The organism is Burkholderia sp. Ac-20344 (genome assembly GCF_017104975.1).
In the GTDB taxonomy this organism is placed as follows: Bacteria; Pseudomonadota; Gammaproteobacteria; order Burkholderiales; family Burkholderiaceae; genus Burkholderia.
Genome location: NZ_JAAGPP010000016.1, coordinates 1 through 57,671, shown reverse-complemented (window position 1 = coordinate 57,671; position 57,671 = coordinate 1). Strand labels below are relative to the sequence as shown.

Annotated in this window: 50 protein-coding genes, 2 tRNA genes and 2 pseudogenes (1 of these 54 running past the window's edge); 17 read left to right on the top strand and 37 right to left on the bottom strand. The window is 66.4% G+C overall.

Features of this window, described 5'->3' with window-relative positions; translation table 11 throughout:
• From G3N64_RS08050 to wecB, 6 genes and pseudogenes are all read right to left on the bottom strand, one after another.
• Positions 1–489, bottom strand: partial view of an acyl-CoA dehydrogenase gene (locus tag G3N64_RS08050; RefSeq protein ID WP_205783352.1) — the 5' end (the start) only. It extends 1,341 nt beyond the left edge of the window; only the first 489 of its 1,830 coding nucleotides appear in the window; its start codon is at positions 487–489; its stop codon lies off the left edge, out of view.
• Positions 490–597: 108 nt separating this feature from the next.
• The gene (locus G3N64_RS08045; RefSeq protein WP_205783351.1) at positions 598–1,365 is read right to left on the bottom strand and encodes a class II aldolase/adducin family protein; all 768 of its coding nucleotides are present in this window, start codon (positions 1,363–1,365) and stop codon (positions 598–600) included.
• Between the two features lie 72 nt (positions 1,366–1,437).
• Positions 1,438–3,762 carry a molybdopterin cofactor-binding domain-containing protein gene (locus tag G3N64_RS08040; protein WP_205783350.1) on the bottom strand — a complete coding sequence of 775 codons (2,325 nt, stop codon included), beginning with the start codon at positions 3,760–3,762 and terminating at the stop codon, positions 1,438–1,440.
• Positions 3,759–4,220, bottom strand: coding sequence for a (2Fe-2S)-binding protein (locus G3N64_RS08035; RefSeq protein WP_205783349.1), 462 nt, complete (start codon positions 4,218–4,220; stop codon positions 3,759–3,761). The genes G3N64_RS08040 and G3N64_RS08035 overlap by 4 nt, the downstream gene beginning before the upstream one ends.
• Before the next feature lie 644 nt (positions 4,221–4,864).
• A pseudogene (locus tag G3N64_RS08030) lies at positions 4,865–5,062 on the bottom strand (branched-chain amino acid ABC transporter substrate-binding protein); the annotation flags it as partial.
• Positions 5,063–5,108: 46 nt separating this feature from the next.
• Complete coding sequence (gene wecB, locus G3N64_RS08025; RefSeq protein WP_205783347.1) at positions 5,109–6,326, bottom strand: UDP-N-acetylglucosamine 2-epimerase (non-hydrolyzing); 1,218 nt, start codon at positions 6,324–6,326, stop codon at positions 5,109–5,111.
• A 1,330-nt stretch (positions 6,327–7,656) separates the two neighbouring features.
• On the opposite strand from wecB, the gene G3N64_RS08020 reads away from it, so the two are divergent.
• On the top strand, positions 7,657–8,745 hold the full coding sequence (locus tag G3N64_RS08020; RefSeq protein ID WP_205783346.1) for a hypothetical protein: 1,089 nt from the start codon (positions 7,657–7,659) through the stop codon (positions 8,743–8,745).
• A gap of 48 nt (positions 8,746–8,793) precedes the next feature.
• On the top strand, positions 8,794–10,611 hold the full coding sequence (gene glmS, locus G3N64_RS08015) for a glutamine--fructose-6-phosphate transaminase (isomerizing) (protein ID WP_205783345.1): 1,818 nt from the start codon (positions 8,794–8,796) through the stop codon (positions 10,609–10,611).
• Between the two features lie 50 nt (positions 10,612–10,661).
• On the opposite strand, the gene G3N64_RS08010 is transcribed toward glmS, so the two are convergent.
• A tRNA-Arg gene (locus G3N64_RS08010) sits at positions 10,662–10,738 on the bottom strand.
• A gap of 165 nt (positions 10,739–10,903) precedes the next feature.
• The gene (locus tag G3N64_RS08005) at positions 10,904–11,734 is read right to left on the bottom strand and encodes an undecaprenyl-diphosphate phosphatase (protein ID WP_205783344.1); all 831 of its coding nucleotides are present in this window, start codon (positions 11,732–11,734) and stop codon (positions 10,904–10,906) included.
• 478 nt (positions 11,735–12,212) lie between these two features.
• On the opposite strand from G3N64_RS08005, the gene G3N64_RS08000 reads away from it, so the two are divergent.
• From G3N64_RS08000 to G3N64_RS07980, 5 genes are all read left to right on the top strand, one after another.
• Entirely contained in the window at positions 12,213–13,124 is a 912-nt protein-coding gene (locus G3N64_RS08000) for an aldose epimerase (RefSeq protein WP_205783343.1), read from the top strand.
• Positions 13,125–13,276: 152 nt separating this feature from the next.
• Positions 13,277–13,978 (top strand): peptidoglycan DD-metalloendopeptidase family protein, encoded by a 702-nt coding sequence (locus tag G3N64_RS07995; protein WP_205783342.1) that lies wholly within the window; start codon positions 13,277–13,279, stop codon positions 13,976–13,978.
• A gap of 369 nt (positions 13,979–14,347) precedes the next feature.
• Positions 14,348–15,967 (top strand): acyl-CoA synthetase, encoded by a 1,620-nt coding sequence (locus G3N64_RS07990; protein WP_205783341.1) that lies wholly within the window; start codon positions 14,348–14,350, stop codon positions 15,965–15,967.
• Positions 15,968–16,043: 76 nt separating this feature from the next.
• Entirely contained in the window at positions 16,044–16,367 is a 324-nt protein-coding gene (locus tag G3N64_RS07985) for a DUF2288 domain-containing protein (RefSeq protein ID WP_205783340.1), read from the top strand.
• A 10-nt stretch (positions 16,368–16,377) separates the two neighbouring features.
• Positions 16,378–17,757, top strand: a complete 1,380-nt coding sequence (locus tag G3N64_RS07980; RefSeq protein WP_205783339.1) for an MATE family efflux transporter — start codon at positions 16,378–16,380, stop codon at positions 17,755–17,757.
• Positions 17,758–17,776: 19 nt separating this feature from the next.
• On the opposite strand, the gene G3N64_RS07975 is transcribed toward G3N64_RS07980, so the two are convergent.
• The gene (locus tag G3N64_RS07975) at positions 17,777–17,953 is read right to left on the bottom strand and encodes a hypothetical protein (RefSeq protein ID WP_205783338.1); all 177 of its coding nucleotides are present in this window, start codon (positions 17,951–17,953) and stop codon (positions 17,777–17,779) included.
• Positions 17,954–18,089: 136 nt separating this feature from the next.
• On the opposite strand from G3N64_RS07975, the gene G3N64_RS07970 reads away from it, so the two are divergent.
• On the top strand, positions 18,090–18,260 hold the full coding sequence (locus G3N64_RS07970) for a hypothetical protein (protein ID WP_205783337.1): 171 nt from the start codon (positions 18,090–18,092) through the stop codon (positions 18,258–18,260).
• Between the two features lie 199 nt (positions 18,261–18,459).
• On the opposite strand, the gene G3N64_RS07965 is transcribed toward G3N64_RS07970, so the two are convergent.
• Together G3N64_RS07965 and sixA are read right to left on the bottom strand one after the other, a co-directional pair.
• The gene (locus G3N64_RS07965) at positions 18,460–19,266 is read right to left on the bottom strand and encodes a GNAT family N-acyltransferase (RefSeq protein WP_205783336.1); all 807 of its coding nucleotides are present in this window, start codon (positions 19,264–19,266) and stop codon (positions 18,460–18,462) included.
• Positions 19,267–19,436: 170 nt separating this feature from the next.
• The gene (gene sixA, locus G3N64_RS07960; RefSeq protein WP_205783335.1) at positions 19,437–19,898 is read right to left on the bottom strand and encodes a phosphohistidine phosphatase SixA; all 462 of its coding nucleotides are present in this window, start codon (positions 19,896–19,898) and stop codon (positions 19,437–19,439) included.
• A 160-nt stretch (positions 19,899–20,058) separates the two neighbouring features.
• Here sixA and G3N64_RS07955 point away from each other — a divergent pair.
• Both G3N64_RS07955 and G3N64_RS07950 read left to right on the top strand, forming a co-directional pair.
• Positions 20,059–20,135 (top strand) — tRNA-Pro (locus G3N64_RS07955).
• A 601-nt stretch (positions 20,136–20,736) separates the two neighbouring features.
• Positions 20,737–21,171, top strand: a complete 435-nt coding sequence (locus tag G3N64_RS07950) for a hypothetical protein (protein ID WP_205783334.1) — start codon at positions 20,737–20,739, stop codon at positions 21,169–21,171.
• A gap of 84 nt (positions 21,172–21,255) precedes the next feature.
• Here G3N64_RS07950 and ppx read toward each other — a convergent pair whose 3' ends face one another.
• Positions 21,256–22,770: an exopolyphosphatase gene (gene ppx, locus G3N64_RS07945; RefSeq protein ID WP_085040508.1), complete on the bottom strand. Its 1,515-nt coding sequence runs from the start codon at positions 22,768–22,770 to the stop codon at positions 21,256–21,258.
• A 278-nt stretch (positions 22,771–23,048) separates the two neighbouring features.
• On the opposite strand from ppx, the gene ppk1 reads away from it, so the two are divergent.
• Positions 23,049–25,112, top strand: coding sequence for a polyphosphate kinase 1 (gene ppk1 / locus G3N64_RS07940; RefSeq protein ID WP_205783333.1), 2,064 nt, complete (start codon positions 23,049–23,051; stop codon positions 25,110–25,112).
• Between the two features lie 37 nt (positions 25,113–25,149).
• Here the strand turns inward: ppk1 and phoR are convergent, their stop codons facing one another.
• The 11 genes from phoR to G3N64_RS07885 all read right to left on the bottom strand — a co-directional run bounded on the left by phoR (position 25,150) and on the right by G3N64_RS07885 (position 37,383).
• Positions 25,150–26,469 (bottom strand): phosphate regulon sensor histidine kinase PhoR, encoded by a 1,320-nt coding sequence (phoR, locus tag G3N64_RS07935; RefSeq protein ID WP_205783332.1) that lies wholly within the window; start codon positions 26,467–26,469, stop codon positions 25,150–25,152.
• Between the two features lie 57 nt (positions 26,470–26,526).
• On the bottom strand, positions 26,527–27,228 hold the full coding sequence (phoB, locus tag G3N64_RS07930; RefSeq protein ID WP_027787869.1) for a phosphate regulon transcriptional regulator PhoB: 702 nt from the start codon (positions 27,226–27,228) through the stop codon (positions 26,527–26,529).
• 31 nt (positions 27,229–27,259) lie between these two features.
• On the bottom strand, positions 27,260–27,964 hold the full coding sequence (gene phoU, locus G3N64_RS07925; protein ID WP_205783331.1) for a phosphate signaling complex protein PhoU: 705 nt from the start codon (positions 27,962–27,964) through the stop codon (positions 27,260–27,262).
• An 18-nt stretch (positions 27,965–27,982) separates the two neighbouring features.
• Positions 27,983–28,831 (bottom strand): phosphate ABC transporter ATP-binding protein PstB, encoded by an 849-nt coding sequence (pstB, locus tag G3N64_RS07920; protein WP_205783330.1) that lies wholly within the window; start codon positions 28,829–28,831, stop codon positions 27,983–27,985.
• A gap of 15 nt (positions 28,832–28,846) precedes the next feature.
• Positions 28,847–29,740 (bottom strand): phosphate ABC transporter permease PstA, encoded by an 894-nt coding sequence (gene pstA / locus G3N64_RS07915; protein WP_205783329.1) that lies wholly within the window; start codon positions 29,738–29,740, stop codon positions 28,847–28,849.
• A complete protein-coding gene (gene pstC, locus G3N64_RS07910; protein WP_205783328.1) occupies positions 29,737–30,723 on the bottom strand; it encodes a phosphate ABC transporter permease PstC in 987 nt (328 codons plus the stop codon). Before pstC ends, pstA begins: the two co-directional genes overlap by 4 nt.
• Before the next feature lie 94 nt (positions 30,724–30,817).
• Positions 30,818–31,852, bottom strand: coding sequence for a phosphate ABC transporter substrate-binding protein PstS (gene pstS / locus G3N64_RS07905; protein ID WP_205783327.1), 1,035 nt, complete (start codon positions 31,850–31,852; stop codon positions 30,818–30,820).
• A gap of 452 nt (positions 31,853–32,304) precedes the next feature.
• Entirely contained in the window at positions 32,305–33,660 is a 1,356-nt protein-coding gene (gene glmM, locus G3N64_RS07900; protein WP_205783326.1) for a phosphoglucosamine mutase, read from the bottom strand.
• A 28-nt stretch (positions 33,661–33,688) separates the two neighbouring features.
• Positions 33,689–34,585 carry a dihydropteroate synthase gene (folP, locus tag G3N64_RS07895; protein ID WP_205783381.1) on the bottom strand — a complete coding sequence of 299 codons (897 nt, stop codon included), beginning with the start codon at positions 34,583–34,585 and terminating at the stop codon, positions 33,689–33,691.
• A 70-nt stretch (positions 34,586–34,655) separates the two neighbouring features.
• The gene (gene ftsH / locus G3N64_RS07890; RefSeq protein ID WP_205783325.1) at positions 34,656–36,554 is read right to left on the bottom strand and encodes an ATP-dependent zinc metalloprotease FtsH; all 1,899 of its coding nucleotides are present in this window, start codon (positions 36,552–36,554) and stop codon (positions 34,656–34,658) included.
• Between the two features lie 166 nt (positions 36,555–36,720).
• On the bottom strand, positions 36,721–37,383 hold the full coding sequence (locus G3N64_RS07885) for an RlmE family RNA methyltransferase (RefSeq protein WP_205783324.1): 663 nt from the start codon (positions 37,381–37,383) through the stop codon (positions 36,721–36,723).
• 193 nt (positions 37,384–37,576) lie between these two features.
• Here G3N64_RS07885 and G3N64_RS07880 point away from each other — a divergent pair, with 193 nt between their 5' ends.
• Positions 37,577–38,104, top strand: coding sequence for a YhbY family RNA-binding protein (locus tag G3N64_RS07880; protein WP_205783323.1), 528 nt, complete (start codon positions 37,577–37,579; stop codon positions 38,102–38,104).
• Between the two features lie 79 nt (positions 38,105–38,183).
• Here the strand turns inward: G3N64_RS07880 and G3N64_RS07875 are convergent, their stop codons facing one another.
• From G3N64_RS07875 to gloB, 8 genes are all read right to left on the bottom strand, one after another.
• Positions 38,184–38,642, bottom strand: coding sequence for a DUF4149 domain-containing protein (locus tag G3N64_RS07875; RefSeq protein WP_205783322.1), 459 nt, complete (start codon positions 38,640–38,642; stop codon positions 38,184–38,186).
• 14 nt (positions 38,643–38,656) lie between these two features.
• Positions 38,657–39,133, bottom strand: a complete 477-nt coding sequence (greA, locus tag G3N64_RS07870) for a transcription elongation factor GreA (RefSeq protein ID WP_021163362.1) — start codon at positions 39,131–39,133, stop codon at positions 38,657–38,659.
• Between the two features lie 118 nt (positions 39,134–39,251).
• Complete coding sequence (gene carB / locus G3N64_RS07865) at positions 39,252–42,506, bottom strand: carbamoyl-phosphate synthase large subunit (RefSeq protein WP_205783321.1); 3,255 nt, start codon at positions 42,504–42,506, stop codon at positions 39,252–39,254.
• A gap of 49 nt (positions 42,507–42,555) precedes the next feature.
• Positions 42,556–43,215, bottom strand: coding sequence for a leucine efflux protein LeuE (gene leuE, locus G3N64_RS07860; protein WP_205783320.1), 660 nt, complete (start codon positions 43,213–43,215; stop codon positions 42,556–42,558).
• Between the two features lie 37 nt (positions 43,216–43,252).
• Complete coding sequence (gene carA / locus G3N64_RS07855) at positions 43,253–44,398, bottom strand: glutamine-hydrolyzing carbamoyl-phosphate synthase small subunit (RefSeq protein ID WP_205783319.1); 1,146 nt, start codon at positions 44,396–44,398, stop codon at positions 43,253–43,255.
• A gap of 366 nt (positions 44,399–44,764) precedes the next feature.
• Positions 44,765–45,982, bottom strand: coding sequence for an MFS transporter (locus G3N64_RS07850; protein ID WP_205783318.1), 1,218 nt, complete (start codon positions 45,980–45,982; stop codon positions 44,765–44,767).
• Between the two features lie 158 nt (positions 45,983–46,140).
• Positions 46,141–47,715 (bottom strand): transglycosylase SLT domain-containing protein, encoded by a 1,575-nt coding sequence (locus tag G3N64_RS07845; protein WP_205783317.1) that lies wholly within the window; start codon positions 47,713–47,715, stop codon positions 46,141–46,143.
• A 151-nt stretch (positions 47,716–47,866) separates the two neighbouring features.
• Positions 47,867–48,673, bottom strand: a complete 807-nt coding sequence (gene gloB / locus G3N64_RS07840; RefSeq protein WP_205783315.1) for a hydroxyacylglutathione hydrolase — start codon at positions 48,671–48,673, stop codon at positions 47,867–47,869.
• An 18-nt stretch (positions 48,674–48,691) separates the two neighbouring features.
• Here gloB and G3N64_RS07835 point away from each other — a divergent pair, with 18 nt between their 5' ends.
• The 3 genes from G3N64_RS07835 to dnaQ are packed head-to-tail and all read left to right on the top strand — an operon-like array spanning position 48,692 to position 50,717.
• Positions 48,692–49,504 carry a class I SAM-dependent methyltransferase gene (locus G3N64_RS07835; protein WP_175003338.1) on the top strand — a complete coding sequence of 271 codons (813 nt, stop codon included), beginning with the start codon at positions 48,692–48,694 and terminating at the stop codon, positions 49,502–49,504.
• Entirely contained in the window at positions 49,501–49,944 is a 444-nt protein-coding gene (gene rnhA, locus G3N64_RS07830) for a ribonuclease HI (RefSeq protein ID WP_039347704.1), read from the top strand. Before G3N64_RS07835 ends, rnhA begins: the two co-directional genes overlap by 4 nt.
• A 38-nt stretch (positions 49,945–49,982) precedes the next feature.
• Entirely contained in the window at positions 49,983–50,717 is a 735-nt protein-coding gene (gene dnaQ, locus G3N64_RS07825) for a DNA polymerase III subunit epsilon (protein WP_205783310.1), read from the top strand.
• A 36-nt stretch (positions 50,718–50,753) separates the two neighbouring features.
• Here the strand turns inward: dnaQ and G3N64_RS07820 are convergent, their stop codons facing one another.
• Complete coding sequence (locus tag G3N64_RS07820) at positions 50,754–51,086, bottom strand: YnfA family protein (protein WP_205783309.1); 333 nt, start codon at positions 51,084–51,086, stop codon at positions 50,754–50,756.
• A gap of 540 nt (positions 51,087–51,626) precedes the next feature.
• Here G3N64_RS07820 and proP point away from each other — a divergent pair.
• Complete coding sequence (gene proP, locus G3N64_RS07815; protein WP_205783307.1) at positions 51,627–53,114, top strand: glycine betaine/L-proline transporter ProP; 1,488 nt, start codon at positions 51,627–51,629, stop codon at positions 53,112–53,114.
• Positions 53,115–53,222: 108 nt separating this feature from the next.
• Here the strand turns inward: proP and G3N64_RS07810 are convergent, their stop codons facing one another.
• Positions 53,223–53,429: a hypothetical protein gene (locus G3N64_RS07810; protein ID WP_205783305.1), complete on the bottom strand. Its 207-nt coding sequence runs from the start codon at positions 53,427–53,429 to the stop codon at positions 53,223–53,225.
• Between the two features lie 171 nt (positions 53,430–53,600).
• The gene (locus tag G3N64_RS07805; RefSeq protein ID WP_205783303.1) at positions 53,601–54,230 is read right to left on the bottom strand and encodes a glutathione S-transferase; all 630 of its coding nucleotides are present in this window, start codon (positions 54,228–54,230) and stop codon (positions 53,601–53,603) included.
• A gap of 308 nt (positions 54,231–54,538) precedes the next feature.
• On the opposite strand from G3N64_RS07805, the gene G3N64_RS07800 reads away from it, so the two are divergent.
• Complete coding sequence (locus G3N64_RS07800; protein WP_205783301.1) at positions 54,539–55,756, top strand: polyhydroxyalkanoate depolymerase; 1,218 nt, start codon at positions 54,539–54,541, stop codon at positions 55,754–55,756.
• 7 nt (positions 55,757–55,763) lie between these two features.
• Here the strand turns inward: G3N64_RS07800 and G3N64_RS07795 are convergent, their stop codons facing one another.
• From G3N64_RS07795 to G3N64_RS07785, 3 genes and pseudogenes are all read right to left on the bottom strand, one after another.
• Positions 55,764–56,408, bottom strand: a complete 645-nt coding sequence (locus tag G3N64_RS07795; protein WP_205783299.1) for a phosphoribosyltransferase family protein — start codon at positions 56,406–56,408, stop codon at positions 55,764–55,766.
• Positions 56,409–56,533: 125 nt separating this feature from the next.
• Positions 56,534–57,055 (bottom strand): phospholipase D-like domain-containing protein, encoded by a 522-nt coding sequence (locus tag G3N64_RS07790; RefSeq protein WP_205783297.1) that lies wholly within the window; start codon positions 57,053–57,055, stop codon positions 56,534–56,536.
• 117 nt (positions 57,056–57,172) lie between these two features.
• Positions 57,173–57,671: pseudogene (locus G3N64_RS07785) on the bottom strand (hypothetical protein); the annotation flags it as partial.

Below are 57,671 nucleotides of genomic sequence, written 5' to 3'. Positions count from 1 at the left end.
CAGGCACATGGTGCCGAGGTAGCGCCCTTCCAGTTCCGGGCGGGCGAACGCGTCGATCTGCGCGGGGCTGCCGTGTGCGACGAGCAGGTTCGCGTTGGCGACGGTCAGGAACGGATAGGCGGCCGTCGCGATGTTCGCGGCCTGGAAGTACAGGAACGAAGCGGCTTCGACCAGCTTCGGCAAACGCATGCCGCCGAGCGCTTCATCCTGGCCCGCGGCGATCAGCCCGGCGTCCGCAAAGGCGCGCACGGCCGGCTCGACGTCCGGGATCAGCGTCACGCGCTCGCCGTCGAACTGCGGCTCCTCGCGGTCGCCGCGCGCCGCATGCGGCGCGAACAGGTCTTCGGCAATCCGCTCGCTGGTATCGAGCACCGCATCGAACGTCTCGCGACTGTGCTCCGCGTAACGCGGCAGCGCGACGAGCGCTTCCGCGTCGAGCCAGTCATACAGCAGGAACGCGAGATCGCGTCGCGACATCAACAAGCTCATCGTGCTGCCTCCCGGGGTGCCGGCCTCGTCAGCCGAATGAAGGGTCCGTGATTGCGAATGACGGCAGGAATTTAGCACGGTCGTTCGCAAACGACAACGACGGATACCCTAGTCCGCGTAACCGGGATTGCGCCGATCGAGCCGGCGCAGCAAGCCGGGCCAGACGAGCGCGCCGGCCCCCATCCCGCGCGTCACCGCGGCGATCTGCTGCTTGATGCCGTCGAGAATCGGTTGCGCGATCGGCAACAGCGCGGTGCCGCCGGCCTGCGCGCGGACCTGGATCATGCAGGCCGCTTCGAAGAAGTACATCGCGACGAACGCGTCTGCCGGCGTCGCGCCGACGGTCAGCAGGCCGTGGTTGCGCAGCATCAGGTTCGTGTTGGCGCCGAGGTCGCGCACGAGGCGCGCCTTCTCGCCCTCGTTGAGCGCAATGCCCTCGTAGTCGTGGTAACCGAGCGACGCGAGCACGCCGAGCGACTGCTGCGACAGCGGCAGCAGCCCCGCTTCCTGCGCCGACACCGCGACGCCGTTGATCGAATGCGTATGCATCACGCACAGCGCGTCGTCGCGGGCCGCATGCACCGCGCTGTGGATGGTGAAGCCGGCCGGGTTGATTTCGCACGGTGATTCGGACACCTTGCGTCCGTCGAGATCTACCTTCACCAGCGACGATGCCGTGATCTCGTCGAACATCATCCCGTATGGGTTGATCAGGAAATGGTGCTCCGGGCCGGGCACGCGCGCGGAAATATGGGTGAACACGAGATCGTCCCAGCCGAACAGCGCAGTGAGACGATAGGCCGCCGCGAGGTGGACTCGCGCATCCCATTCGGCGGGGGAAACCGACTGCTTCACACTGACTTCGGACGAGGCCACGTCACGCTCCTTGCTCAGGGGTCGATGTGCACCGGGCCGCATGATGCGGCCCGGCGTGGGGAATATTGTGCGTCAACCCGCGTGCGGCTTCGCCAGTTGATCGGCAACCGGCAGGCTGCGGATGCGCGTGCCGGTCGCCGCGAAGATCGCATTGGTCAGCGCCGGCGCGACAGGCGGCAGGCCCGGCTCGCCCACGCCGCCGAGCGGCGTCGCAAAATCGTCCGGCGCGACGAGATGTACGCGGATTTCGCGCGGTGCTTCGTTCATTCTGAGCACCTGGAAGCCGTTGAAGTTGCTCTGCTCCGGATGACCGTCCTTGAACGTGATCTCGCCGTGCAGCGCGATGCCGAGCCCCATCACGACCGCGCCCTCGAGCTGCGAACGTACGCGCTCCGGATTGACCTGCGGCCCGCAGTCGATCGCGATGTCGACCCGCGGCACTGAAATCCTGCCGTCGGCATCGACCTGCACCTCGCACACCGCCGCCGTATACGACACGAAGCTGCGATGCGCGGCGATTCCAAGCCCGTGCCCCTTCGGCAGCTTGCGCCCCCAGCCGGCTTCGCGCGCGACCGTCTCGACCACGCGCCGCAGCCGCCCGGTATCGACCGGATACAGCGCGGGGTCCTCGCCGTAGTTCACGTTCTTCACCGTGATGTGCGGCTCGAAACGCCGCGCGGGCCCGATCAGGTCGAGCAGAAAATCCTTCGGGTCGCGGCCGGCCGCGTGTGCCAGTTCCGACACGAAGCTCTGGATGCCGAATGCATGCGGGATGTTGTAGACCGAGCGGAACCAGCCGATCCGCGTGTGCGCTTCCGCGGCCGGATTCTCGATCCGCACGTTCGGAATCGCGAACGGCAGGTCGGCGATCCCCTGCGCGAGCTCGCCCGGCTGCTCGTGCACGACGCCGGCCCTGAACGTCGACTGGATCGACGGCGCGACCGTGCGATGCTGCCACGCCACCACTTTCCCCGACGCATCGATCCCGCCGTCGAACGCTTCGAGCGACACCGCATGGAAATAGTCGTGCGCGATGTCGTCCTCGCGCGTGAACGTCAGCTTGACGGGCGCGCCGAGCGCCTTCGACAGCAGCGCCGCCTCCACCACGTAGTCGGGCTTCGACTTGCGGCCGAACCCGCCGCCGAGCAGTGTTACGTTGACCGTCACGCGTTCCGTCGGCAATCCGAGCGCTTTCGCGACCTCGTCGCGCGTGGTCTGCGGCGCCTGCGTGCAGGTCCACACTTCGCAGCGGCCGTCGGCCACGCGCGCGACGGCCGCAGGCGGCTCCATCGTCGCGTGCGCGAGATGCGGGATGTAGTACGTCGCCCGCACGCGTTTCGCGGCGCCGGCCAGCGCCGCCGCTGCGTCCCCGTCGTTGCGGATCACGTCGCCCGGTTGCGCGGCGGCCGCTTCGAGCGTCTTGCGATACGCGGCCGAGTCGTAGTCTGCGTTGGGTCCGCGCTTCCAGTCGATCTTCAGTTGCGCGCGTGCCTGGATCGCTGTCCACGTATCGCGCGCGACGACGGCTACGCCGCCAAGCGGCTGGAAACCGGACGGCAGCGGCGTCGGCGCGAGCTGCACGACCTTGACGACGCCCGGCAGCTTCTCCGCGGTCGATGCGTCGAACGACGCCACCGTGTCGCCGTAAGCCGGCGGTCGCGCGACGACCGCATACAGCATCCCATCGAGCCGCGTGTCGATCCCGTAGTGCGCACGGCCGCCGACGATGTCGCGTCCGTCGATCAGCGCCGTTTTGCCCTTGCCGATATAGCGAAACTCGGCCGGCGCTTTCAGCACCACCGTTGCCGGATCCGGCGCCGGCAGCGCGGCCGCTTTCGCCGCCAGTTCGCCGAAGCCGAGCTTGCGTCCGCTCTTCGTGTCGACGACCTCGTGCACCGTCGCCTTGACCTGACGCGCATCGACACCCCACGCCGCGGCGGCAGCCTGTTCGAGCATCGTGCGCGCGGCCGCGCCCGCGCGGCGCAACGCGGCAAAGCTCTGGCGCAGGCTGCGCGACCCGTCGGTATTCTGGTTGCCGTAGCGCGGCTCGTCGCCGACGGCCTGCGCGACCTTCACGCGTGCCCAGTCCGCGCCCAGCTCGTCCGCCACCACGAGCGCGACGCTCGTGCGCACGCCCTGCCCCATTTCGGAGCGGATGCAGGTCACGGTGACCGTACCATCGGGCGCGATCGCGACGAACAGGTGTGGATCGTCGCGCAACCCGTGCGGCATCCCCGCGCCGCCATACTGCGGATTCGCGCTGACGGGGGGCTGCACCGGTGCAGCCGCATGGACGAGCGACGGCACGCCGAACGCGAGCAACAGCCCGCCGGACGCGAAGCCGAGCAGCAGCGCGCGGCGGCTTTCGTTCTGGACGGAGAGTTCGGGCGCGCTCATGCGGCACCTCCGCGGCGCACGGCCAGGCGGATCGCCGCGCGAATGCGCGTATAGGTGCCGCAGCGGCAGATGTTGCCGGACATCGCATCGTCGATGTCGGCGTCGCTCGGATGGGGATTCGTCGTCAGCAGCGACGCGGCCTGCATGATCTGCCCGGACTGGCAGTAGCCGCACTGCGCGACGTTCAGTTCCTGCCAGGCCTGCTGCAGCGGATGAGTCAGGTCCGTCGACAGTCCCTCGATCGTCGTCACGCGCTTGCCGGAAGCGGCAGCGACCGGTGTGATGCACGACCGGATCGCAACGCCGTCGAGGTGCACGGTGCAGGCGCCGCACAGTGCCATGCCGCAACCGAACTTGGTGCCGGTGTGGCCGAGCACATCGCGCAGATACCAGAGCAACGGCATGTCGGGATTGCCGTCGAAGTGCCGCTCGCTACCGTTGACGGTCAGCGTGATCATCGTTCACCTCCTGTTCGAGGCGCCCGCATCGCACTACGGGTGCCGGGTGGGGATTCGAACGGCAGCGGGTGCGTTCTACTGCGCCGGCCCGGTGCCGTCTTATGGACTGCTCCGCCGGCAGAACCGGCGGTCGATGCGTTGTTATCGGCGCGGCTGGCCGGGGGCGGCTATCGGGCATGCAATCCGGATTGATAGCGGACACGCACCAGCCCGGATTCTGCCCCATGCAAACCGTCATTCAGGCAACGCTGCCATGTCGGGACTGCCAGAAACGGCACCCCGGATCGCGGCGCCTGCGCGCCATGTTCGGCCCCGGCGGCGTCGACATCGCTCCGGGGAGCCAGAATCATCTGCAGAATGGCCCGGGCTCCAACTCTAACTGATGTGCGGCAGTTTTGCGCCGTCGGCACGTATCGTGACTGACGTGGCGAACCGGGGAAATGTCGAGAAGGATTCGATGACGCATGACGTGCGTCATGCGGACGGGACCGGCTGACGAGCCGGTTCCGGCGAGCGGTGCGATGGGGACGCGAGGCAGCCGCCCCATCCACGAAGGACGTTGCGCGTGCCCAAGTGATTCGAGCGCCACGCCCGGAGGGGGCGTCCCGCGAATCAAGGTGCCGGTGGTTCGCGGCGATGCTTCGTTACATCCGGACCACGTCCGCCACAGCCTTCTTGTGGTCCTTGAAGCGATAGATCGTGATCGCGGCATTCTTCAGGTCGCCGCGAGAATCGAACGCAATCCTCCCGGTCACCTTGTCAAACTGCGTGGCTGCCATCGCCGCGAGCACTTTCGCGCGATCGGTCGACCCGGCACGCTTGATCGCATCCGCACGCAAGTGATCGCCGGACATCCCGCTCGCACGGCATGCGGCTACCCCACCACGCTCACGGCGACCGCAACGCCTGCAACCCCAACGTGAGCGCGTTGAACGGCATCTCCGACGCCCCCATCGAAAAGCTCGTCGCCTTCGTGGGTACCCCCGGATTGCGCATCAGCGCGTGAACGATCCGCTCGCTCGCATGACCGTCGCCATACGGATTGCTGGCGCGCGCCATTTCCCCGTAAGCGCTCTCGCTGTCGAACAGCCGTGACGCCTCCCACACGATCCGCTCGTGATCGGTGCCGACGAGCCGCGCGGTGCCCGCCTGGATCGCCTCGGGCCGCTCCGTCGTGTCGCGCGTGACCAGCACCGGCTTGCCCAGTGCCGGCCCCTCTTCCTGAATGCCGCCCGAATCGGTGATGATGAAATGCGCGCGCGACATCAGGAATACGAACGACAGATACTCTTGCGGCTCGATCAGGTAGATGTTCGACAGGTGGCCGAGCCGTGCGCGCGCCGGCTCCCGCACGTTCGGATTCATGTGCAGCGGATAGACGAACTGCGCGTCGGGATAGCGGTTCGCGAGCGTGCACAGCGCATCGCAGAAATTCTGGAACGGCTCGCCGAAACTTTCACGACGATGCCCGGTGATCAGCACGACGCGCCGCGACGGTTCGAGAAACGGAAACTGTCTCGCGACCTTCTCCGACAACTCCGTGGTGTGATCCAGCATGCGCTTGACGTCGTGCAGCGCATCGATCACGGTGTTGCCGGTCAGCACGACCGCCCCGCCCGGCACGCCCTCGCTGAGCAGATTGTCGCGTGCCTGCCCGGTCGGCGCGAAATGCCATGACGACACCGCATCGGTCACGCGGCGGTTCAATTCCTCCGGCCAAGGCGACCAGATGTCGCCGCTGCGCAAGCCAGCCTCCACGTGGCCGACCGGCAGATAGCGGTAGAACGCCGCGAGACTGACCGCCAGCGTAGTCGTCGTGTCGCCGTGTACCAGCACGACATCCGGACGCAATTCGTCGAAGACGATGCCGATTGCCTGCAGAATGCCGGTCGTGACGTCGGTCAGTGTCTGACTTTGCCGCATCACGTTGAGATCGTAGTCGGGCGTGATGTCGAACAGCGTCAGCACCTGATCGAGCATTTCGCGGTGCTGCGCGGTCACGCATACCCTGGCGTCGACACCCGCTTGTGCCTTCAATGCACGCACCAGCGGTGCCATCTTGATGGCCTCCGGCCGAGTCCCGAACACAAGCAAAATCTTTTTCATCGTTATCCTCGTTGAGCCGTTTCGCGCTGAATGACCCTGCTCGTGGCGCGAAGCATGTAATCAGGTGGCGCCTCCCGTACTCGCACGCGGTCGCCACGTTGTGGTGCCTCGGAGCGAGCGCGCCGCCCTGTCTGCGCGGTCTACGCCACGCGAATCGTCGTACTACCGGCGTCTCGTTGCACTTGATCCGTCACGTCATGAGTCGTTCCTCGCGCGGCCAGGCGTCACGTCTGTTCGTCAAATCACGCCCCTTCCACTACAGCAAAATTCAAACCAGCCGCCCTGCGGCCGCGTCCGCTTCGCACCGCACGCACCGCGCACACGTGGCGCGCGACGGAATGTTTCACAACTGCTACGCGTTTCGCATCGCCGCTCAGGCGCATACAGGCAAACATTCGGGCAGTCGCACGGCCCCTTTGGCATCGTCGTCCGACGATTCACGAACTCGTGTCGAGCGTCCATTGCGCATCGGATCTCACGCATCTGTCGAAGCGCGTTGCTTTTCCTTGTTCCACCACTCTTATCTGCGCAGTGGGCGACGCAATCGACCGCCTTGCCGCGGTCATGCATGAGGGATTTACCCGACATGCAACGTCGTTCACGTCGCACGAATCGGCGGGTCGGAAATGTTGCGAATGTGTAACGCAGATCCGGAACGGGGTCATTACACCGGGATCCGGTTCATGCAAAGCATGCGACCGGCCGGAACGCACCTGCATCCCGGCCGATGTACACGCAACGACCGGCGTGAGGCACGCCACCGCTCAGTGTCGTGCTGCCAAGGCGGCACAGGTTCGGCAGACAATTGGCTCGCCGCACGACGCATGCGGGCCGCAACGCCGATCGCGCGCGGACATTCGGCCTGCGCGCACGCTGATTCTTCGATGAATCAAAAATTGCCGCCGCCGGCCGCGCGAGGCACCCGGCCGCCCCCCCTGCCCCTTGCTGCGGGCGGCATCGCGGCCGATGGCTCACGCCTTGCTTAGTGACAGTCAGGTGTGCCTCGCAGCGCTCGCCCGACAGCGGTCGAACGGGGACACCCAGGCAAAGAAACCGGGACGAAACGCGACGCGTCCGCCTGGAGCGAAAGACAAGCGCTCCTGCGCGCCGAACGTGCCGAAGTGTCCTGTTGAAGTACGCGCGATCTGCGAGCCGGGTTTCGGTTCCGATATAAAGAACCGGCCCGTGCACGCACATATCGCTACCCGCCTCGGGTTTACCGGTACCACGGTGAGCCGAGCCACAACGTCGACACGCTCGCCGGGCGCGACGCGGCCAACGCCGCGCCCGGCGACGATTGCACAGGACCGCCGCGCAGGAGCCCCAGATCATGAACCGGCCCGCGCTTTGCCCGACCGCACGCGCACGCGTAGCGGCCACCGTCGCGCTGTGCCGCCTGTGGCACGTCGCCTCCTGTATCGCCGCGTGCGGCTTCGTACTGCACGCGAGCGCCACCGAACTCCGGCTCGACGGGCTGTACCAACGCGCCGACGGTGCGATCACCGTGCGCCTGAACGGCATCGGCGTCGATCCGTATTTCGCGGCGAAGGCGCTGCTCGCCGCGTCCGACGCGCAACTCGATGCCCGTCAGGCCGCACTCGCGTGGATCGCATGGTTGCTGCCGCGCCAGCGTCCGGATGGCGGCTTCGATCGCTACTGCGTGAAGAACGGCCGCTACCGCGCATGTGCCGAAGCGGAAACCGACGACGCGATGATGGCGACCTGGATCGAATTGCTCGCCCGCTTCGCGCCGCCCGATGGCTTGCCCGCCGCGTGGGAACTCAGCCTGAACCGCGCTGGCATGCATCTGGACACGCTGCTCGACAAGCCCTCCGGGGTCTATCAGATCTCGTCGTCGCTGCACGTCGCGCTGCTGATGGACAACGTCGAGGTACACAGCGCGTTCCAGGCGCTCGCGGCGTACTACGTCCGGCGCGCCGACCACATGCGTGCAGGCCCGTGGATCCAGCGCGCCGACCAGCTTGCATCCGCGATCCTGAAGGTGTTCTGGCGCGGCACTGCCTCCGGCTTTCGCGCCAGCACGCTGCAGGTCAGCGATACGAGCTTTTATCCGGCGAAGATCGCGCAGATCCTCCCTCTCTTGTCCGGTATTCAGGTACCCGAAAAATCGAACGAGACGATCTATTCGCAGTGGATGCGGAAGTACGGCAAGAGCTGGCATCAACTTGCCAACACCGATTATCCGTGGAGCTTGATCGCGCTGGTCGCGCTCAAGATGAACGATTGGGGCACGGTCGCGTGCTGGCAGGCACGATCGGGGCCGTACCGGCACGACGCACACTGGAACGTACTGGAGGAGTCGCTTTATCTGGCATTCGAAAACCGGATGGCTGCCCCCGTCGCACCCGCTCGATGCGGATTCACGACGGCGGCGGCAACGGCAACCGCATCGCGCTGACGCAACGGTGCGCGCGGTTGATGATCACTGAAAGGGAAGGAGACGTGTATGTGTGGCATCGTCGGCGCGGTCGCGCAACGGGACATCGTCCCGATTCTGATTGAAGGTTTGCGTCGCCTCGAATATCGCGGCTACGATTCATGCGGCGTGGCGACGGTCGTCGACGGGCAGGCGCGTCGCGAGCGCAGCGTGTCGCGCGTCGCCGATCTCGACGCGCACGTGCGCACCGCCGGCCTCGCCGGCAGCACCGGCATCGCGCACACGCGCTGGGCAACGCACGGCGCGCCGGCAACCTGCAACGCGCATCCGATCTTCTCGCGCGACGAAATCGCGCTCGTGCACAACGGCATCATCGAGAATCACGAAACGTTGCGCAAGCAACTTTCCGACGAGCACTACGAGTTCGATGGCCAGACCGACACCGAGGTCGTCGCGCACCTGATCCACAGCAAGTATCGTGGCGACCTGCTCGCCGCCGTGCGCGCGGCGACGTCGCAGTTGCACGGCGCCTACGCGATCGCCGTGTTCAGCAAGAACGAGCCGCAGCGGCTGATCGGCGCGCGGGTCGGCTCGCCGCTCGTCGTCGGCGTGAAGGACGGCGAATGCTTTCTCGCGTCCGACGCGCTCGCGCTCGCCGGCATCACCGACCGCTTCATCTTTCTCGAGGAAGGCGACATCGTCGAGTTGACGCCGGGCGGCGTGCGCGTGCTCGATCGCAGCGGCGCGCCGGTCGAGCGCGCGGTGCAGACCATTTCATCCGCGCAGGCGGCGGTCGAACTCGGGCCGTACCGGCATTTCATGCAGAAGGAGATTTTCGAGCAACCGCAGGCCGTGGCGGCGACCATCCCGGATGCGGGGCTGTTCGATCCTGCCGTATTCGGGCCCGACGCCGCGCGGGCGTTCGAACAGATCGACAACGTGCTGATTCTCGCGTGCGGCACGAGTCACTATTCCGGCCTGACCGCGCGCCGCTGGCTCGAGACGATCGCGCGCGTGCCCGCGCAGGTCGAGATCGCGAGCGAATACCGTTACAGCGACGCGCTCGCGATGCCGAATACGCTGGTGGTGAGCGTATCGCAATCCGGCGAGACCGCCGACACGCTCGCCGCGCTCAAGTACGCGCAGGCGCTCGGCCACATCGACACGCTGGCGATCTGCAACGTGCCGACCAGCGCGATGATGCGGCAGGCCGGCCTGCGCTTCCTGACAAGGGCCGGCCCGGAAATCGGTGTCGCGTCGACCAAGGCGTTCACGACGCAGCTCGTCGCGCTGTTCATTCTCGCCGTCACGCTCGGGCGGCTGCGCGGCTACGTCGACGATGCGCAGCTCGCGCGCTACGCGATGCAACTGCGGCGGCTGCCCAGCGCGCTCGAAGACGTGCTCGGGCTCGAGCCGCAGATCGAACGCTGGGCGGCGGAATTCTCGCAGCACGAGAATGCGCTGTTTCTCGGGCGCGGGCTGCACTACCCGATCGCGCTCGAAGGTGCGCTGAAGCTGAAGGAGATTTCGTATATCCACGCGGAGGCGTATCCCGCGGGCGAGTTGAAGCACGGACCGCTCGCGCTCGTGACCCATACGATGCCCGTCGCGACGATCGCGCCGAACGACTCGCTGCTCGAGAAGCTGAAGTCGAACATGCAGGAAGTGCGGGCGCGCGGCGGGCAGCTTTACGTGTTCGCCGATGCCGATACGCGGATCGACAACAGCGAAGGCGTGTCGGTGTTGCGGATGCCGGATTACTACGGGCTGTTGTCGCCGATCCTGCACGTCGTGCCGTTGCAATTGCTCGCGTATCACGCGGCGTGCTTGCGTGGGGCGGATATCGACAAGCCGAGGAATTTGGCGAAATCGGTGACGGTTGAGTGACGGGTTGGGTAACCCGGGGCGGACTGGTGAAGGTCTTCGAGGGATCCAACTGGCCCGCCCTACACGATTCGAACGTGTGACCTACGGCTTAGAAGGCCGTTGCTCTATCCAACTGAGCTAAGGGCGGTCGGGGAGAAAAGACACGGCCAACACGGGCTGCATTTGACACAAGGCCTCGATCGACGGCGGAACCACCCAACTCGAAGCCCCGAAACAAAACAGGCCCGGCATGAGGCCGAGCCCGAAATTATACCCGATCATCGCGTCACATTACGCGAGAGCGGCCTTCGCATCAAACCGGCTGCGGATGCAGCATGAACCAGCCGAGAAAGAACACGCCGGCGATCACGCAATACACGCCGAACGAAGCCAGCCGGCCGCGCCCTTCGAAATAGCGCATCAGGAACCGCACGCTCAGGTACGCGGCGATCGCCGTCAGCACGCCGCCGAGCAGCGCATCGGCGAGCTGATCGCGCGCATGGAACAGCTTCGGCAGTTCGAGCACACCCGCCGCAAAAATGATCGGCGTGCCGAGCAGGAACGAGAATTCCGCGGCTTTCTCCGCCGTCAGCCCCGCCGCATTGCCGGCGATCATCGTCAGCCCGCTGCGCGAGAAGCCCGGAATCAGCGCGCCGATCTGTGCGAGACCCACGAAGAACGCCTGCTTGAACGTCATCTTTTCGGGCGCCTGATGTGCGCGGCTGCGCTGAATGCGATCGCCGAGCCACAGCAGCACGCCGTTCACGATCAGCGCGAACGCAACGATCCGCAGGTCGTGGAACACGCGTTCGATGCGCTTCTCGAGGAGCAGCCCGACGATGCCGGTCGGAATCGTACCGATGATCAGCGCCCACATCAGGTGCCCGTCGTCGTTCTTGCGGCCGCCGAGCTGGGCGATGAAGCCGCCGATCAGCGCGATCCAGCGCGCACGGAAATACCACAGCAGCGCCAGCGCGGTGCCGAGGTGCAGCGCGACGAGGAACGGCAGCAGTTGCGGTGCGTGCTTGTCGATGTGCATGCCGAACAGCGCCGGCACGAGCAGCGTATGGCCAAGGCTGCTAACGGGAAAAAGTTCGGTGACGCCCTGCAGGACGCTCAGGAATACCAGAAACCAGAGACTCACGCGTCGGTCCTTTTAGTGAAGATTGAGCGGGAAGAAAAGCGGACGACGCGATGCGCGTCCCAAAAAACGCGCCCCGATTATGCCGAGCCCGGATTACTGCGCCAAGGCATTTGGCTGGATATTGCGGCAATGCACACAAACGCTTGCAATTTGTAAGCACTCAGAAAGCAAAAAGCCCGCCATTTGCATGGCGGGCCTTTCGACTTCGGCAGTAATTGCCGTCAGCGGCCGAGCTGATAGAAAAATAATACCGTGCTGCCGGTGAACATGCCAAACAGTGCGATACCCATTGCCATTGCCAGATCCATGGCCCCCTCCACGAAGTGTCATGACCCGGCAACATCACCGGTTTAGAGGCATTATCCCGACCGTTGACAGTCTTAAAAACTCGCGATTTCCCGAGAAGGGTTTTCCCCGAGCCGCCACGGCCCGATAATGGAGCGCGCCGTTCCCGTCCACCCGCCCAACCCGATTCGCCATGCCGACCTTCCAGCAACACGACATTCACGAACTCCACGCCGGCCCGTCGCTCGTCCGGATCGCTCCGCAATTCGGCGGCCGCCTGCTGTCATGGCATGTCGACGGCGAACCGGTGATCTTCTGGCCGGAAGCGGCCGACTGGAGCAACCTCGCGCGCGTGCGCGGCGGCAACCCGCTGCTGTTCCCATTCCTCGGCCGTCACCGCGTCGACGGCGAACTCGGCCGCTGGCGCGACGCCGCTGGCGTGGTGCGCGACCTGCCGATGCACGGCTTCGCGCGCGACCTGCCGTTCGCCGCGCAACCGTCGGCCGACGGCGCCGCGCTGTCGATGACGCTCGACGCGACCGACGCGCTGCGGGCCAGCTACCCGTTCGATTTCCGGTTCGAAACGACCTACCGGCTGGCCGACTCGCATACGCTCGACGTCGCACTGACGACGACCAATCGCGGCGACACGCCGCTGCCCTACTACGCCGGCCACCATTTCTATTTCGCGCTGCCGCACGGCGAGCGCGCCGAAACCACGCTCGAACTGCCGTCGACGCATCGTTGCGCGCAGCAGGCGGACGGTTCGATCAGCACGCCCGAACCGGGCAAAGCCCGTTATCGCCTCGACAACCCGGACATCCTCGACCGCTTCCACTGCCTCGACGGCGTGCCGGCCACGCCCGTGCGCATCGCGATGCCGGGCCGCCGCCGCACGATCGAGATCGCGCTCGACGTGCCGGGTTCGATCCCGTGGTACGCGGTCACGACCTGGACCGAAAAGCCGGATTCGGACTTTTACTGCGTCGAACCGTGGCTCGGCCTGCCGGATGCGATCCACAACGGCCTCGGGCTGCGCATGCTTGCGCCGGGCGCGACTGAAACCGCCACGCTGCGGATTCGCGTCCTTCCGCTCGCCGGCTGATACACCGGCTGATACGTCAATTCGTTGCGCACCGAACCGGCACGCAACGGCCCCGACAACAGCCCAAACTGCGGTGCGCGGGTCGAACCCGTTAAAATCGGACGTTTTGTGTTGCCTGCCGCGTCACGAGCGGCAGGGTTTTGCGAGGTTCAATGTTCGGAACAACAACGAAGCGATTCTTCGCAGCCGCCTGCGCCGCCCTGCTCGTCGCGTGCGGCTCCGCGCCTGTCGGCCCCGGGTTCTATCGCGTCGAGCGCGGCGATACGCTCTACAAGATCGCGCGCGACAACCGCACGTCGGTATCGAACGTCGTGCGCTGGAACCAGATGACGAACCCCGATGCGATCGAAGTCGGCCAGGTGCTGCGCGTCGCGCCGCCGCCCGGCACGACCACCGCCTCGACGCCGTCGACCACCGGCACCGGCAGTGCCGGCCGGGCTCGCCCCGCGCCTTCCGCACCGCTTGAATCGGCCGTCAAGCCGGCCACGAGCATCGCGCTGATCTGGCCGGCAGCCGGCAACGTGGTTCGCACGTTCGACGGCTCGAAATCGAAGGGCATCGACATCGCGAACTCGCCGGGCACATCGGTGGTCGCGGCCGCGCCGGGTGTAGTGGTCTATGCGGGTAACGGGTTGCGCGGCTACGGCAACCTGATCATCCTCAAACACAACGCCGACTACCTGACCGCCTACGCGCACAACCGCGCGCTGCTGGTGAAGGAAGGCCAGTCGGTCACGCAGGGGCAGTCGATCGCCGAGATGGGCAACAGCGACAGCGATCGCGTCGCGCTGCATTTCGAGCTGCGCTACGGCGGCCGATCGATCGACCCGTCACGCTACCTGCCGGCGCGCTGAGCGCCCGACGGGCGACACGCGATGCCGGCGCGCATCGCGTGCCGTCGCGGTGAAAATCGGGAAAGGTCGTGTCAGCGCTTGCGCAGACGTCCGGTGAAACGGCCGGACAACGGATCGACGTGACGGGCAAACGCCACCAGCACGCCGATTCCGATCAGGCTGAACCCCGCAGCTATCAGAAGCAAATCCATGGTCACACACTGATTTTTAGGTGATCTTATGCGTCATTGTGGAATCCTGCACTGAGCCGAGACTATTGGACGAGTACGAAGATTCCCTACCCTCGGACGCCATTGTGGATTTGTCTGCGTGAAATCCTGATGTAAGTCGTTCGCCCGCCACCACGCTCACCGCCCTGGAGACAACGCGATGCTGCCCGCCGCCGACCGCTACGACGACCTGCTCTCCCGCTTTGCGTGGGAGATTCCGGCGCGCTACAACATCGGCGTGGACGTCTGCGACAAATGGGCCGACGGCAGCGGACGCCTCGCGCTGATCCACGAAACGGCGCAAGGCGACGTTTTTCGCATCACGTTCGACGACCTGAGGAATGCCTCTAACCGGCTCGCGAACAGCTTTGCGCGTGCCGGCCTGCAGCGCGGCGACCGCATCGGCATCTTTCTCGCGCAGGGCCCCGAAACGGCCATCGCCCACCTCGCCGCCTACAAGCTCGGCGCGATCGCGGTGCCGCTCTTCACATTGTTCGGCGTCGATGCGCTCGAATACCGGCTCGCGAACAGCGAGGCGGCTGCGCTCGTCACCGACGCGGCCGGCTACGCGAAAATCGCGCCGCTGCGCGCGCAGCTTCCGGCACTGCATACCGTCTACTGCATCGGCGGCGATGCGCCCGACGCGCCGGGCGTGCTGCGCTACGACGCGGCGCTCGCCGCCGAAACGCCCGATTTCGTGCCGGCCGATACGGCCGCCGACGATCCGGCGGTCATCATCTATACCTCCGGCACGACGGGCAAACCGAAAGGCGCATTGCACGCGCATCGCGTGCTGCCAGGCCACCTCCCGGGCGTCGAGATGTCGCAGCAGTGCTTCCCGCGCGACGCACGCCTGTTCTGGACACCTGCCGACTGGGCGTGGATCGGCGGCCTGCTCGACGTGCTGCTGCCGTCATGGCATCACGGCGTGCCCGTGCTCGCCCGCCGTTTCGAGAAATTCGACGGAGACGCGGCGTTCGCGCTGATGGCACGGCATGGCGTCACCCACGCGTTCCTGCCGCCCACCGCGCTGAAGCTGATGCGCACCGTCGCGGCACCGCGCGAACGCTACGCGCTGTCGCTGAAATCGGTCGCGAGCGGCGGGGAATCGCTCGGCACCGAGCTGACGGCCTGGGGCCGCGACGCGCTCGGCGTGACGATCAACGAGTTCTACGGGCAGACCGAGTGCAACATGGTGCTGTCGTCATGCGCGGCGCTGTTCGATGCGCAGCCCGGCGCAATCGGCAAGGCGGTGCCCGGCCATGCGGTCGCGATCGTCGATGCGGACGGCACGCCGCTGCCCCCGGGCGTCGAAGGGCGCATCGCGGTGCGCCGCCCCGACCCGGTAATGTTCCTCGAATACTGGCGCAACGCCGATGCGACGCGCGACAAGTTCGCTGGCGACTACCTGCTCACCGGCGATACGGGCATGATCGACGCCGACGGTTTCGTGCGCTTCGTCGGCCGCGACGACGACGTGATCACGAGCGCCGGCTACCGGATCGGCCCGGGTCCGATCGAGGACTGCCTGCTGACGCATCCGGCGGTGCGGATGGCAGCCGTCGTCGGCGTGCCCGACGCGACGCGCACCGAGATCGTCAAGGCGTTCGTCGTGCTGAATCCCGGCCACACGGGCGACGATGCGCTCGTGCAGGCACTGCAGGCGCACGTGCGCACGCGCCTCGCCGCGCACGAGTACCCGCGCGCGATCGCGTTCGTCGACAGTCTGCCGATGACAGCGACCGGCAAGATCGTACGCCGCGCGCTGCGCGACGCGTAGGCCGGCCGCCACCCGCGCCGCCCGCCCGGCCGGATGGTTTATAGTGGCGCCACCACGCAGTCTTTCCACGAAAACGATGTCCTCTGATCAACACTCCGACGCGGGCGCGTCGCACAGCCCGCTCTACGCCAAACTCCTCGGCGAAACCGCCAAGATCGACTGGTGCGATCTCGAACGCTTCTTCGCGCAGGGCAAGCTGCTGTCCGTTGCGCGCGACCTCGATCTCGTCAGCGTCGCAGAAGCGGTTGCCGCCGACGATGCCGAGCAGGTCACGCGCTGGCTGTCGGCGGGCCTCGTCGCGCGCATGCCGGCCGAGACCGCTGCCGATTACGCGGCGCGCGATCCGGAGCTGTGGGCGGTCGTCGTATCGCCGTGGGTGTGCGTACAGGAACGCGACTGACGCGTCCGCCATGTCCGAATCCGCGTTACCGCACGGGGCCGGCACGGGTGCGGCCGCCTCGGCCACCGTCACGCACCGGCGCGTCCTCGCGCTCGCGTTCCCGATCGTTCTGGCAAACCTGACCCAGCCGATCCTCGGTGCGGTCGACACAGCCGTCGCCGGCCACCTCGACGGCGCGCAGTACCTCGGCGGCGTCGCGCTCGGCGGGCTGTTCTTCAATTTCGTGTTCTGGGGGTTCGGTTTCCTGCGGATGGGGACGACCGGCCTCGTCGCGCAGGCGCATGGTGCCGGCGACGCCGCCGGGATCCGCCTGAACCTGCTGCGCGCGTTGATCGTCGCGTTCGCGCTCGGCGCCGCGGTGCTGGCGCTGCAGGTGCCGCTTCTGTCATTTGCGCTGTCCGCGCTGGGCGGCAGCGACGCCGTCCGCGCAACGGCGCTTGCCTACGGCCACACACGGATCTGGAGCGCGCCGTTCGCGCTCGCGAACTACGTCGTGCTCGGCTACCTGCTCGGCGTGCAGCGCGTCCGGCTCGCGCTCGTCGCGCAGGTGTTCATCAATGCGGTGAACATCGGCGCCGTGCTGCTCTACGTGTACGGCTTCGGCTGGGGCATCGCCGGCATCGGCGCCGCAACGGCCACCGCAGATGCATGCGGTTTCGCGCTCGGTGCATGGATGCTGTGGCGGCTACGGCCGCGCGGCCTCGCGCCGATCGCAGTACGCGCGCTCGCCGATCGCGTCGCACTCAAGCGGCTGATCGCCCTCAATCGCGACATCTTCCTGCGCACGCTGTGCCTGCTCGGCGCATTCGGCTGGTTCGCGCACCTCGGGGCGAAACAGGGCGATGCGACGCTCGCGGCAAACGCGCTGCTGCTGAATTTCCAGACGTTCATGGCGTACGGCCTCGACGGCTTCGCGCATGCGGCTGAAGCGCTCGTCGGCGCAGCGGCCGGCGCGCGCGACCGCCGCGCCTTCCGGCAGGCCGTGCGCATCACGCTGTTCTGGTCGGCACTCGGCGCGCTGCTGTTCGCGCTCGTGTACTGGGCCGCCGGCGGCTGGATCGTCGCGCGTCTGACCGACCAGGCCGAGATCCGCGAAGTGGCGCTGCGCTACCTGCCGTGGGCCGCGATTTCGCCGATCGTGTCGGTCTGGGGCTTCCTGCTCGACGGCGTCTTCATCGGCGCCACGCAGACGCAATCGCTGATGCGTGCGATGGTCGCGTCGTTGTCGATCTTCGTCGTGGCCACGCTCACCGCCGTCGGCACGTTCGGCAATCACGGCCTCTGGTTCGCGCTGCTGCTGTTCATGGCCGCACGCGGCGCGACGCTGGCGCGCTACCTGCCGGGGCTGTTGCGGCACGTCGGCACCGACGCGCCCGCGGCCCGCGCCTGACGGCGGGCCGAACCGGTCGTTACTGCACAGGCTTCGGCGGCGGCGCGTCGAGCATCGACGGCGGCGTCATGTCGGTCGGCACGCCATGATAGTCGGCCGGATCCTGCGGCGGATGGCCGCGACGGGCCTGACGAGGATCGCTGGTACAGCCGGCGAGGAAGGATGCGGCCAGCACGGCCAGCATGAAACGGGTCATCGGGTATGGCTCCGGAAAACGGCGCGCCCATCGCACGCCGGGACCGCGCCGAGTCTAGCGGAAATCCTGCTTCGGAGTCGTGCCGCGCATGTCCTACTATGTACGCATGGCGCTGTGCCGTGGAAAGGAGGCTGCCATGTCGTCTGAGGAAATTGCCGGCCTGATCGGCCTGTTCATCGGTCTGATGGTGCTCGTCGCCTTGTCGTTCTTCGAGTCGCGCGAATACAAGCGCAACCATGGCGGCGAAGGGATGATCCATCACTGGATGGCCGAACACCACCTGCTCGACTGGCGGCGCAAGCACTAAGCGCGCCGCTGCCGGCCGGCCCTCCCCCGGGCCGTTCGCGAACGTGCCGCCCCGCGGCACGCCGGTGATCGCGTATCGCCGAAATTAACAGGGTCCGATTCACACGTGCTGGTCAGATGGACGAACGCCGTCGCGCGGCTCATGCCACGCGACGGCGTTCGCTTGCGCGCCCGGACGGGCGCGACGCGGCTCGGAGGGCTCAGCCCAGGAAGTGGCGGGCGTAGCGCGCGTTGATGTCGGACAGGCGGAACAGCGTCAGGAAATCCGCGCAGTTGAAGTCGGGATCCCAGGCCGGCGCACCGCAGATCTTCGCGCCGAGACGCAGGTAACCCTTGATCAGCGGCGGCGGCGCCACGACGGTGCCCGTCTGCAGTTCGTCGACCGGCAGGGCCGTGTGCGGGAACGCGCGATACTCGGGCGCCGTCAGCGAGCCCACCGACAGCGACTGGTACAGGTTCGCCGCGTAGTGGCCGCCGTCGGCCATCGACACGCTCGCGCAGCCGAGCATCGTCTCGTAGCCGTTCTGCATCATGTACGCGCCAAGGCCGCCCCACAGCGCCATGATCACGGCGCCGCTGCGGTAGTCGCTGTGCACGCACGAACGTCCGACCTCGACCATCTTGCCGCGCAGGTGCGTGAGGCGCGACAGGTCGAATTCGCCTTCGGCGTACAGGCGGCCGACACACGCGGCCTGATGCGGCGGCAGCACGCGGTACGTTCCGACGACCTTCAGCGTGTCGAGATCGCGAACCAGCAGGTGGTCGCAATACGCATCGAACGGATCGACGTCGAGACCGGAGGGGCCGCTGACCTGCGCGCCCATCTCTTCGGCGAACACGCTGTAACGCAGGCGCTGGGCTTCGCGCAGTTCGTCTTCCGTACGCGCCCACGCGGCGCGCAGGCGATACTCCGATGTGACGGTTTCAGCAGCGCGCGGCAGGCGGCGCCGCGACGTGTCGAGGGGCAGCGAGGCAAAAGGGAGCGTAGGCGTCGGCAGTTCTCGCATTAGGCTTTCCTGATCGTAAGGAATAGGACGACATGCCCGCCAATGTAGTAATCGGCCGTGACCGTTATGTGGCACGACCGTGTCCTTTCAATGACGTGTCGCCGAATTGACTTTAGCAGAAAGCTTGCAAAACCGTATGATCAATCCCTTCAAAGCTCTTCAGGCCGGCCTCACGCCAGGTCGGGCGTCATTACCGCCCGCAGCACGGCCTGCCGGCTGCCATCACGCGTGCGGCTCGCCAGCCACACGATTCCGCCCTTCTTGACGCTCCAGCTGTCGTCGTCGCCGCTGATCAACTGCGCGGCGACGCTGCCGAGCGTCGGCTGGTGCCCGACGATCACGACCGTCGGCGCGATACCTTCCGGCCAGCCGGCCGCCGCCAGCACGTCGTCGACGCCGCCGCCCGGCGCGAGCGCGTCGACCGTCCGGTATTGATCGGTCAGCGCCTCGACGGTCTGCACGGTACGCGCTGCCGGGCTCGCGAGGATCACCGTGTTCGTCTCGAGCCGGGCACGCAGCCATTTGGCCATTGCCTGCGCGTCCTTGCGGCCCCGAACGGTCAACTGGCGCGCGAGATCGCTCGCCGCGTAGTCTTCGGCTTCGGCGTGGCGCCACAGGATCAGGTTCATCATGATGTTCTCCTTGCTTCGGCGAACGGCCCCGCGCCCATGCGTCCGGGCCGGCCGATTACCGTGCGAATTGTCGCAAATCGCGCCGGTTCGCCGCCGCGGCATTTATCCGCATATGGGGATTGACCGGATCGGCCATTCAACGATAGAATCTTTGGCTCGTCGGAGCGTAGCGCAGCCTGGTAGCGCATCTGATTTGGGATCAGAGGGTCGTAGGTTCGAATCCTATCGCTCCGACCAAAGGAATCAAGGGGTTACGGTTGAACACCGTAGCCCCTTTTCCGTTTCTGGGCCCCTGGTTTCTGGGCCCCTGGTTTCTGGGCCCTTGTAACGTCGGTCTGGATTCACAGTTCGCGCCACCTCAATCCATTGTAGGGATCAATTGGGGCATCGACGCTACAACGATCCACACAGCCCCCGGCAGCCATGACTCGCGTTCGGCGCAGCGCAAATGACTGATGGCTCGCCGCCTTCAATGCGGCGTCACGGTCCTTCGCCAGATCGACCGCAACATGGCGATAGCCCCTCAGGATCGGATAGCCACCGTTCAACGATGGACGGCTGACAGCGCTTACGCGCCGTCGGGGTCGCTCTTGTCCGAATCGCGAGCATGCGCCGCGGTAACCGAGGTCACGGCCAGGATCGGCGTGCGTGCGGCAAGTCAGGAAGACTTCAGCGTCGGCAAGGTTCGTGGAAAGACCGGCTGGAAACGATTGAGCTCCCGCCCGGCGGGCCCGTCCGTCGGGTTGCCGACGACATACCGGCCAACGAGCCACCCTCAGCCCGCATACGGCACTTGCCGGAACACGCGATAATGCGCGTGGACAACCTGCATCCACGCATGAAAAACAACATACACAAGACCGCCCTCTGCGCATCGCTGCTCGCGCTCGCGACGGCCGGCACCGCGTCGGCGAAAGCACTCGACGACGCACTCGACTGCCACTCCACCGGCCACAAGTTCGTCGCGCCGCTGCTCGCCGCCGGCGATATCCAGTCGGAGCCGATGCACGTCGAATCGAACTCGGTCAACGCATTCCGCACGAACCACTCGCTGACGGCGTACGGCTTCGGCGTGTATGTCGTACTCGGCTACCAGGCGAACGACCCGATCTTCCGTCCGGGCGACGGCACGCCGATCGGCGACTGGGCCTACGGCGTCGTGGTGCGCGGCACGAAAAGCTCCGTGGAGAATGCCGTGCGCAAGGCCGGCAGCGACGCGACCGTCAAGCAGGCGTTTCCGTTCCTGACCGCGATCGTCTGCTCGTCGGACTGAACGGCCGTCAGGACGATCAGCGACAACCCTGAGGGGCACGAACCATCCTGCGGCTCAGCCCCTCCCAGGCCCGCTATCGACCGTTTACGCGCCGGTATACACCACGCGATATGGGATACCGACCTTCTCCCACTCGGCCGCCTCCTGGCTGAGGCTGTAGTCGGTCAGCGGGTTCTGCTCGACCCACGCGCTCGGCAAGCGCACTTCATACCCGCCCTTCTTCATCTGCGAAACGGAAATGTCCGGCAGCCCCGCATCGGTCCGGCGCCGGCACAGCAGCGCCGCGAGCCGCAGGCAGAACAGCAGCGGCCACTCGACCTCGCGCGCCTGCGACAGCTTGCCGAGCTTGCCCGCGTGACCAAGCACGAGCGCGGCAAGCCGCGCCTGGTCGGTGCGCGAAAAACCCGGCATGTCCGCATTGCTCGCGATATAGGCCGAATGCTTGTGATACGCGCTGTGCGAGATCGACAGGCCGATCTCGTGCAACGCGGCCGCCCAGCCGAGGAACATCCGCCCTTCCTCTCGCGCTTCGTCGTCGGCCTCCTCGAGTTCGTCGTAGAAACGCCCCGCCAGCGCACCGATCCGCTCGGCCTGCGCACGATCGACACCGTAGCGGCGCGTGAAGCCCTCGACGGTCACCGCGCGCATGTCCTCGTGCTGCGTCCGGCCAAGCAGGTCGTACAGCACACCGAGGCGCAGCGCGCCGTCGGTCGTATCGACGTAGTCGACGCCGAGTTCCTCGAACACCGCAAGCATGATCGCGAGGCCGCCCGCGAGCACCGGCACGCGGTCGGGCTTCAGCGCGATCAGCTTCAGCCGGTTGACGTTCTCCGACTTGATCAGCGCACGCTTCAGGCGCTCGAGGCCGCCGCGCGAAATGCCGTGCGTGATGCCCGGATCGTTGAAGCCGTTCGCCTCGACGAGCTCCGCGAGCGCGCGTGCGGTGCCGGACGAACCGATCGCCTGGTCCCAGCCGGCCTTCTTGTACTCGCTCGAAATGATCTGGATCTCGCGCTTGGCCGCGAGTTCGGCCTGCCGCATCGTATATTCGTCGACGTTGCCGGCCGGGAAGAAGGTGCGGCTATGGCTCACGCAGCCGATATAGAGACTCTCCATCACGATCGGCGTGTAGTGCGAGCCGATGATGAATTCGGTGGAGCCGCCGCCGATGTCGACGACGAGCCGCTTGCCGGCGCTTGCCGGCACCGAGTGCGCGGCCCCCGCGTAGATCAGCCGCGCTTCTTCGCGGCCTGCAATCACTTCGATCGGGAAACCGAGCGCCGCTTCGGCCTCACCGAGAAATTCACCCGCGTTCTTCGCGACGCGCAGCGTGTTGGTCGCCACCGCGCGCACATGGTCGGGATGGAAATCGCGCAGGCGCTCGCCGAACCGCTTGAGCGCCTCCCAGCCACGCTCCTGCGACGCGCGATCGAGCATCTTGTCGCTCGACAGGCCCGCGGCCAGCCGGACGGGCTCGCGCAGTGCGTCGACGGGATAGATCTGGCTGCCCGCCGGCGTTTCCTCGACACGCCCGACGATCAGCCGGAAACTGTTCGAGCCGAGATCCACGGCAGCCAGCAAGTGGGGGGTTGTAACCATCAGAAGGGGCTCCGTGCGCGTTCGCCCGCGGCGGCCGGTGCGACAGCCTTGGGCGATCAATCAAAGGCGACATTTTAAGCGTGGAACGCTTGCCATTGCCACGCTTCACGGGCATGCACACTGCTCGTTTGCATATCGTCGAAACATTTATGGGACGAAACGGTTACAACGTAGAATTTCCCGATATAAATACAGCATTGTCATCAGCACGTCATCGTACCGTGAGAGTTTCCGAGCGTCCTTTCGAATCATCGCCCGAATTACCCCCTACTCTGCCGATGTCCGTCCGTTATCCGCTTCTCAATCGTGAACTCGGCATCCTCGGTTTCAACGAGCGCGTGCTGGCCCAGGCAGCCGATCCGCAAGTCCCGTTGCTCGAGCGCCTCCGCTTCATCTGCATCACCAGCAGCAATCTCGACGAATTCTTCGAAGTCCGGATGGCCGGGCTGCAGGAGCAGATCCGCGACAACCCCGGCGCGCTGACGCCCGACGGCATGTCGTTACAACATGCTTACGATCTCGTCGTCGAACGCGCTCAGCGGCTCGTCCATCGACAGTACACGATGCTGCACGAAACCGTGCTGCCCGCGCTCGAACAGGAAGGCATCTACTTCCATGCGAGCGACACGTGGAACGACGCACAGCTCGAATGGGCGCGGCACTACTTCCTCGACGAGCTGCTGCCGGTGCTGACGCCGATCGGCCTCGATCCCGCCCACCCGTTCCCGCGCGTGCTGAACAAGAGCCTGAACTTCGTCGTCGAGCTCGAAGGCCGCGACGCGTTCGGCCGCCAGGCCGTGATGGGCATCGTGCAGGCGCCGCGCGCGCTGCCGCGCGTCGTGCGCATGCCGCACGCGCTGTCGGGCTTCGAACACGGCTTCGTGCTGCTGAGCTCGTTCATGCAGCGCTTCGTCGGCGAACTCTTCCCGCAACTCGTCGTGAAGAGCTGCAACCAGTTCCGCATCACGCGCAACAGCGAGCTGTTCGTCGACGAGGACGAAATCACGAACCTGCGCGTCGCGCTGCAGGGCGAACTGCCCGCGCGCCACCTCGGCAACGCGGTGCGCCTCGAGGTGTCGGCCGACACGCCGCCGCACATCGTGCGCCGCCTGCTCGAGGAAAGCGAACTCGGCGAGAAGGACTGCTATCGCGTGACCGGATCGGTGAACCTCGTGCGGCTGATGCAGATCCCCGATCTCGTCGACCGCCCCGACCTGAAGTTCACGCCGTTCACCGCATCGACCCCGGTCGCGATCACGAACGCGCCGACGATGTTCGACGCGATCGACAACGGCGACATCCTGCTGCACCACCCGTACGAGAGCTTCCAGCCGGTGCTCGAACTGCTGCAGCAGGCCGCGAAAGATCCGAGCGTCGTCGCGATCAAGCAGACGATCTACCGCACCGGCACCGATTCGCCGCTGATGGACGCGCTGATGGAAGCCGCGCGCAACGGCAAGGAAGTGACCGTCGTCGTCGAACTGCTCGCACGCTTCGACGAGGAAACCAACATCAACTGGGCGTCGCAGCTCGAAGCCGTCGGCGCGCATGTCGTGTACGGCGTGGTCGGTCACAAGTGCCACGCGAAGATGATGCTGATCGTGCGGCGTGTCGTACAGGCCGGCAAGGCGTCGCTGCGCCGCTACGTGCACCTCGGCACCGGCAACTACCATCCGCGCACGGCGCGCCTCTACACCGACTTCGGGCTGATGACGGCCGACCAGAAGATCTGCGAGGACGTGCATCACGTGTTCCAGCAGCTGACCGGCATCGGCGGCGAACTCACGCTGCACGAGCTGTGGCAGTCGCCGTTCACGCTGCATCCGCGCATCATCGACTCGATCCGAGCGGAGATCGACAATGCGCGTGCCGGCAAGCGCGCACGCGTCGTCGCGAAGATGAACGCGCTGCTGGAGCCGTCGGTGATCGCTGCGTTGTACGAAGCGTCGCAGGCCGGCGTCAAGGTCGACCTGATCGTGCGCGGTGTCTGCGCACTGAAGCCCGGCGTGCCGGGGCTGTCGGAAAACATCACCGTGCGCTCGATCGTCGGCCGCTTCCTCGAGCACCACCGGATCTACTATTTCCACGCGAACGGCGCCGAGGACGTCTATCTGTCGAGCGCCGACTGGATGGACCGCAACCTGTTCCGCCGCGTCGAAGTCGCGTTCCCGGTCCGCGATCGCAAGCTCAAGCGGCGCGTGATCGCCGAAGGACTGTCGGTGTGCCTCGGCGACAACCAGTCGGCATGGCAGATGCACAGCGACGGCCACTACCGCCGGCGCCGCGCAGGCAAGACGGTCCGCAACGCGCAACTCGGGTTGCTCGCGAAGTTCTGCTCCTGAACCGGCAGCGCGACGCGAGTCGCGTGCCGCTAAGCGATCATGCTTCGTACGCGGCCGGCCGGATCGCGATGATGTGCGAGCCCGGGAACCGCGCGGTGAACGTGCTGCCGCGCCCTTCCTCGCTCTGCACGTACAGGTGCGCGTCGTGCCGCTGCAGCACGTGCTTGACGATCGCAAGCCCGAGCCCCGTGCCGCCGGTATCGCGCGAACGGCTGCGGTCGACGCGGTAGAAGCGTTCGGTGAGCCGCGGCAGGTCGGCGGCCGGGATGCCGAAGCCGCTGTCCGTGACGGAAAACACGCCTTGCGCGCCTTCGCGCCGCCACGTCACGACGATCTTGCCGCCTTCCGGCGTATAGCGGATCGCGTTGGTGACGAGATTCGCGAATGCGCTGAACAGCTCCGTCTGCGCGCCGGTGACGCCGAGCGTCTCGTCGATCGAGAACGCGATGTCGTGATGCCCGTTCGACAGCGTCTGCGCGTCCTCCTTCAGATGGTCGAACACGGCGCGCATGTCGATCGCGCGATCGAGCGGCGGCTTGCTCTCGCCCTCCAGCTTCGCGAGCACCAGCAAGTCGGTGACGATGTGCCGCATCCGCGATGCCTGCTGCTCCATCATCTCGAGATAACGCGCGCGGTCTTCCTCGTTCAGCGGCAGCTCGCGCATCGTCTCGAGGAAACCCGACAGCACGGTGAGCGGCGTCTTCAACTCGTGCGACACGTTCGCGACGAAGTCGCGCCGCATCGCGTCGGTGCGCTCGAGTTCGGTGATGTCCTGCGTGAGCAGCAGCTTGCGGTTCTCGCCGTACGGAAACACCTGCACTTCCAGCACGTTCTGCCGCGAGTCGCCCATCCCGCGCATCACGAGCGTCTCCTCGTAATGCTGTGCGTTCAGGTAGCGGACGAAATCGGGATGGCGTACCAGGTTGGTGATGTGCTGGCGCAGGTCACGCTTCGCATCGAGGCCGAAATGGACCTCGGCGATCGCATTGCACCATTCGATCTGGTCGTGATCATCGAGCATCGCGACGCCGTTCGGCGATGCCTGGATCGCCTGGATGAAGCGCGAATGCTGCTGCTCGACCTGCCGCACCTGCGCATGCCACTGCTTCGCGAGCTTGTGCAGACGATAGTAGATCTCGCCCCAGATGCCCGGCGCACTCGGTACCTCGCCATAGACCGGCGCATCGAGCAGCCGCCACAGACGCTGCGTATGAAAGGTGCTGAAAAAGCCCTGCGCGATCAGCATCACGGCCACGAACACGAGGCCCGCGGTCGGGCCGGCGAACACGCCGACCAATACGCCGATCAGCACGAGCAGCACGAGCGACACCAGAAAGCGCGCCCAGATGATGTTCATGATTCAGCGCCCGAAAGAATGAACGGCATGCCGTGGCACACGGCATGCGTGGATACGTTACGCGTGCTTGGCGAGCCGGTAGCCGCTGCCGCGCACGGTCTCGATCATCGCATCGCAGCCGGCCGGTTTCAAGGCCGCGCGCAATCGTTTGATGTGCACGTCGACGGTACGCTCCTCGACGAATACATGGTCGCCCCACACCTGGTCGAGCAGTTGCGTGCGGCTGTGCACGCGCTCCGGATGGGTCATGAAGAAATGCAGCAGGCGGAATTCGGTCGGGCCGAGATCGAGCTTGATCTCGCTGCCTTCCGCATGCGCGGCGACGCGATGCGTGGCCGGGTCGAGGCGCAGCCCGTTGATCGACACGACGTCCTCGGTCAGCTGCGGCGCACGGCGGCGCAGCACGGCCTTGATCCGCGCCATCAGCTCCTTCGGCGAGAACGGCTTCGTCACGTAGTCGTCCGCGCCGATTTCGAGGCCGAGCACCTTGTCCTGCTCGTCGCCGCGTGCAGTCAGCATGATGATCGGGATGTGCTTGGTCCGTTCGTTGTTGCGCAGGTCGCGCGCAAACGCGATACCGGACTTGCCCGGCAGCATCCAGTCGAGCAGCACGAGATCGGGCAGCACGTCACTGATCAGGTTCTGCGCCTGCTCCGCGTTGTACGCACGGATCGGGCAGTGACCGGCGTGCTGGAGATTCACCGAGATCAGTTCGGAAATCGCGGGCTCATCTTCAACGACGAGAATGTTGCTGGGCATCGGCACCTCTGTTCTTCCTTTATGGAGTCGATTAACTGTTGGCTTCGCGATCGAGCGTGTCGCGCGGCTGGTGCCGTACGTCGGTGCCCTTCACGATGTAGATGATGAATTCGGCGATGTTCTTCGCGTGGTCGCCGATCCGCTCGATCGCCTTCGCGATGAACAGGTAGTCGAGGCCGACCGAGATCGTGCGCGGATCTTCCTGCATGTACGACACGAGCTTGCGCACGAACGCACGGAATTCCAGGTCGATTTCCTTGTCGTCCTTGACGATCTGCGCGGCGGCCACCGTATCGAGACGCGCAAACGCGTCGAGCGCGCGGCGCAGGATCGTCACGGCCATCTCGCCCGACACCTTGATCTCGGCGATGTTGACCGTGCGCGCGGCCGGTTCGTCGACCAGGCGGCGCACGCGCTTCGCGATCTTCTCGGCCTCGTCGCCGGCGCGCTCGAGGTTCGTAATCGTTTTCGAAATCGACATCAAAAGACGCAGGTCACGCGCGGCAGGCTGCCTCCGCGCGATGATGTTGCCGCACTCCTGGTCGATGTCGACTTCCATCGCGTTCAGCGTTTCCTCGGCCGCGATCACCCTCTCGGCCGCATCGCGATCGAATTCGTTCAGCGCGTGCATCGCGCCGACGATCTGCGACTCGACCAGCCCGCCCATTTCCAGCACTTTCGACGACACCGCATTGAGATCGGCGTCGAACTGGCTCGACAGATGTTTATCCGACATGGCTGTTGTTCTCCGTCATCAGCCGAAGCGGCCGGTGATGTAGTCTTCCGTTTCCTTGCGCACCGGCTTGATGAAGATCTTTTCGGTATCGCCGAATTCGATCAGCTCGCCCAGGTACATGTAGGCCGTGTAATCCGAGCAGCGTGCAGCCTGCTGCATGTTGTGCGTGACGATCACGACCGTGTAGTCGCTCTTCAGCTCCGCGATCAGCTCTTCGATGCGGCCGGTCGAGATCGGGTCGAGCGCCGAGCACGGTTCGTCGAGCAGCAGCACTTCCGGACGGATCGCGATGCCGCGCGCGATGCACAGACGCTGCTGCTGGCCGCCCGAGAGGCCGTAGCCGCTCTGGTTCAGCTTGTCCTTCACTTCGTTCCACAGCGCGGCCTTCGTGAGCGCCCACTCGACGCGGTCGTCCATTTCCGAGCGCGTGAGCTTTTCGAACATCTTCACGCCGAACGCGATGTTGTCGTAGATCGACATCGGGAACGGGGTCGGCTTCTGAAACACCATGCCGATACGCGCGCGCAGCAGCGAGATGTCGCGCTTCGTCGTCAGCAGGTTCTCGCCGTCCATCAGGATTTCGCCTTCGGCGCGCTGCTCCGGATAGAGCGCGAACATCTTGTTGAACGTGCGCAGCAGCGTCGACTTGCCGCAGCCCGACGGGCCGATGAACGCCGTCACCTTCCCTTCGGGAATGCTCAGGTTGATGTTCTTCAGCGCATGGAACTTGTTGTAGAAGAAGTTGAGGTTGTTGACCTCGATCTTCGCGTTCAGCGGCGCCAGCGGACGGCCATGCGCCGCATCTTGCGTGCCGGCGGGCGCAGCAGTGCGCTCGACGGGATTCAGGTGGCTTTCTGCCATATTCATCGGATTGCTCCGCCGTTACTTTTTCGAGAAGATCGAGCGCGCCAGGATGTTGAGTCCGAGCACCCCGAGCGTAATCAGGAACACGCCCGCCCATGCGAGCGACTGCCATTCCGCGAACGGGCTCATCGCGAACTTGTAGATCGTGACGGGCAGGTTCGCCATCGGCTGGCCCATGTCGACCGAGAAGAACTGGTTCGACAGGGCCGTGAACAGCAGCGGCGCCGTTTCGCCGGCGATCCGGGCGATTGCGAGCAGCACGCCCGTCACGATCCCGCCGACCGATGCGCGCAGCGTGATCTTCAGCACCATGCGCCACTTCGGCGTGCCGAGCGCGAAGGCCGCTTCGCGCAGCGCGTTCGGCACGAGCTTCAGCATGTTCTCGGTCGTGCGGATCACGATCGGAATCTGCAGCAGGGCGAGCGCGATCACGCCGGCCCAGCCCGAGAAGCGCCCCGACTTCGCGACGACGATCGCGTACACGAACAGGCCGATGACGATCGACGGCGCGGACAGCAGAATGTCGTTGATGAAGCGGATCGTGCTCGCCAGCAGGTTCTTCTGGCCGTATTCGGCCAGATAGACGCCCGCGAGGATGCCGATCGGCGTGCCGACCAGCGTGCCGAAACCGCACAGCAGCAGGCTGCCGACGATCGCGTTCGCGAGACCGCCGCCTTCCGTGTTCGGGGCCGGCGTCGATTCCGTGAACAGCTGCAGCGACAGGCCGCTGACGCCGAGATGCACCGTCGTGTAGAGAATCCACACGAGCCACAGCAGGCCGAAGGCCATCGCGCCGAGCGACGCGGCCAGCGCGATCGCGTTGACGGCCTTGCGCTTGCGCTGCAGGCGGTTGCGCATCGCGTCGAGCACGGCGCCGTCCGGCCCCGGGAAATTCATGATGGGCTCGCTCATTTCTTGCCCTCTCCCTTCTCGAGACGAAGCAGCAGCAGTTTGGAGATGGACAGCACGACGACCGTGATCACGAACAGGATCAGGCCCAGTTCCATCAGCGCGGACGTATGCAGGCCCGGTTGCGCTTCCGCGAATTCGTTTGCCAGCGCCGACGTGATGCTGTTGCCGGGTGCGAACAGCGACACGCTGTCGAGCAGGTTCGTGTTGCCGATCACGAAGGTCACGGCCATCGTCTCGCCGAGCGCGCGGCCGAGGCCGAGCATCACGCCGCCGATCACGCCGGTCTTCGTATAGGGCAGCACGACCTTCCACATGACTTCCCAGGTCGTGCAGCCGATCCCGTACGCCGATTCCTTCAGCAGCACGGGCGTGACTTCGAACACGTCACGCATCACCGATGCGATGTACGGGATGATCATGATCGCGAGGATCACGCCCGCTGCCAGGATGCCGATACCGATCGGCGGGCCGGCAGTCAGCGGGCCGAGAATCCAGACGTCCTTGAACAGGCGGCCGATCGGTTTCTGGAAATATTCCGCGAAGATCGGTGCGAACACGAGCAGGCCCCACATGCCGTACACGATCGACGGAATCGCGGCGAGCAGCTCGATCGCGATGCCGAGCGGGCGGCGCAGCCACACGGGCGACAGCTCGGTAAGGAACAGCGCGATGCCGAAGCTGACCGGCACGGCGATGACGAGCGCGATGATCGACGTCACGATCGTGCCGTAGATCGGCACGATCGCGCCATAGATGTCCGAGTTGGGATCCCACTCGGATTGCCACAGGAAGCCGAGGCCGAACTTCTGGATGGTCGGCATCGACGCGATGATCAGGGAAACGATGATCCCGCCGAGCAGCAGCAGGGTCACGATGGCGGCAAGCCGTGCAAGACCGCCGAATACGACATCCCCGAGGCGGCTCGGCGCGCGTTGCTGCGCAACGTCGGCGGACCGTGAGGACGTATAGGAAATATCAGACATGGGTGCCTGCTTTTGATTGCCGGGCGCCGTAACGCCCGGCTTTACCGCACACACTGCCCGACCGGCACGGCCGGGCAGCGAACCGCTGCAATGCTTACTCGGCGGCGACCGGCTTGCCCGACGCGTCCGTCACCTTGACCTTCCACTGCTTGCGGATTTCCGCTTCGACTGCCGGCGGCAGCGAGATGTAGTCCAGGCTGTCAGCAGCCTTCTCGCCGTTCTTGAACGCCCAGCTGAAGAACTTCAGCGTTTCCGCGCCCTGCTCCGGCTTTTCCTGCTTCGCGTGCAGCAGCACGAACGTCGCGCCGACGACCGGCCATGCTTCCTTGCCCGGCTGGTTCGTCAGGATCTGGTAGAACGACTTCGACCAGTTCGCGCCTGCAGCAGCGGCCTTGAACGTTTCCGTCTTCGGCTCGACCACCGTGCCCGTCGAGTTCTTCAGGGCCGTGTAGATCATGTTGTTCTTCTTGGCGTACGCCCATTCGACGTAGCCGACTGCGCCCGGCAGACGCTGCACGAAAGCTGCGACGCCGTCGTTGCCCTTGCCGCCCGTGCCCGTCGGCCAGTTGACCGTCGTGCCTTCGCCGACCTTCGACTTCCACTCGTCGTTGACCTTCGACAGGTAGTTCGTCCAGATGAAGCTCGTGCCCGAGCCGTCGGCGCGGCGAACCACGGCGATGTCCGTGTCCGGCAGCTTGACCTTCGGGTTCAGCGCGGCGATCGCCGGATCGTTCCACTTCTTGATCTTGCCGAGGTAGATGTCGCCGAGCACCGGGCCCGACAGCGTCAGTTCACCGGCCTTCACGCCCGGCACGTTGACGACCGGCACCACGCCGCCGACCACCGTCGGAAACTGGAACAGGCCTTCCTTCGCGAGCTCGTCATCCTTCAGCGGAGCGTCCGAACCGGCAAAATCGACCGTCTTCGCGACGATCTGCTTCAGGCCGCCCGACGAACCGATACCTTGGTAGTTGACCTTCGCGCCGCCGGTCTGCTGGTAGTCAGCAGCCCATTTCGTATAGATCGGCATCGCGAACGTGCTGCCTGCGCCCGTGATGTCGGCAGCGTGGGCGGCGACGGCGAAAAGCGCGCCAGCCAGGCCGGCAATCGCGGTTTGCATCAATTTCATGAGACCTCCAGTGTGTGAGCGGATGACTACGGCACCGCGAAGGTTAGGGGCTCCTCATGACGGTAATGTGACAATCAATGAAACTGGCGTGACAGTAACATGACTGGTTGAAAGGGAGTATCTGGGGTGGCGTGCGCGGTGCCCGGACCGCGCCGGAACGGCGAAGGCGGCAAGAATTGCCGGCCTGGAAGGGACGGGAGGCGACCCGTTTCACATGGGTGCGCGCGGATCGTAGCGCAGTGTCGGCGGCACGGAAAGCCGCCGCTCATGGTTGGCCCGATATCAGGGGTCTGACGATTTTTCGCCCCCCGAATACGGTAGCCGACGCGCCCTTCTTATCGGTATCGCAAACCTTTGCGTCTGACGAAATTGCGGCGCCCGAAGGCGCCGCATGCCGGTTCACCGGAAAGCCGGCGCGCGGGCGTTTGACCGCCCCGCGCCAGGCCCGTGCGTCAGGTCGTCGCCGCGCGGACCGCGTCGGCGATCGTCTCCGCATGGCGGACCGCGTCGGCGGCGTGCTGCGCTTCGACCATCACGCGCAGCACGGGCTCCGTGCCCGATGCGCGGATCAGCACGCGGCCGCTGCCGGCGAGCGCGGCTTCGGCTGCGTCGATTGCAGCGCGAATCGACGTGCTGCCCTTCCAGTCGGCGCCCGGCTTCATCCGCACGTTGATCAGCTTCTGCGGGAACAGCGTGACGCCGTCGAGCATCTGCGCGAGGGTCTGGCCGCTGCGTTTCAGCGCGGCCAGCACGAGCAGCGCCGACACGATGCCGTCGCCGGTCGAGTGGCGGTCGAGCGACAGGATGTGGCCCGAACCTTCCGCGCCGAGCTGCCAGCCGTGCTCGCGCAACTGTTCGAGCACGTAGCGGTCGCCGACTGCCGCCCGGACGAACTTCACGCCCTCGCGCTGCAGCGCGACTTCGACGGCGAGGTTCGTCATCAGCGTGCCGACCGCGCCGTCGACCTTGCCGTCGGTCGCGATCCGGTCCTTCACGAGCACGTAGAGCAGCTCGTCGCCGTTGTACAGGCGGCCGGTCGAGTCGACCACCTGCAGGCGGTCCGCATCGCCGTCGAGCGCAATGCCGAGATCGGCGTGGTTCGCGCGCACCGCGCGCACCAGCGCGTCCGGCGCGGTTGCACCGACGCCGTCGTTGATGTTGAAGCCGTTCGGCGCAACGCCGATCGGGATCACGTCCGCGCCGAGTTCGTGGAACACGTGCGGTGCGATCTGGTACGCGGCGCCGTGCGCACAGTCGATCACGAGCTTCAGCCCGCGCAGGTTGAACGCAGCCGGGAACGTGCTCTTGCAGAACTCGATGTAGCGGCCGGCCGCATCGTCAAGGCGGCGTGCCTTGCCGAGACCGTCGGACGACGCGCATTCGAGCGGCTTGTCGAGCCATGCTTCGATCGCGGCTTCGGTGTCGTCCGGCAGCTTGTTGCCGTCCGCGGAGAAAAACTTGATCCCGTTGTCGTGATACGGGTTGTGCGATGCGCTGATCACGACGCCCGCCGACAGGCGCAGCGCGCGCGTCAGGTACGCGACGCCCGGCGTCGGCATCGGGCCGGCCAGCATCACGTCGACGCCGGCCGCCGAGAATCCGGCCTCGAGCGCGGCTTCGAGCATGTAGCCCGACACGCGCGTGTCCTTGCCGATCAGCACGGTCGGACGCGAGCCTGCCGCGACATCGGCCGAGCTGGCCAGCACCTTGCCGGCCGCGTAGCCGAGACGCAACACGAAATCCGGCGTGATGGGCGCCTCGCCCACCGTGCCGCGAATGCCGTCCGTGCCGAAATATCGACGTCCCATAGCGAATCTTCCTCCTTCGTCTTCTGACTTATCGTTGCCGCGCGGCTTCGCGCACGGCATTCCAGATTTTCAGTGCATCGACCGTCGCCGCGACGTCGTGCACGCGCACGATCGCCGCCCCGCGCTCGGCCGCGCACAACGCAGCCGCCACGCTCGCCGCGACGCGCTCCATCGGCGGCTTGCCGCCGATCACCGCGCCGAGCATCGACTTGCGCGACATACCGGCAAGTATCGGATACGCGCGCCCGTCGGGCCGCGCGGGTGCCGTGTCCGGCAACGCGGCCAGCAGCGCATAGTTGTCGTCGACGACCGCCTTGCCGAACCCGAAGCCGGGATCGACACAGATCCGCTCCGGCGCAATGCCCGCGTCGCGCAGCGCCTGTGCGCGCGCGGCGAGAAAATCGCGCACGTCGGTCACGACGTCGCCGTAATCGGGTTCGCCGACCTGCATCGTCTGTGGTTCACCGAGCATGTGCATCGCGCACAACCCGCAGTTGCCTTCGCGCACCGCGTCGATCGCCCCCGGCTGGCGGAACCCCCAGATGTCGTTGATCAGGTCGGCACCAGCGGCGAGCGCCGCGCGCATCACGACCGGCTTGTAGGTATCGATCGACAGCGGCACGTTCAGCGGCCGCAGCGCTTCGACGAGCGGGATCACGCGCGCGAGTTCCTCGTCGAGCGGCACGGGCGGCGCGCCAGGGCGCGTCGACTCGCCGCCGATATCGAGGAGGTCGACGCCTTCGGCAATCATCCGCTCGGCCTGGCGCAGCGCATCGTCGCGCGCGAGGAAGCGGCCGCCGTCGGAGAACGAATCGGGCGTGGCGTTGAGGATGCCCATCACGAGCGGGCGTTCGAACGTCAGTTCGAAACGGCCGCACTGAAGTGGCGCGGGAATGAACGGGGAGGCGGAATCGGACACGAGCAACTGGCGTGAATGAATGCAAAACGGGCCGGTGTGAAGCCACACCAGCCCGTGAACGGCGCGAAAGCGGAGATTATGCCGCCGGCGAAGCAGGCGCCGGCGCGTTGCCGGGCTTCACCTCGGCGCTGCTGCCGCCACCCGACGAATCGCCGCCGACAGCCGGCGAGCTCTTCGGCGAACGCGGCGGACGGCCTTCCATGATGTCGTTGATCTGATCGGCGTCGATCGTCTCCCACTCCATCAGCGCAGCGGTCATCGCTTCGACCTTGTCGCGGTTCTCTTCGAGCAGGCGGCGCGCAAGGCCGTACTGTTCGTCGAGCACGCGGCGGATTTCCGAATCGACCTTCTGCTGCGTCGCTTCCGAGATCGTGCGCGTGAAGCCACGGCCGAACGGCGATGCATCGTTCTCGTCGTCGACATAGACCATCGGCCCGAGCGCGTCGGTCATGCCGAAACGGGCCACCATCGCGCGTGCCGTCTGCGTTGCCTTGTTGAAGTCGTCCGATGCGCCGGTGCTGACGAGGTTCATGAACAGCTCTTCCGCCACCCGGCCACCGAACAGGATCGCGAGGCGATCCAGCAGGTAGTCCTTCGAGTACGTTTCGTTGTCATGCTCCGGCAGCTGCCACGTGACACCCAGCGCGCGACCGCGCGGGATGATCGTGACCTTGTGCACGGGGTCGGCCTTCGGCAACAGCTTCGCGATCACCGCGTGGCCCGACTCGTGATAAGCGGTCGCACGCTTTGCTTCCTCGCGGATCACGGCCGACTTGCGCTCCGGACCCATGAAGATCTTGTCCTTCGCGTCTTCGAAATCCTGCATCTCGACGATCCGCTTGCCGCGGCGTGCGGCGAACAGCGCAGCCTCGTTTACGAGGTTCGCGAGATCGGCGCCCGAGAAGCCCGGCGTGCCGCGCGCGATGACTGCCGCATCGACGTCGTTCGCGATCGGTACCTTGCGCAGGTGCACACGCATGATCTGTTCGCGGCCGCGGATGTCCGGCAGGCCGACGTAGACCTGGCGGTCGAAACGGCCCGGACGCAGCAGCGCCTTGTCGAGCACGTCGGAACGGTTGGTTGCAGCGATCACGATCACGCCCGAGTTCGCCTCGAAGCCGTCCATCTCGACGAGCATCTGGTTCAGCGTCTGTTCGCGTTCGTCGTTGCCGCCGCCCATGCCGGCGCCGCGATGACGGCCGACCGCGTCGATTTCGTCGATGAACACGATGCACGGTGCGTGCTTCTTCGCCTGCTCGAACATGTCGCGCACACGGGCCGCGCCGACGCCGACGAACATTTCGACGAAGTCCGAACCCGAGATGCTGAAGAACGGCACCTTCGCCTCACCCGCGATCGCGCGGGCCAGCAGCGTCTTGCCGGTACCCGGGGGGCCGACGAGCAGCACGCCGCGCGGAATGCGACCGCCCAGCTTCTGGAATTTCTGCGGGTCGCGCAGGAAGTCGACGAGCTCGGACACTTCTTCCTTCGCTTCGTCGCAGCCCGCGACGTCGGAGAAGTTCACCGCGTTGTTGTTCTCGTCGATCAGCCGCGCGCGCGATTTCCCGAACGAGAATGCGCCGCCTTTGCCGCCCCCCTGCATCTGCCTCATCATGTAGAACCAGAACACGATGATCAGGATCGTCGGCCCGAGGTAGTACAGCGCGGACATCAGCGCATTCGGCTCGTCGTCGGCCTTGCCGCTGACCTGCACGCCGTACTTCATCAGATCGCCAACCATCCAGATGTCGCCGGGCGACACGATCTGGTATTTCTGGCCATCAGCCGGAGTGACGGTGAGGTTGCGCCCCTGAACGATGACGTTCTTGACCTTGCCGTTCTTGGCGTCGTCCATGAACTGCGAATAGGACACGCCTTCCTGGACGCGGGGCTTGTCGAACTGCTTGAACACCGTAAACAGCACCAGTGCGATCACCAGCCACACCGCTGCCTTCGAAAACATATTGTTGTTCAAAGCACCACTCCTTCACTCGTAGACGAGCGCCTACATTTTCCTTGCGGCGCCCCTCGGTCATTCTAATCCAGTCCGACCACCCTCGCCATAAGCATTGACAACCGCCGCGATAGCGCTTCGCTTGTCTGGCAAGGGCCGGAGCCCGTTTGCGGCACCTCGTTGCGCATCAGCGCGGACGTTTCAGATGCCGACCCAAAATGAACGTTTCGGACGATTTGTCGCGGGACGCCTTCGGCTTGCGCGGCGCGACGGTCTTAAACTGCTGTTTGAATTTCTCGACGATCTGGCTGTAGCCGCTGCCGTGAAAACATTTCACGAGCAGCGCACCGTCCGGCTTCAGATGGTTCTGCGCGAATTCGAGCGCCAGATCGCACAGATGCTCGATGCGCGCCGCGTCCGCCGAGGCCACGCCAGAGAGGTTGGGGGCCATGTCGGAAATAACAAGGTCCACCGCGCGCCCTTCGAGCACTTCCTCGAGCTGGTGAAGGACTTCATCCTCGCGGAAGTCGCCCTGCAGGAAGTGGACGTCGGCGATCGGCTCCATCGGCAGGATGTCGAGCGCCACGATCGTGCCGTCGATGCCGCCTTCGCGTTCCACGTCACGCTTCTTGCCCTGCGCGAGCTTGTTGCGGGCATACTGGCTCCAGCTGCCCGGCGTCGCGCCGAGGTCGACGATCACCTGGCCCGGACGGATCAGCTTGTCCTGCTCGTCGATTTCCTTCAGCTTGTACGCGGCGCGCGCGCGATAGCCCTCCCGCTGCGCCATTTTGACGTACGGGTCGTTGATGTGGTCGTGCAGCCAGTGCTGGTTGAAGCGGTTTTTTGCCATTCGAGAGAGAGATTGCTGCCAATTGCTTCGTGAAGCCGCGCTTTTAGCGGATAATACGCGTCTTCTTCGCGCGGCTGCGGCCCCTTTTCAGGCCCAAGCCGCGATTTTACGTGGTTTCGGCGCACGGCTGACGCGGTAACTTCCCGCAATCGCTTTTCAGTCAGCGCGCCCTTATTTAGATTTCGACATTTCCATGCCCGCCCTTTCGCTTTCTCCCGCCGAGCGCTCCGCGCTGCGCTCCCAGGCCCATGCGCTCAAGCCCGTCGTGCTGATCGGCGCCGAAGGGCTGACCGATGCCGTGCTGAACGAAATCAAGGTGCACCTCGACGCGCACCAGCTGATCAAGATCCGCGTGTTCGGCGACGAGCGCGACGAGCGCATCGCGATCTACGACGAGATCTGCGATCGCCTGAGCGCGGCGCCGATCCAGCACATCGGCAAGCTGCTGGTGATCTGGAAGCCCGAAGCCGCCGCAGCGGCCCCGGCTCGCGGCCGTCGTGCCGGCACGCTGCCGAGCGCGGCCGAAGCCGTCGACGACAAGAAAGGCCGTGCACCGCGCACCGTCAAGGTCGTCAAGGTGTCGCCGAACGCGAGCCCCGTGCGTCGCCCGCGGCCGACGAAGGTCGTCGTGCGCGGCAACGAGCGCGTGACGGCAGGCGGTAACGTGAAGCGCGCCAAGAAGCGCCAGGCCAGCACGAAGCGTCCGTTCCAGGACAAGTAAGCATCGGGGCGGCACGGCTGCACCGTGCCGCCACCCTGCCCGCGGGCCCGGCGTCGGCCGGGCCTGCGTGGCACTCGCCTCAGGCGTCGCGCGCCGGCAGGCGCCAGATCAGCATCAGCCCCAGCACGCTCTCGACGAGATAGAACACGCTCGAGACGCCGTGCAGCATCCCGAAGCGGCTCGCATATGGCGAGTTCGCGATATCGGTGCCTGCATCCATCGCGGCTACCCGCAGCGCGTTCATGAACGGCTGCAGCGCGAAATACCCGACCAGCACGCACACGACCATCGCGGCGACGATCCAGCGCACGCGGCGATATTCGCTGCTGCCGCGCCGCACCTGCTGGTTCGACAATACGAGCAGCAGCACGCCGCACACGACACCGAGGATCGCCTCGATACGGAACAGCTGGGCGGCGACCGAGCCGGCCGTCATCCGCTCCAGCGTCTTGAACAGCACGGGCGCGACCGCATACCCGATCGTCAGCAGGCTGCCGACCCACACGGCCGACAGCAGACGGAACACGCGATGCGGCATTACGTCGCCCCGCTTCAGATGTAGCTGACCGAGATAATTTCGTACTCGCGCACGCCGCTCGGCGCCTGCACGGCCGCGACGTCGCCTTCGGACTTGCCGATCAGCGCGCGCGCGATCGGCGAGCTGACCGAGATCAGGCCATGATCGATATCGGCTTCGTCGTCGCCGACGATCTGGTACTTGACGGTGTCGCCCGACTCGAGATCCTCGAGTTCGACGGTCGATGCGAAAACCACGCGGCCTTCGGCATCGAGCACGGTGGGATCGATGACCTGCGCGGCCGACAGCTTCGACTCGATTTCCGCGATACGACCCTCGATGAAGCCCTGCTTTTCCTTCGCGGCATCGTATTCGGCATTTTCGGACAGGTCGCCCTGTGCGCGGGCCTCCGCGATCGCGTTGATCACGGCCGGCCGCTCGACGGACTTGAGGCGCTGCAATTCATCGCGCAGTTGCTCTGCGCCACGCTTTGTCAACGGAATGGTGCTCATAAACGGCTCAATCGCTAATAACGGCTTTAAAAAAAATCACCGCGATTAAGCGCGTTTCCGATGCACTGGAAACACCGCCTAATCGCGGCACGTGTTGCTTCTACAGGTAACTGACTGCTTAGTTTAGGCGAGCGTGAAGACCTTGTAAATCATAGACTTCCAGATCCTTCAGGTAGCGCAAGCCTTCGACTGCCGCGCGCGCGCCCGACATCGTCGTGTAGTACGTGACCTTGTGTGCCTGCGCGCTCATGCGGATCGAACGCGAATCGGCGATCGCCTGGCGCGTTTCGTCGACCGTCGTGAACACGAGTGCGATCTCGCCGTTCTTGATCATGTCGACGATGTGCGGACGGCCGTCCTTCACCTTGTTCACGACCTTCACCGGCACACCGGCCGCTTCGATCGCGGCAGCCGTGCCCTTGGTTGCGACGATCGGGTAGCCGAGGTCGTGCAGCATGCGCGCGACTTCGACCGCCTTCGGCTTGTCGGCGTCCATCACGGTCAGCAGCACCGTGCCCGACTCCGGCAGGCGCGAACCGGCCGCGAGCTGCGACTTGAACAGCGCTTCGCCGAACGTCTGGCCGACACCCATCACTTCGCCGGTCGAACGCATTTCAGGCCCGAGGACCGGATCGACGGTCGGGAACTTGACGAACGGGAACACGGCTTCCTTCACGCTGAAGTACGGCGGCTCGACTTCCTTCGTCACGCCCTGCTGCGCGAGCTTCTGGCCGACCATCGCGCGCGCCGCGATCTTCGCGAGCGGCAGGCTGGTCGCCTTCGACACGTACGGCACCGTGCGCGATGCGCGCGGGTTCACTTCCAGCACGTAGATGATGTCCTGCTTCGAACCGTCCGCCTGCGGCACCTGCTGGATCGCGAACTGCACGTTCATCAGGCCGACCACGTTCAGCGCCTTCGCCATCGCGCCCGTCTGGCGCTTCAGCTCGGCCACGGTTTCCTTCGACAGCGAGTACGGCGGCAGCGAGCATGCCGAGTCGCCCGAGTGGACGCCCGCCTGCTCGATGTGCTCCATCACGCCGCCGATGAACACGGCGTCGCCGTCGCAGATGCAGTCGACGTCGCACTCGATCGCATCGTTCAGGAAGCGGTCGAGCAGCACCGGCGAATCATTCGACACCTTCACGGCCTCGCGCATGTAGCGCTCGAGGTCGCGCGGCTCGTGGACGATTTCCATCGCGCGGCCGCCCAGCACGTACGACGGGCGCACGACCAGCGGATAGCCGATTTCAGCGGCCAGCGCGAGCGCTTCGTCTTCGGCGCGCGCGGTGCGGTTCGGCGGCTGGCGCAGGCCGAGGTCCTGCAGCAGCTTCTGGAAGCGTTCGCGGTCTTCGGCCGCGTCGATCATGTCCGGCGACGTGCCGACGATCGGCACGCCGTGCGCCTCGAGGTCGAGCGCGAGCTTCAGCGGCGTCTGGCCGCCGTACTGGACGATCACGCCGACCGGCTTTTCCTTGTCGACGATCTCGAGCACGTCCTCGAGCGTCAGCGGCTCGAAGTACAGGCGATCGGACGTGTCATAGTCGGTCGACACCGTTTCCGGGTTGCAGTTGACCATGATCGTTTCGTAGCCGTCCTCGCGCATCGCGAGCGCAGCGTGCACGCAGCAGTAGTCGAACTCGATGCCCTGGCCGATCCGGTTCGGGCCGCCGCCCAGCACCATGATCTTCTTGTTGGTGGTCGGCTGCGCCTCGCACTCTTCCTCGTAGGTCGAGTACATGTACGCGGTTTTCGTCGCGAATTCGGCCGCGCAGGTGTCGACGCGCTTGTAGACCGGGCGCACGTTGAGTTCGATGCGGCGCTTGCGGACGTCTTCCGGCGTCGCGCCGAGCAACTTCGCGAGGCGGCGGTCGGAGAAGCCGCTCTGCTTCAGGTAGCGCAGCTCGTCGAACGTCAGCGATGCGAGCGTGCGGCCGGCGAGCGCCTTTTCCTTCAGGACGATCTGCTCGATCTGCTCGAGGAACCACGGATCGATCGCGGTTTCCGCGAAGATTTCCTGGGCCGTCATGCCGATGCGGAAGGCATCGCCGACGTACCAGATGCGGTCCGGGCCCGGCTCGTGGATCTCGATTGCGATCTCGTCGCGGTCGGTCGACTTCTCGTCGAGACCGTCGACACCGACTTCGAGGCCGCGCAGCGCCTTCTGGAACGATTCCTGGAACGTGCGGCCGATCGCCATCACTTCGCCGACCGACTTCATCTGCGTCGTCAGGCGCGAATCGGCTTCGCGGAATTTCTCGAACGCGAAGCGCGGGATCTTCGTGACGACGTAGTCGATCGTCGGCTCGAACGACGCCGGGGTCTGGCCGCCGGTGATTTCGTTCTTCAGCTCGTCGAGCGTGTAGCCGACTGCCAGCTTCGCCGCGACCTTCGCGATCGGGAAGCCGGTGGCCTTCGACGCGAGCGCCGACGAACGCGACACGCGCGGGTTCATTTCGATGACGACCATGCGGCCGTCGCGCGGGTTGATCGAGAACTGCACGTTCGAGCCGCCCGTGTCGACGCCGATCTCGCGCAGCACCGCGAGCGATGCGTTACGCAGGATCTGGTATTCCTTGTCGGTGAGCGTCTGCGCCGGCGCGACCGTGATCGAGTCGCCGGTGTGCACGCCCATCGGGTCGAGGTTCTCGATCGAGCAGACGATGATGCAGTTGTCGGCGCGGTCGCGCACGACTTCCATCTCGTATTCCTTCCAGCCGAGCAGCGACTCTTCGATCAGCAGCTCGCGCGTGGGCGAGAGATCCAGGCCGCGCTTGCAGATCTCTTCGAACTCTTCGCGGTTGTATGCAATGCCGCCGCCCGAGCCGCCGAGCGTGAACGACGGACGGATCACGACCGGGTAGCCGCTGCCGCCGGTGAGCGCCATGATCTCGGCGTGCACCTGGGTCGCTTCTTCCATCGAGTGCGCGACGCCCGACTTCGCGGAGCCGAGACCGATCTTGGTCATCGCGTCCTTGAACTTCTGGCGGTCTTCCGCCTTGTCGATCGCTTCCGGCGACGCGCCGATCAGCTCGACGCCGAACTTCTCGAGCACGCCGTGGTGGTGCAGGTCGAGCGCGCAGTTCAGCGCAGTCTGGCCGCCCATCGTCGGCAGGATCGCGTCCGGGCGCTCCTTCTCGATGATGCGCGCGACGACTTCCCACGTGATCGGCTCGATGTAGGTCACGTCGGCCGTGTTCGGGTCGGTCATGATCGTCGCCGGGTTGCTGTTGACGAGAACGACCTTGTAGCCCTCCTCACGCAACGCCTTGCAAGCCTGCGCGCCCGAATAGTCGAACTCGCACGCCTGGCCGATGATGATCGGGCCGGCGCCGATGATGAGGATGCTCTTGATGTCTGTGCGTTTTGGCATGGCTTGTGAATTCAATAAGTAATCGTTGTCGTGGGTCGGCCGGCTGCGCTCAGCTCATCGTGGCGAGCGCGAGCTTCACCGAGAAACCGATGAACAGGCCGCCCACGCTGCTCGCCGCGCCTGCTGCAAGCTTGCGGCGGCGGCGGAAGTGCTCGGCAAGGCGCGCACCCGCGAAGATCAGCGTGCTCAGGTACAGGAAGCTCGCGCATTGCGCGATTGCCCCGAGCACGACGAACGACAGCGCGGGATGCGGGAATGCCGGGTCGACGAACTGGATGAAGAACGAGATGAAGAACAGGATCGCCTTCGGATTCAGCAGGCTCACGATCAGCGCCTTGCGGAACGGCCGCTCGCCGTCGACCGCGGGCGGCACGTCGGCCGTCGCATGGGCCGGCGCGCGCAGCTTCTGCCACGCGCTGCGCAGCATGCCGGTACCGATGTAGAGCAGATACGCGGCGCCGCCGTACTTGACGACGGAGAACAGCAGCGGATTCGCCTTCAGCAGCGACGCGACGCCGGCGGCGGACAGCACCATCAGCACCGTGTCGCCGACGAACACGCCGCACGCCGCGCGATAGCCGGCCCTCACGCCGCGCTGCGCCGCGAGCGACAGCACGTACATCGAGTTCGGCCCCGGCAGCAGGATGATGAAGATCACGCCGAACACGTAGGTCCAGATATCCGTGATGCCGAGTGCGTGGCCGAACATGATGCGAATCTCCCGTCCTTGGGTTGCGTCGGTGACGTTAAGCGTTGCGCTGCTTCGCCGCGTCCATCAGCGCGGTGAAACGGTCGAACAGGTAGCCGATGTCGTGCGGGCCGGGCGACGCTTCCGGGTGGCCCTGGAAGCAGAATGCCGGCTTGTCGGTCAGCTCGAAGCCCTGCAGCGTGCCGTCGAACAGCGACACGTGCGTCACGCGCGCGTTGGCCGGCAGCGAATCGGCATCGACCGCGAAGCCGTGGTTCTGCGACGTGATCACGACCCGGCCGTCGCCGAGATCCTTCACCGGGTGGTTCGCGCCGTGGTGGCCCGTCTTCATCTTCAGCGTCTTCGCGCCGACCGCGAGGCCCATGATCTGGTGACCCAGGCAGATGCCGAAGGTCGGCACGCCGCGCGCGATGAATTCCTTCGTGGCCGCGATCGCGTAGTCGCACGGCTCCGGATCGCCAGGGCCGTTCGACAGGAACACGCCGTCCGGATTCAGCGCGAGCGCATCTTCCGCGCTCGCCTGTGCCGGCAGCACCGTCACGTGGCAGCCGCGCTCCGCGAGCATGCGCAGGATGTTGTACTTGACGCCGAAATCGTACGCGACGACGCGGTACTTCGGCGCTTCCTGCATGCCATAGCCGCCTTCGAGGCGCCATTCGGTCTGCTTCCACTCGAACGGCTTCGTGGTCGACACGACCTTCGCGAGATCCATGCCCGCGAGACCCGGGAACGAGCGTGCGAGCTCGATTGCCTTCGCTTCGTCGTCCGAGCCCGTCAGGATGCAGCCGTTCTGCGCGCCCTTGTCGCGCAGGATGCGGGTCAGCTTGCGGGTGTCGATGCCGGCGATCGCGACGACGCCTTCGTCGCGCAGGTAGTCGCCGAGCGTGCGGTCCATGCGGAAATTCGATGCGAGCGACGGCAGATCACGGATGATCAGGCCGGCGGCATGGACTTTCGTGGCTTCGACGTCTTCGGCGTTGACGCCGACGTTGCCGATATGCGGGTAGGTGAGCGTGACGATCTGGCGCGAGTAGCTCGGATCAGTCAGGATTTCCTGATAGCCGGTGATCGCGGTATTGAACACGACTTCGCCGATCGTGTGGCCTTCGGCCCCGATCGAATAACCACGAAAGACCGTGCCGTCGGCGAGTGCAAGCAAGGCGGGAGTAAAAGACGGCAACACGGGAGGCTCCTTGGGGAACACCCAGCTGCCGACCTGTTTACCCTGCCGCGCGAGCGCCGCGCTGCGTGGGCGCGCGTGGTCGCTTGCTGGACGCGGCCTGTGCTGTCGAGACGCGAACCCGGCGCGTGGCGCACGAGGTTTCGCGGCATCGCCCGGCAGGCGGCGTGCGGCGGATGAACGGGATGAATGAGGTAGGCGCTAGGGTGCGAGGTTGATCAGCACAAACTTTCAAATTATAGCCTGAAAATGGCCTTATCTTCAATCAATATGGCCGTCCGATCGTGCGCGCTGCGACGCCCTGCGGCGCGCAGCAACGCGCTGCGGCCCCGTTTACGTGGCCGCCCTACCCGTCAGCGTACCGCCGGATCAGTGCGCTTGGCCAGCACCGCGCGCGGGCCAGACGTACCAGACCGCGCTCGCGAGCTGCAGCGCGAGCAGCACGCCCCACGCGGCGAAGTGCGCGGCAGCCGGATAGTGGCCGTCGACCGCGGGCCAGTGCGACAGCACCGCGCCGACACCGATCTGGAACGCAAAGATCAGCAGGAAAATCACGAGCGTGAGCGTCGTGTTCGCGCGGCCGATCAGGTGGGCAGGAAAATGGCCGGCCATCACCGCGTAGGTCAGGATGCCGACGCCGCCGAACATCCCGTAGGCGGCCCACAGCACGGCAGGCGGTAACGGCACGCGCGCGACGATCGCGGCCTGCGTCGCGACGAACAGCGCCATGCCGACGCCGCAGAACGCGTACACGGACACGCCGCGCCGCTCGAGCACGCGCGCCGCCGCGCCGAAGCCGACGCAGCCGGCCATCATCGCGAAACCGAGCACCGACACGAGGCGCGCAGCATGCGGCGCATCGAACCCCGCGGCGTCGCGCAGGTACGGCCCGACCCACAGCGACTGCATCGCGTAGAACACGCCCTGCGTGACGACGGAGAACGACGAGATCTTCCAGAACGCGCGGCTGCTCAGGATGTGCCACGTGCCCTTGAACTGGCTGACGAGCCCGCCCTGGTGGCGCACCTGCTTCGCTTCCGGCGCGCCCAGGCCGATCGACGCCGCGACGATCACAGTCAGCACCGCGAGGCCGAAACAGATCGCGCGCCAGCTCGTCCAGCCGAGCAGCCAGGTCAGCGGCGAGCCCACCATCACGCCGCCAAGGCCGCCCACGGCCATCACGAGGCCGTTGACGAGCGGCAGCCGGCCAACCGGGAAATGCTGCGCGAGCGCCTTGAACGCCGCGCCGAGACACACCGATACGCCGACGCCGATCAGCAGCCGGCCAACCATCATCGTGCCGAGGCCGTGCGCGGCGCCGAACACGGCCGCACCCGCGGCCGCGAACAGCAGCATGCCGGCCGTCACGCGGCGCGGGCCGAAGTGATCGAGCATCACGCCGGCCGGGATCTGCGCGCCCGCGAAGCCGAGGAAATAGAGACTGGTGAGCAGGCCGAGATCGGCGGCCGACAACCCGAGCTCGTGCGTGACGAACGGCGCGAAGCCCAGATTGACGCCGCGAAACACATACGACACGAAATACCCGACCGAAAACAGCGCGAGCACCCTCACCTGCACCGACGACATCGCTTCCCCTTGTTATAAAGAAGACATGCGACGCAGCGCCCCCGCGCCGCGCACAAACAAAAACGCCGTCACCTCGGTGACGGCGTTTCGTCGCATTTCGTCGGATGATAGCGCAATCGCGCGAACCGGGCCGGCCGCACGATGCGTTCGCGACTGCGTTACTTCTTCTTGCCCTTGAGCGCTGCGGCCTTGGCCGGCGCCGCTTTCGCGGGCGCCGCCTTCGCCGATTTGGCCGCCGGCTTCGCCGCGCCGCGCTTCGCGCCGTGCGACTTGCCGCCCACCGCCAGGCTCGCGCGCTCGATATGCGCACCGCCGGCCGACGTCGCGATCCGCTCCGGACCGGGTTCCGCCGGCACCGAACGGCCGACCGGCACGTGCAGCACGAGCGCCTGGCCCGGCATCGCGAGATCGCGGTGCGTGCGGTTCCACGCCTTGAGCTGGCCGACCGACACGCCGTAGCGGCCGGCGATCGCCGCCATCGACTGCTTGCGGCGCACGCGGATCAGCATCTTGCGCGTGTCGGGTACGTCGGGTTCCATCGCGAGCGCGCCGTTTTCGGCGACGTCGGCGCTGATGTCCTCGTCGTCGTCGTCGCCGCGCGGCACGACGATCGTCGAGCCCGGCTTCAGGCGCATGCCTGCCGGAATCTTGTTGATCGACATCAGCGTATCGGCGTCCACGCCGATCTTCTCGGCGATCGCGGCCGGCCGCGCACGCTCGCTGACCGTATAGGTGGTCCACGACGAAAGCTGGCCGTTGTACCCCTTCAGGTTCTTCTCGAAGGCCGATGCGTTGTCGAACGGCAGCAGGATCTGCGGCTCGGTCGCGCCGAGGATCACCGGCTTCGAGAACGACGGGTTCAGCGAGCGGAATTCGTCGAGCGGCAGGTTCGCGAGCTTCGCGGCGACCGCGACGTCGATGTCGCGCGACGTCGTGACCGTCACGAAATACGGGTGGTTCGGGATGTCCGGCAGCGTCAGGCCATACTGCTTCGGGCTCGCGATGATGTTCTTCACCGCCTGCAGCTTCGGCACGTAGTTGCGCGTCTCGTTCGGCATCCGCAGGCTCAGGTAGTCGGTCGGCAGGCCGGCCGCCTGGTTGCGCGCGATCGCGCGCTGCACGTTGCCCTCGCCCCAGTTGTACGCGGCCAGCGCGAGATACCAGTCGCCGAACATGTCATGCAGGCGCGACAGGTAGTCGAGCGCGGCGCTCGTCGACGCGAGCACGTCGCGGCGCTCGTCCTGCCACATGTTGCGCTTCAGGTTGTACGTGCGGCCCGTGCCGGGCATGAACTGCCACATGCCGGCCGCCTTCGCGACCGACAGCGCCTGCGGGTTGTACGCGGACTCGATGAACGGCAGCAGCGCGAGCTCGGTCGGCATGTGACGCGCCTCGAGCTCCTCGACGATGTGATACAGGTACTTCTGCGAGCGCTCGGTCATGCGCTGCACGTAATCCGGGCGCTGCGTGTACCACGTGGTCTGCATGTCGACGAGGTCGGTCTGCAGGTCGGGCATCTGGAAACCGCGGCGGATGCGGCCCCAGAGATCCGAGTCGGCACTGGTCAGGTCGCCGACGGATTGCTTGTCGACGTCGACAGTTTCTTTGGCGGTGGCTGATTTACGGAGGTAGTTGGACGTCGCCTGCGAATCGGCGGCGTTGTTGGCGACAGGGGCCTGGCTCGCACAAGCGGCGAGTAGCAGAACCACCATCGCACTCAATATAAGTCGCATGAAAATCTCGGCTTCCGACGGCTGGAAATTGCAGGCGATACTACGGAAGTGCGTGCTTCACGTCAATAAAAACACCGAAAACTCAGCGAAATCCTACATTTGGAGCAATTTTTACAGACACCGCTTGAGCTTTGGAGTCCTCCGAAAATCATCATCGGAACCGGTTTTTCCACTCGCGCATCAGCGTGAACGCCGTCAGACGATCCGGCACCGTTTCGTGCAGCTCGGCCTCGAGCGTCGCGCGGATCACCTCGCTGTCCGCCCGCATGAACGGGTTGACGGCACGTTCATGCGCGATCGTAGTGGGCAGTGTCGGCACGCCGCGCGCGCGCAGCGCCTGCGCGGCGTCGCGCCACCCGGCGAGCGCCGCATTGCCGGGCTCGCACGCGAGCGCGAAGCGGATGTTGGACAGCGTGTATTCGTGTGCGCAATGCACGTGCGTGTCGCCCGGCAGCGCCGCGAGCGCATCGAGCGATGCAAGCATCTGCGCGGGCGTGCCTTCGAACAGGCGGCCGCAGCCGCACGAGAACAGCGTGTCGCCGCAGAACACGTGCGGCGCCGCGGCGCCCTGCCCGGCCGCCTGGAAATAGGCGATGTGGCCGCGCGTATGGCCCGGCACGTCGAGCACGTCGAACGTGGCGGCCGGCGCGTCGAGCGTCACGCGCGCGCCGCCCGAGAGCGGCTGCGTGACCACGCCGATCGCCTCGGCCGCAGGGCCGTAAACGGCGAGCGGAACGTCGTCCGGTTGGCTATCGCGCAGTGCCGCGACACCGCCGACGTGGTCGGCGTGATGGTGCGTGAGTAAAATAGCGGTCAACCGCCAGCCTCGTTCGGCAAGAACGCGGCGCACCGGCGCGGCTTCACCCGGATCGACGGCGATCGCATCGCGGCCGTCCGAGACGAGCCAGATATAGTTGTCTTCGAATGCCGGAACCGGCACGTATTCCAGCTCGTTCATGGGCGCGCAATCATCGTTATGTCTGACCGTCAAATTATAGACTGGCCCGCCTGGACCGACTCGCCGCCCGGCCGCTACGTGCTGGACTGGGAGCAGGCGCAGCTCGACCGGATCGTGTCCGACGTCTTCGGGTTCCACGCGCTGCAGCTCGGCCTGCCGCAGCTCGACGCGCTGCGCGAGAACCGCATGCCGTATCGCGGCCTCGTGCTCGATCCGGCGAGCGGCGCGAGCGCGCCGTACCAGTATCCGTGGGCACGCGAAGCGCATGCGCCCGAGCACGCGCCCGACGGCCGCAGCACGACCTGGTGCGACCTGCTCGACCTGCCGTTCGAGTCGCAGAGCGTCGACCTGATCGTGATGCCGCACACGCTAGAATTCACGTCCGACCCGCACCGCCTGCTGCGCGAAGCCGAGCGCGTGCTGATGCCGGAAGGCCAGCTCGTGATCACCGGCTTCAATTCGCTCAGCCTGTGGGGCATGCGGCAATCGTTCGGGCGCATGGCGAACCGTCCGTTCGTGCCGGCCACGCGCGACCAGATCGCGTTCATCCGGCTCAAGGACTGGATCAAGCTGCTCGGCTTCGACCTCGAACGCGGCCGCTTCGGCTGCTACCGGCCGCCGCTCGTCACCGACAAGTGGCTGGCCCGCTACGGCTTCATGGAAGCCGCCGGCGACCGCTGGTGGCCGATCTTCGGCGCCGTCTACATGGTGACGGCCGTCAAGCGCGTGCGCGGCATGCGCCTCGTCGGCCAGATCAGGATGAAGAAGCCCGTGCTCGCGCCGGGCCTGACGCCGGCGGCCTCCCCGACCACTCATCAAGAACATTCATGACAACCGACACCATCGACATCTATACCGACGGCGCCTGCAAGGGCAACCCCGGCCCCGGCGGCTGGGGCGCACTGATGCGCTACGGCGACAAGGAGAAAGAGCTGTTCGGCGGCGAGCCCAACACGACCAACAACCGCATGGAGCTGATGGGCGTGATCGCCGCGCTCGAAGCGCTGAAGCGGCCGTGCCAGGTGATCGTGCATACCGACTCGCAATACGTGCAGAAAGGCATCAGCGAGTGGATCCACGGCTGGAAGAAAAAGGGCTGGGTCACCGCGGCGAAGACACCCGTGAAGAACGCCGACCTGTGGAAGCGGCTCGACGCGCTCGTCGCGCAGCACGAGGTCGAGTGGCGCTGGGTCAAGGGTCACGCCGGCCATCCCGAAAACGAGCGCGCGGACGCGCTCGCGAATCGCGGCGTCGAATCGCTCACGGCCTGAACGCGGGCCGCTCCCCTGTTTCCTTCGTTTTTCCCGACATGCGCCAGATCATTCTCGATACCGAAACCACCGGCCTGAACGCCCGCACGGGCGACCGCCTCATCGAAATCGGCTGCGTCGAGCTGCTGAACCGGCGGCTCACCGGCAACAACCTGCACTTCTACGTGAACCCCGAGCGCGACAGCGATCCGGGCGCACTGGCGGTGCACGGGCTCACGACCGAATTCCTCAGCGACAAGCCGAAATTCGCGGAAGTCGCCGACCAGATTCGCGACTTCGTGAAGGACGCCGAGCTGATCATCCACAACGCACCGTTCGACCTTGGCTTCCTCGACGCCGAATTCGCGCGGCTCAACCTGCCGCCATTCACCGAGCATTGCGGCGGCGTGATCGACACGCTGGTGCAGGCCAAGCAGATGTTCCCCGGCAAGCGCAACTCGCTCGACGCGCTGTGCGACCGCTTCGGCATCAGCAACGCGCACCGTACGCTGCACGGCGCACTGCTCGACTCGGAGCTGCTCGCCGAGGTGTATCTCGCGATGACGCGCGGCCAGGACAGCCTCGTGATCGACATGCTCGACGACGCGGGCGCCGACGGCGGTGCAGCGAACGGCCAGCGCGTGTCGCTCGCCGCGCTCGAGCTGCCCGTGGTGGCCGCGAGCGACGACGAGCTCGCCGCGCACCAGGCGCAGCTCGACGAACTCGACAAGTCGGTCAAGGGCACGTGCGTGTGGCGCACGTCCGCCGACGCGGGCGCCGCCGAAACGGCTTGAAGCAGAAACGGCACGCGGCACGCGCCGCGGCCGCGCTCACGCGCGCGGCTGCAGCGCGATGACCGCCATCCCGCCGAGCGCGAGCGCCGCGCCGGCCACATCCCAGCGGGTCAGCGCAACGCCGTCGACTACCCGCAGCCAGACCAGCGCCACCGCGATATACACCCCGCCGTACGCGGCATAGGTGCGCCCCGCCGCGCTCGGGTGCAGCGTCAGCAGCCACGCGAACAGCGCGAGCGACAGCACGGCCGGCACCAGCAGCCACACCGGCCGGGCCTCCTTCAACACGAGCCAGGGCAGGTAGCAGCCGACGATTTCGGCCAGCGCGGTGGCGGCGAACAGCGCCGCGATCCTCATCAGTTCGGTCATCCGGTTCCTCGTGAATTCGCCCCCGTCACCGGGGGCTGCACGGCCCCGCCGCGCGCCGCCGATCATACCCGAGCCGCCTCCGCCGGACGCCCCGCCAGACGGGCGTTTCCCGGCAATTTGCACGATCATCCGTCATCGTGCTATCATGTCGCCTGTTTCAACATTCAATCTCTGTCTATTCGATTTCGATAGAAGTCCGTCCGCGCGTTGCGGGACAGTGCTTCGACCGAAATTGCACCCACAGGAAAGCCCGCCCGACAGGCCCGCTTTTCTCGTTTCGTTGCCCCTCCGGGGCGCTTGCCGGAACGCCGGACCGATCGTCCGCACCGGCATCTGCCGCCAGCATCACGCGGCCCATTCTTCATGAGCGCACTGTCGCGATGGCCCATCGGGCCCGCGTCGAAGCAGCCCCTTACGGCCCTTTGCTGCCTGTCATGCAGTAAGCGCTTAATGGCCTGCCCCGACGCGCCGCACTCGACACCGCGCTCGCCGGCAAACCGTGTCGGACGGCCCGCCCGTTCGGCGCAGTCAAAGGAGTGCATGACCTTGACCGCAACACACGTCAGCCCGACCGCTGCTTCTTCCTCCGCTTCGTCGTCCGGCGAAGCTCCGCTCGCTGCGGACGACATCACCGTCGTCGACCAGAGCCTCCTCAAGCGCGCCGTCAGCGCAATGGCCATCGGCAATGCGATGGAATGGTTCGACTTCGGCGTCTACAGCTATATCGCCGTCACGCTCGGCAAGGTGTTCTTCCCGTCGAGCAGCCCGTCCGCGCAGCTGCTCGCGACCTTCGGCACGTTCGCGGCCGCGTTCCTCGTGCGCCCGCTCGGCGGCATGGTGTTCGGCCCGCTCGGCGACCGCATCGGCCGCCAGCGCGTGCTCGCCGCCACGATGATCATGATGGCCGTCGGCACCTTCGCGATCGGCCTGATCCCCAGCTATGCGTCGATCGGCATCATGGCGCCCGTGCTGCTGCTCGTCGCGCGTCTCGTGCAGGGCTTCTCGACCGGCGGCGAATACGGCGGTGCGGCCACCTTCATCGCCGAATTCTCGACCGACAAGCGCCGCGGCTTCATGGGCAGCTTCCTCGAGTTCGGCACGCTGATCGGTTACGTGCTGGGCGCCGGCGTCGTCGCGCTGCTCACCGCGTCGCTGTCGCAGGAAGCGCTGCTGTCGTGGGGCTGGCGCGTGCCGTTCCTGATCGCGGGCCCGCTCGGCCTGATCGGTCTCTACATCCGGATGAAGCTCGAGGAAACGCCCGCGTTCAAGCGCCAGGCCGAAGAGCGCGAAGCGCAGGACAAGGCCGTGCCGAAGGCGCGCTTCCGCGAAACGCTGATGCGCAACTGGCGTGCCCTGCTGCTGTGCGTCGGCCTCGTGCTGATCTTCAACGTGACCGACTATATGGTGCTGTCGTACCTGCCGAGCTTCATGTCGTCGACGCTGCACTTCGACGAGTCGCACAGCCTCGTGCTCGTGCTGATCGTGATGGTGCTGATGATGCCGCTGACGCTCGCCGCCGGCCGCCTGTCCGACCGGATCGGCCGCAAGCCCGTGATGCTCGCGGGCTGTGTCGGCCTGCTGGCGCTGTCGATCCCGTCGATGATGCTGATCCATGCGGGCACCACGGCGTCGGTGTTCGGCGGCCTGCTGATCCTCGGCGTGCTGCTGTCGTGCTTTACCGGCGTGATGCCGTCGGCGCTGCCGGCGCTGTTCCCGACCGAGATCCGCTACGGCGCGCTCGCGATCGGCTTCAACGTGTCGGTGTCGCTGTTCGGCGGCACGACGCCGCTCGTCACCGCGTGGCTCGTCGACGTCACGCACAACCTGATGATGCCCGCGTACTACATGATGGGCGCCGCCGTGATCGGCATCGTGTCGGTCGTCGCGCTCGCCGAAACCGCGCGCCAGCCGCTCAAGGGCTCGCCGCCGGCCGTCGCGACGCGCCGCGAAGCCCATCAGCTCGTGCGCCAGATGCGCGAGGACGACGAATCGGAGATGTACAGTGTCGTGTCGCCGGCACGCGCCTGAGCGTCGCCCATGAAAAAGCCCCGGCCGAAGCCGGGGCCCGATCGAACCCGATCCGCCCGACCGGCTTGCGCCGGCCGGGCTTTTTTTATCCATGCGCAGCAAGCGCCGTCATGCCTGCGCTTCGCAGTGGCGGCAGAAAATCAGCGCACGCGAGCGCGACACGGCTGCCTGGGCACCGCGCGCCGCGACGATCAGCCCGACCTGACCGAGATTGAAATCGCGCTCGACCATCAGTTGCGTCAGCGCGGCTAGCGGCAACACGAAGGACGGGTGGTACAGGCTCGATTCGATCAAGGCTTTCATCATGGGCTCCATCAGGCAATGCATATTCGATGGAGTGGATTCTAGGGACCGGTTGCTTCCGGATAAACAGCGCGATTGCGAAGTCACTTGTCAGCCGCCGAGAACAATCGGCAAAGGCTTGCCCGGCAAGGCCGAGCGGGCGGCGGGCAGCGGGCGGGGCCGCGTCGCGCGCCGCCGCGACGCCTAGACGAGTGGCGTTTCGACGAACGCCGGCAGCGCTTCCGCCCGCGCCGAATGCGCGGCCAGTGCCGGATAACGGGCCGAATCGATCCGCGCGAGCGCCGGATAGTCGGCCGCCATGAACTGCGTGAAGCGCCATGCCACTGCGGCCGTCACGTCGGACTGCAGCAGGCGCGCACCACCGAACCAGCCGTTCGCGGCTGCGACGAGCGGCTCCAGTGCGCCGTACGCGCCCTCGATCTGGCTCAGCACGCGCTCGAGCCACGGCGCGTGCTGCTTGTCGGCCGGACGCAGCGCCTGCTCGTAGACGACCTGCACGGTCTTCTCGGCGGCCGCCAGCGCGAAGCCGACCGGCACGAGCGCACGCAGCCGGGCATCGGCGGCATCGGGCAGCAGGCGCCGCTCGGGTGCGACCAGGTGATCGAGATAGTCGACGATCAGCGACGAGTCGAGCAGCGTCGCGCCGTCGCCGGTCACGAGCGTCGGCGCCTTGACGACCGGGTTGATCGCCCTGAACTGCTCGAAATGACGGAACACCGAAATCGACTCGTGCTCGAACGGGAGGTCGAGCAGCTTCGCCGAAATGGCGACACGGCGTACGAACGGGGAATCCAGCATGCCGATCAGCTTCATCGCAAACGCTCCGCTTGAGGGGAATGGGATCGACGACTGTAGCAGCGTCGCGCGGCGTCGCCTAGGGCCCGTTCCCGCCGGCAACGGGCTTGCGCCGGCACCACGAATGCGTTCGCCGAAATAGCGGAACGCGCAGGGCCTGCCTTCGCGCCTTCGCGCCTTCGCGCCCTCGCAGCCTCGCAGCCTCGCATCCTCGCGCCCGTGCGCCCTTGCGCTTGATACGCACACCCGGTCGCGCGCGGGGCTCACGTTGTCCGGCCACAGTGACCATAATGCAAGTTCACGCCCCTTCCGCCCCAAGGTTCGCCATGTGGTATGCCCTCGTCGAGCAGCAGCGGGAATGGATGCGCGCCTGGCGCGCGGCGACGCGGCACGCGTTCGACGCGTGGCCCGCGGCCACGCTGCCGCACGCCGCGTCGTCGTGCTACGACGACCTGTTCGAGCCGCTGCTCGGGCCGCCGGACGGGCCGCCGCGCTTCGACATCGGGTGGCCGGCCGTCGGCGAGCGCGTCGTCGCGCACACGCCGTTCTGCGACCTGCGGCGCTTCGCGCGTGCCGATGCGCGACGCACGGTGCTGCTGTGCGCCCCGCTCGCCGGACATGCGGCCGTGATGATGCGGGAAACCGTCGAGACGCTGCTCGCGGACGGCGACGTCTGCGTGACCGACTGGCGCAATGCGCGCGACGTACCGCTCGCGTCGGGCCGCTTCGGGCTCGACGAGTATGTCGCGACGCTCGACGGCTTCGTCGACGGGCTCGCGCACGACGACCGGCCGCTGCATGTCGTCGCCGTGTGCCAGGCGACCGTGCCGGCGCTCGGCGCGCTCGCGTTGCGTGCCGCGCGCGGCCTGGCACTGCCCGCGAGCGTCACGCTGATCGGCGGCCCGCTCGACGCGCGCCGAAACCCGAGTGCGCTCGGCACCGCCGCCGCCGCCCATTCGCTCGGCTGGTGCCGCCGCCACCTGATCGACGTCGTGCCGCCCGGCTTCGCGGGGCATGGCCGACACGTATTTCCGACCTATCTGCAGCAGGGGGAGATCGCGCTCGTGTACCCGCAGCGCTTCCTGTCGCTGATCGAAGCGTACGCGCTGGCCGCATCGCGCTTCGACATGGCCGGGCTCGCCGGCGCGCGGCGTGCGCTGCTCGAATACACGGCGCTGCTCGACATGCCGGCCGACTATTTCCTCGATACGGTCGATATCGTGTTCCAGCGCATGAGCCTGGCGCACGGCACGTGGGACGTGGGCGGCCAGCGTGTCGATCCGGCCGCTTTGCGCGGCATCGTGCTGCTGACCGTCGAAGGCGCGTGCGACGCGGTCACGGGCGCCGGCCAGACGCATGCGGCGCTCGACCTGTGCAGCGGCCTCGCCGACGACGAGCGCTATCGCATCGACATCGACGACTGCGATCACTACGGGCTGTTTACGGGGGCGCGCTGGCACGGGGATGTCCATCCGATGCTGCAGCGCGTGTTCGCGTGGGCCGAAACCCGCCGCCCTCGCCCGCGCCGCATCAGGCGGACGTGAACCCGCGTCAGAGCCGGGCCGCGTCGAGCAAAGCCCGGACCTCGTCGTCGCTCGTCTGCTCGAAGCGTCCGTAGAACTGGCTGATCCCGAAGAACGGCAGCGGCAGCGACACCGTGACGAACGCGTCGGCCAGATCGTCGAACGCATGCCGTGCGCCCGCCGGCGCGACCGGCGCAGCCGCCACGATCCGCGCCGGATGGCGCTCGCGCAACGCCTGCAGCGCGACGCGCATCGATGCGCCGGTCGCGACGCCGTCGTCGACGACGATCGCGATGCGACCTTCGACCGGCAGCGGCGGCGCCGCACCCCGATACAGCGCTTCGCGGCGATGCAGTTCGACCGTCTCGCGCGCGATTACGTCGGCGAGCTGTTCGCCGGACACGTTCATCGAGCGGAGCACCGAACGCTGCAGATGAATCGCGCCGCCCGTCGCGATCGCACCCATCGCGAGCTCGGGATCGTACGGCACGCCGAGCTTGCGCACGACCAGCACGTCGAGCGGCGCGCGCAGCCCGCAAGCGATCGGATAGGCGACGGGCACGCCGCCGCGCGGCAAGGCGAGCACGACGACGTCGCTCCGCCCCGCGTAATCGCACAACGCGCCGGCCAACTGGCGGCCGGCATCGGCGCGATCGGCAAAACACTCGAACACGATCGGCTCCCTGCCGTTGCGCCGGATACGCGAAACCCGCGTCGGCGCCTGTCAACGAGCATGGTTCATCGGCAGCGCCGATGCAAGCAGGGTCATACCGGCGCGCATGGCGCCGAAGGAAATGGTCAGAGGCCGCCGGCCTGCCGGTACAGCCGCCAGAACGACTGTGCGTAGGATTGCGCAAGCTCGGGCGCGCGCTGGAACACGTTCACCGTTTCCGCATGCGCGGCCGCGCCTTCCGACAGCGTCGTCAGCGCGACGCTGTCGTCGACGATCACGAAGCGCGGCGCAGGATCGCCGTGCCGCGAATCGATCGCCACGTCGATACCCGACGACTTCAGATAGCCCGCGCCGCTGTACCTGCCCGCGCGCGGCGAACGCACGAGCACGACACGCACCTCGATCCCGCGCGAGCGGGCCGCATGCAGCGCGCTCGCGACCGCCGGCGGCACGTGCGTATAACCCGCCAGCAGCACGCGATGCTGCGCCTGCTCGATCAGGTCGACGGTCGCGTCGGCCGCCGCGTTGTCATACGAAAAGTATGTGCCGACCGATGCGGCATCGGACGGAATCTGGGCGGCGTGGGCGCTCGCTGCGCAGCAGAGCGCGGCGAGAAGGAAGGCGGCTGGTCTCATGGCGGGCGCCATTGTAGCGACGCCAATTCGCGTGGCAAGCGCCGGTTGCGATGCTGCTGCGCCGGCGCAACACACAGTGCAAAACCGGTACCCGGCGAACGGGTAACAGCCCGTTTTTCACGCCGTCGATCAGCCTGCCGCGACGCGCGCGAGCCAGCTCGCCACGCCGTCGACGGAACGGAAATCCGCGAGGCTGCGGGCCGGTAGCGCCGGATATGCGCCACCGGCCATCTCGGCCAGCGCGCGGCCGGGGCCGAGCTCGAGGAATGCGGTCGCACCGGCCTCCACGCAGGCGGCAAGACAGGCCGCCCACTCGACCGGCTCCGCGATCTGCCGGGCCAGCTTGTCGAGGCCTGTGTCGATATCGAGCACCGATGCGCCGTCGATGCCCGAAAACAGCCGCGTGCCGGGCAGCGGCCGCCGCACGTGCGTCGCGGCGAGCGACGCGCGAAACACCGGCACGGCCTCGGCGAGCCGGCGCGTGTGCGACGCGATCCGCACGCAGACCGGCGCGACGCGCAGCGCATCAACGGCGCCGCCATGCCGCGGAATAACGCCGATGCGCGCGGGCCGGTCGTCGTGCCAGCGCAGCGGCATCCGGTGGCCCTGCTTCAGCAGCGAGAAGTCG

Coding starts and splice junctions, on each gene's coding strand:
- G3N64_RS08040 (WP_205783350.1), bottom strand. CDS start 3,762: ATGAGCGCGCCCGAACTCTCCGTCCAGAACGAAAGCCGCCGCGCGCTG.
- G3N64_RS08035 (WP_205783349.1), bottom strand. CDS start 4,220: ATGATCACGCTGACCGTCAACGGTAGCGAGCGGCACTTCGACGGCAAT.
- wecB (WP_205783347.1), bottom strand. CDS start 6,326: ATGAAAAAGATTTTGCTTGTGTTCGGGACTCGGCCGGAGGCCATCAAG.
- G3N64_RS08020 (WP_205783346.1), top strand. CDS start 7,657: ATGAACCGGCCCGCGCTTTGCCCGACCGCACGCGCACGCGTAGCGGCC.
- glmS (WP_205783345.1), top strand. CDS start 8,794: ATGTGTGGCATCGTCGGCGCGGTCGCGCAACGGGACATCGTCCCGATT.
- G3N64_RS08000 (WP_205783343.1), top strand. CDS start 12,213: ATGCCGACCTTCCAGCAACACGACATTCACGAACTCCACGCCGGCCCG.
- G3N64_RS07995 (WP_205783342.1), top strand. CDS start 13,277: ATGTTCGGAACAACAACGAAGCGATTCTTCGCAGCCGCCTGCGCCGCC.
- G3N64_RS07990 (WP_205783341.1), top strand. CDS start 14,348: ATGCTGCCCGCCGCCGACCGCTACGACGACCTGCTCTCCCGCTTTGCG.
- G3N64_RS07985 (WP_205783340.1), top strand. CDS start 16,044: ATGTCCTCTGATCAACACTCCGACGCGGGCGCGTCGCACAGCCCGCTC.
- G3N64_RS07980 (WP_205783339.1), top strand. CDS start 16,378: ATGTCCGAATCCGCGTTACCGCACGGGGCCGGCACGGGTGCGGCCGCC.
- G3N64_RS07975 (WP_205783338.1), bottom strand. CDS start 17,953: ATGACCCGTTTCATGCTGGCCGTGCTGGCCGCATCCTTCCTCGCCGGC.
- G3N64_RS07970 (WP_205783337.1), top strand. CDS start 18,090: ATGTCGTCTGAGGAAATTGCCGGCCTGATCGGCCTGTTCATCGGTCTG.
- G3N64_RS07965 (WP_205783336.1), bottom strand. CDS start 19,266: ATGCGAGAACTGCCGACGCCTACGCTCCCTTTTGCCTCGCTGCCCCTC.
- sixA (WP_205783335.1), bottom strand. CDS start 19,898: ATGATGAACCTGATCCTGTGGCGCCACGCCGAAGCCGAAGACTACGCG.
- G3N64_RS07950 (WP_205783334.1), top strand. CDS start 20,737: ATGAAAAACAACATACACAAGACCGCCCTCTGCGCATCGCTGCTCGCG.
- ppx (WP_085040508.1), bottom strand. CDS start 22,770: ATGGTTACAACCCCCCACTTGCTGGCTGCCGTGGATCTCGGCTCGAAC.
- ppk1 (WP_205783333.1), top strand. CDS start 23,049: ATGTCCGTCCGTTATCCGCTTCTCAATCGTGAACTCGGCATCCTCGGT.
- phoR (WP_205783332.1), bottom strand. CDS start 26,469: ATGAACATCATCTGGGCGCGCTTTCTGGTGTCGCTCGTGCTGCTCGTG.
- phoB (WP_027787869.1), bottom strand. CDS start 27,228: ATGCCCAGCAACATTCTCGTCGTTGAAGATGAGCCCGCGATTTCCGAA.
- phoU (WP_205783331.1), bottom strand. CDS start 27,964: ATGTCGGATAAACATCTGTCGAGCCAGTTCGACGCCGATCTCAATGCG.
- pstB (WP_205783330.1), bottom strand. CDS start 28,831: ATGAATATGGCAGAAAGCCACCTGAATCCCGTCGAGCGCACTGCTGCG.
- pstA (WP_205783329.1), bottom strand. CDS start 29,740: ATGAGCGAGCCCATCATGAATTTCCCGGGGCCGGACGGCGCCGTGCTC.
- pstC (WP_205783328.1), bottom strand. CDS start 30,723: ATGTCTGATATTTCCTATACGTCCTCACGGTCCGCCGACGTTGCGCAG.
- pstS (WP_205783327.1), bottom strand. CDS start 31,852: ATGAAATTGATGCAAACCGCGATTGCCGGCCTGGCTGGCGCGCTTTTC.
- glmM (WP_205783326.1), bottom strand. CDS start 33,660: ATGGGACGTCGATATTTCGGCACGGACGGCATTCGCGGCACGGTGGGC.
- G3N64_RS07885 (WP_205783324.1), bottom strand. CDS start 37,383: ATGGCAAAAAACCGCTTCAACCAGCACTGGCTGCACGACCACATCAAC.
- G3N64_RS07880 (WP_205783323.1), top strand. CDS start 37,577: ATGCCCGCCCTTTCGCTTTCTCCCGCCGAGCGCTCCGCGCTGCGCTCC.
- G3N64_RS07875 (WP_205783322.1), bottom strand. CDS start 38,642: ATGCCGCATCGCGTGTTCCGTCTGCTGTCGGCCGTGTGGGTCGGCAGC.
- greA (WP_021163362.1), bottom strand. CDS start 39,133: ATGAGCACCATTCCGTTGACAAAGCGTGGCGCAGAGCAACTGCGCGAT.
- carB (WP_205783321.1), bottom strand. CDS start 42,506: ATGCCAAAACGCACAGACATCAAGAGCATCCTCATCATCGGCGCCGGC.
- leuE (WP_205783320.1), bottom strand. CDS start 43,215: ATGTTCGGCCACGCACTCGGCATCACGGATATCTGGACCTACGTGTTC.
- G3N64_RS07850 (WP_205783318.1), bottom strand. CDS start 45,982: ATGTCGTCGGTGCAGGTGAGGGTGCTCGCGCTGTTTTCGGTCGGGTAT.
- G3N64_RS07845 (WP_205783317.1), bottom strand. CDS start 47,715: ATGCGACTTATATTGAGTGCGATGGTGGTTCTGCTACTCGCCGCTTGT.
- gloB (WP_205783315.1), bottom strand. CDS start 48,673: ATGAACGAGCTGGAATACGTGCCGGTTCCGGCATTCGAAGACAACTAT.
- G3N64_RS07835 (WP_175003338.1), top strand. CDS start 48,692: ATGTCTGACCGTCAAATTATAGACTGGCCCGCCTGGACCGACTCGCCG.
- rnhA (WP_039347704.1), top strand. CDS start 49,501: ATGACAACCGACACCATCGACATCTATACCGACGGCGCCTGCAAGGGC.
- dnaQ (WP_205783310.1), top strand. CDS start 49,983: ATGCGCCAGATCATTCTCGATACCGAAACCACCGGCCTGAACGCCCGC.
- G3N64_RS07820 (WP_205783309.1), bottom strand. CDS start 51,086: ATGACCGAACTGATGAGGATCGCGGCGCTGTTCGCCGCCACCGCGCTG.
- proP (WP_205783307.1), top strand. CDS start 51,627: ATGACCTTGACCGCAACACACGTCAGCCCGACCGCTGCTTCTTCCTCC.
- G3N64_RS07810 (WP_205783305.1), bottom strand. CDS start 53,429: ATGGAGCCCATGATGAAAGCCTTGATCGAATCGAGCCTGTACCACCCG.
- G3N64_RS07805 (WP_205783303.1), bottom strand. CDS start 54,230: ATGAAGCTGATCGGCATGCTGGATTCCCCGTTCGTACGCCGTGTCGCC.
- G3N64_RS07800 (WP_205783301.1), top strand. CDS start 54,539: ATGTGGTATGCCCTCGTCGAGCAGCAGCGGGAATGGATGCGCGCCTGG.
- G3N64_RS07790 (WP_205783297.1), bottom strand. CDS start 57,055: ATGGCGCCCGCCATGAGACCAGCCGCCTTCCTTCTCGCCGCGCTCTGC.